Genomic DNA, 54184 nt, shown 5'->3' with positions numbered 1-54184 from the left:
CAACGGCTCGATCACCGCCCACGACTCATCAGTCAACTCATGACGACGCACCACGAACAGACCAACGCACCAACCACTTTACGGACACGACCTAGTCCGCCGCGGCCACCCGCAGCCGTGCGAACTCCTCCGCCATGGTCGCAGCCGTCCAGTGCGCGTTCAGCCCCGAGGGGTTGGGCAGCACCCACACGCGGGTGTCCCCGATCGTCCGCTCCTGCGGCCCGACCCGCGCCTTGCGGTCGTCGAAGGCCGCGCGGTACGCGGTGACCCCGACGACCGCCAGCCAGCGCGGCCGCAGCCGCGCCACCTTCAGCGACAGCAGCCGCCCGCCCTCGCGGTACTCCTCGGCGCTCAACTCGTCGGCCCGGGCCGTCGCCCGTGCCACCACGTTCGTGATGCCGAGCCCGTACGACGGCAACTCGCCCTGCTCGGACGGCTTCAGCAGCCGGGGCGTGAAGCCCGACAGATGGAGGACCGGCCAGAAGCGGTTGCCGGGGCGGGCGAAGTGATGTCCCGTGGCGGCGGTCATCAGACCGGGGTTGATGCCGCAGAACAGCACTCGCAGGCCGTCCGCGACCACGTCCGGGACGAGACGGTCGCGGGCGGCCTGAAGCTGCTCGGGAGTGAAGCGTGTCAGAGGATCGCTCCCGGCGTGTAGCCCGCGGCCTCCGGACGCTGCTTCACGATCTCCTCGATCCGGCCGACGACGGCCGCGACCTGGTCGGCGGCGGCACCGGTGAAGGACAGCTTGTCGGCCATCAGACCGTCGAGCGCGGCGCGGTCCAGCGGGATGCGCTCGTCGGCGGCCAGCCGGTCGAGCAGTTCGTTGCGCTCGGCGCCCTGCTCCCGCATCGCGAGGGCGCACGCCACGGCGTTCTCCTTGATCGCCTCGTGCGCCACCTCACGGCCGACACCCGCCCGCACCGAGGCCATGAGCACCTTGGTCGTCGCCAGGAACGGCAGATAGCGGTCCAGCTCGCGTGCCACCACCGCCGGGAACGCGCCGAACTCGTCCAGCACCGTCAGGAACGTCTCCAGCAGGCCGTCCAGCGCGAAGAACGCGTCGGGCAGCGCGACGCGCCGCACCACCGAGCAGGAGACGTCACCCTCGTTCCACTGGTCGCCCGCCAGCTCCCCGGTCATCGAGGCGTAGCCGCGCAGGATCACCATCAGACCGTTGACGCGCTCGCAGGAGCGGGTGTTCATCTTGTGCGGCATCGCGGAGGAGCCGACCTGACCCGGCTTGAAGCCCTCGGTCACCAGCTCGTGCCCGGCCATCAGCCGGATCGTCCTGGCCAGCGACGAGGGGCCGGCGGCCAGCTGTACGAGCGTGGTCACGACCTCGTAGTCCAGCGAGCGCGGGTACACCTGGCCCACCGAGGTGAAGGCCTGCGAGAAGCCCAGGTGCCCGGCGATCCGCTCCTCCAGCTCGGCGAGCTTGCCGGCGTCCCCGCCGAGCAGGTCCAGCATGTCCTGGGCGGTGCCGACGGGGCCCTTGATGCCACGCAGCGGGTAGCGGCCGAGCAGCTCCTCGATCCGGCCGTACGCGACCAGCAGCTCGTCGGCGGCGGTCGCGAACCGCTTGCCGAGCGTGGTGGCCTGCGCGGCGACGTTGTGCGACCGGCCGGCCATCACCAGCTCGGCGTACTCCCCGGCGAGCTTGCCGAGGCGCGCCAGGACGGCCACCGTGCGGTCGCGCATCAGCTCCAGCGAGAGCCGGATCTGCAGCTGCTCGACGTTCTCGGTGAGGTCGCGGGACGTCATGCCCTTGTGCACGTGCTCGTGCCCGGCGAGGTCGTTGAACTCCTCGATCCGCGCCTTCACGTCGTGCCGCGTGACCTTCTCGCGCTCCGCGACGGAGGCCAGGTCGACCTGGTCGAGCACGCGTTCGTAGTCGGCGATCGCCGCGTCGGGCACCTCGATCCCGAGGTCCTTCTGGGCCCGCAGCACGGCGAGCCAGAGCCGGCGCTCCAGCTTCACCTTCTGCTCGGGCGACCAGAGCGTGGCGAGCTCGGCGGAGGCGTAGCGTCCGGCGAGGACGTTGGGGATGCGGGGCTTGGCGGGAGCGGAAGTCACGTAACCGGATTCTACTGGCGGTTCGTGCAGGTCGGCGCCATGGGGCGGTTCGTCGGAACCTACGAGGCGATCGCCGCCCGGTGGACCCGGGCAGATCGACCCGCTCGCCGGCCCGCGCGCCCGGACGCCGGCCTGCCGGCCGATCGCCCGCGAGGCCGCGGCCGGCTTATGCCAGGTCCTCGTACGGCAGCAGGTCGGGCCGCTTCGGCGGGCGGCCGTCCCCCGAGGAGCGGCCGGTGAGCCTGCGCCCTATCCACGGGAGCAGATGCTGCCGGGCGAAGCGCACGTCCGCGACCCGCCGTGAGGCCCACCCGAGCGGCAGTGTGGTGGCCATCGGCACGTGCCAGTCCGGGTCCTCGGCCTCGTAGCCGAGCCGCTGCCAGACCGCCTCCGCGACCCGGCGGTGCCCCTCGGCCGTCAGGTGCAGCCGGTCGACGTCCCACAGCCGGGGGTCGCTGAGCGAGCCGGCCCCGTACAGGTCGACGACCACCGCGCCGTGCCGCGCGGCCAGCTCGTCGACGCAGACGAAGAGCTCCTCCATGCGCGGCCGGAACCGCTCCAGCACGGGGCCCTGCCGTCCCGGGCTGCGCATCAGCACCAGCTGTTTGCAGGCCGGGGCCAGCCGCTCCACGGCCTCCTCCAGGAGCCCGCGCACCCGCCCCATGTCGCACTTGGGCCGCAGGGTGTCGTTGAGCCCGCCGACCAGCGTGATCACATCGGCGCCCATGGCGGCGGCCACGGGCACCTGCTCGTCGACGATCTGGCCGATGAGCTTGCCGCGCACGGCCAGGTTGGCGTAGCGGAAGCCGGGCGCGCGGGCGGCCATCCGGGCGGCGAGCAGGTCGGCCCAGCCCCGGTAGGTGCCGTCGGGGAGCAGGTCCGACATGCCCTCGGTGAAGGAGTCGCCGACCGCGACCAGGCTGCTGTACAGGGGTGAGGGGTTCGTCTCCATGGCGACGGAGATGGTATCCCGAGGCGCATACCCGCGGGTCGGTCACCCTCCCCGACGCGTTCGGTGCGGGGCCACGCCGGGCTCAGACCCACTGCCCGAACAGCTCCCGCAGCACGTCCTCCATGGTCACCAGCCCCGCCAGCCGCCCGTCGGAGCCCAGCACGGCCGCCACGTGCGTACGGCTGCCCCGCATCGCGGTGAGGACGTCGTCCAGCGGCGTGGCCTCCCGCACGCGCGCGATGGGCCGCATGTCCCGCAGCCGGAACGGCACGTCCCGCGGGGAGGCGTCCAGCGCGTCCTTGACGTGCAGATAGCCGACGATGCGCCGGCCCTCGTCCACCACGGGGAAGCGGGAGAACCCCGACCGGGCCGACAGCCCCTCCAGCTCCTCCGGAGTCACCCCGACGCTCGCGTACACGACGCGCTCCAGCGGGAGCACGACGTCACGCACGGGCCGACGGCCCAGTTCGAGGGCGTCGTGCAGGCGTTCCTGCGCCCGGTCGTCGATCAGGCCCGCCGCGCCGGAGTCCTTGACGATCCGGGCCAGCTCGGCGTCCGAGAAGGTCGCCGTGACCTCGTCCTTGGTCTCGATCCGCAGCAGCTTCAGCAGCCCGTTCGCGAACGCGTTGATGGTGAAGATCACCGGTCGCAGCGCCCGGGACAGGGTCACCAGCGGCGGCCCGAGCAGCAGCGCGCTGCGCGCCGGCTCGGCGAGCGCGATGTTCTTCGGCACCATCTCGCCCAGCAGCATGTGCAGGTACGTCGCGAGCGCCAGCGCGATCACGAACGACACCGCGTGGCCCGCCCCGCTCGGCACCCCCATGGCGTGGAACACCGGCTCCAGCAGGTGCGCGATCGCCGGTTCCGCGACCACGCCGAGCACCAGGGTGCACAGCGTGATGCCCAGCTGCGCCGCCGCCATCAGCGCGGACACGTGCTCCAGACCCCACAGCACGCTCCTGGCCCGCCGGTCGCCCTGCTCGGCGTACGGCTCGATCTGGGAGCGGCGCACCGAGATCAGCGCGAACTCGGCGCCCACGAAGAAGGCGTTCACGACGAGCGTCGCCAGACCGATCAACAGCTGTACGACGGTCATGCCCGCGCCTCCTTCTCGTCGGTCCCCTCGTCCTCGGGCGGCGCGTGCAGCAGCACGCGCGCGGCCCTGCGGCCACCGGCGTCCAGCACGTCCAGCCGCCAGCCGGCGACCTCGACGCTGTCGCCGACCTCCGGGATGCGGCCCAGTTCGTTCGCGACGAGGCCGGCCAGCGTCTCGTACGGTCCCTCGGGCGGCCGCAGGCCGACGCGCGCGAGCTGGTCCATGCGGGCGGCGCCGTCCGCGGAGTACAGGGCGTGGCCGTCTTCGTCGGCGCCGACCGGGGCGAGGTCGGGGGTCTCGTGCGGGTCGTGCTCGTCGCGGACCTCGCCGACGACCTCCTCGACGATGTCCTCCAGGGTCGCGACGCCCGCCGTGCCGCCGTACTCGTCGATGACCACCGCCATGGTCCGCTTGCCGGACAGCCGGTCGAGGAGCCGGTCGACGGTCAGCGACTCGGGGACGAGCAGCGGCTCACGCATCATGTCGGCGACCCGCACCCGGGGTCGGCGTTCCGCGGGCACGGTCAGGATGTCCTTGATGTGGGCGGTGCCCACGACCGAGTCGAGGCTGCCGCGGTAGACCGGGAAGCGGGACAGGCCCGTCGCGCGGGTCGCGTTCGCCACGTCCTCGCAGGTCGCCTGCGCGTCCAGGGCGACGACCTGCACGCGCGGGGTCATCACGTTCTCGGCGGTCAGGTCGGCGAGGTTCAGGGTCCGCACGAAGAGTTCGGCGGTGTCCGGCTCCAGGGCGCCCTCCCGGGCGGAATGCCGGGCCAGCGCGGCCAGCTCCTGCGGCCCGCGCGCCGAGGCCAGCTCCTCGGCGGGCTCGATGCCGAAGCGGCGTACCAGGCGGTTGGCCGTGTTGTTGAGATGCGTGATGAACGGCCGGAAGAGCGCGCTGAACCAGCGCTGGGCGTTGCCCACCCGCCGGGCCACGGCCAGCGGCGAGGAGATCGCCCAGTTCTTGGGCACCAGCTCGCCCACCACCATCAGGAACACCGTCGACAACGCCGTGCCCAGCACCAGCGCGATCGACGACGCCATCGAGAGCGAGGCGCCCAGGGCGCGCAGCGGGCCCGCGATCAGCCGCGCGATCGACGGCTCGGCGAGCATGCCGACCACCAGGTTGGTGACGGTGATGCCGAGCTGGGCGCCGGAGAGCTGGAAGGTGAGGTTGCGTACGGCCTTGAGGGCACCGGCGGCGCCGCGCTCGCCGCGTTCCACCGCCCGCTCCAGGTCACCTCGCTCGACCGTGGTCAGGGAGAACTCGGCGGCGACGAAGGCGCCGCAGAGGAGCGAGAGCAGGATCGCCACCAGCAGGAGGAGCACTTCGGTCATCGGGTCACCTCCGTCCCATGATCCGGCAGGGCGGGGAGGATCGCGCGATGTCTGGCACGGGAAGGCACGCCCATGGACGGACGCTCACACCTTTCGGGTAGGGGCCGGTCCGGGGGCGGACGGCACGGTTCGGGACGACGTCAGGACACTGTCAGCGGCTTCACCCAGCGGCGCCACTGCTCCTGCGGCGAGTACCCCGCCGCACGCCAGGCGTGCTGCCCGGTCTCGTTCCGGGTCAGCACCATGGCGTCGCCCCGGCGCCCGCCGAGCTCCACGAAACGTTCCTCCGCGGCGGCCAGCAGCGCGCCACCGATCCCCTGGCGCCGGTGGCCGGGGTGCACGGCGAGCCGGTAGAGGTGGCAGCGCCAGCCGTCGAATCCCGCGATCACCGTGCCGACCAGTTCGCCCTCCCGCTCCGCCAGGATCAGCGCCGAGGGGTCGCGGTCGACAAGTCGTTCCACGCCGTCGCGGTCGTCGCTGATGCTGGTGCCCTCGGCGGAGGTCCTCCAGAAGGCCAGCACGGTGTCCAGGTCGTCGGGTGTCGCGGCCCGTGTCCGCACGTCGCTCATGACGTGATCCCATCACCGGCCGGGTCCGCCGCGCGCCTGTTTTCCAGCATCCGGACCAACGGGGGGCGGCCCGCCGGGCGCAGGGGCACCGGTCGGCCGCCCGCCCTCACTCGTGCGCGATCGCCGCCAGGACGTTCATCCGGGAGGCCCGCAACGCCGGCAGCAGTGCCGCGACGACCCCCACCACCGCCGAGCCGATCACGACGGCGACGATCGTGCCCCACGGGATCGCCAGCGCGGTCATGCCCTCCAGCGCCAGCACCTGCTGCGTGCACAGACCCCACACCAGCCCCAGCGCCAGCCCGAGCAGCGCGCCGAACACCGCGATCACCACCGACTCCAGCCGGATCATCCGGCGCAGCTGCCGCCGGGCGAGCCCGATGGCCCGCAGCAGCCCGATCTCCCGGGTGCGCTCGACCACGGACAGGGCGAGGGTGTTGACCACGCCCAGCACGGCGATCACGATCGCCAGCCCGAGCAGCGCGTACACCAGGTAGAGCAGTACGGCGATCTGGTCGTCGACGAGCTGCTTGTAATCGGCCAGGTCCCGCACCTGCACCTGCGGATAGGCCTCCAGCGTCGCCTCCAGGGCGTCGCGCAGGTCGTCGTCGGCGGTGCCCGGCCCGCCGTTGACGTACAGCGCGGAGTCCTGTGCGCTCGGCGCGTACCGCTCCAGCGTCGCGAGCCCGAAGTAGATCCCGCCCTGCATGCCGAAGCCGCCGGACGACTCCTGGTCGGTGAGCGCGCCCACGGTCAGTTCGGCCCGACGTCCGCCCTGGAACTCGACGGGTACCGTGCTGCCGACCCGCAGACCCCGGTCCCGCGCGAAGTCACGGTCCATCGCCATCCGCCCGGGGGCCAGCGCGGCGGCGCTGTCGCCCCGCGCGTAGGGCACGTTGGCGACCTCGTCGAGCCGCGGGTCGTAGCCGGCCGCCGTCGTCTCGATCCGGTCGCCGTCCGGAAGGGTCACCGCGATCGGCGCGAACCGCGAGCGCACCACCAGGCCGACGCCCTCGGTCTCGCGCACCCGCTCGGTGACCTCCCGGGGGAACGGCACGAAGTTGGCGTTCTGGAGCACGAAGTCCGCGCCCAGCGTCCGGTCGATCTGCTCGTCGAACGACTTCGTCATGGAGGCGCTGGCCACCGACATCCCGCCGACCAGGGCGAGCCCGACCATCAGGGCGGCCGCGGTGGCGCCGGTGCGGCGGGGATTGCGCAGGGCGTTGCGCTGGCTCATCCGCCCGATCGAACCGAACAGCGCCGGGAACCAGCCACCCAGCACCCGGATCACCGGCCGTACCAGCAGCGGCCCCGCGATCACGGTCGCGACCAGCGTCAGCACGACCCCGAGGCCGAGCAGGGAGGCGGCCGATCCGGTGTCGGAGGCCATCACGCAGCCCACCAGCGCGGCCACGCCGGCCGCCCCCACGACCGTGCCCAAGATCGCGCGCGTCCTGAGCGGCCGGCCCACCCCCGCGACCTCCGCGTCCGCGAGCGCCGCCATCGGCGACACGGAGGCGGCGCGGCGGGCGGGGAGGTACGCGGCGACGAAGGTGACGCCGACGCCGACGACGTACGCCGTCACGGGGGTCGCCCAGCCGACGACCATCTCGGTGGACCTGATGTTCATGCCGAGCACGCCCATCAGCCCGATCAGCCCGGCCGCGAGCCCGATGCCGGCGGCCAGTCCGAGCGTGGAGCCCACCAGACCCAGCAGCAGCGCCTCGGTGAGCACCGAGCGGCGGACCTGGCGGCGGTCGGCGCCCAGCGCGCGCATCAGACCCAGTTCGCGGGTGCGCTGCGCGATCAGCATGGAGAAGGTGTTGACGATCAGGAACACGCCCACCAGCACCGCGATCCCGGCGAAGCCGAGCATCACCCACTTGATGACGTCGAGGAAGCCGCCGAGCTGTTCGACGTCGGACCGGGCCTTCTCGTCCGCGGTGCGCAGGTCGTAGCGGCCGGTGCCGAGCGTGTCCGCCACCCGCTCCTTGAGCGTCTCGTCGCTGACGCCGGGTGCCGCGTCCACCGTGATGCCGGTGGCACCCTTCGGGTCGCCGAGGAACTTCGTCTGCGCGGTCGGTGTGTCCACGAACAGCAGCGCGGCACCGGGGTTGGTCGTGGTGAAGGTGACGATGCCGACCACCTCGACCCGGAACGAGCCGGGCGCGGCGATCACCGTCAGGGTGTCTCCCCGCTCCACGTCGCTGCGCTCGGCGGTCTGGGAGTCGATCAGCGCCTCGCCGGGCCCGCGCGGGACATGCCCCGAGGTCAGCTCCACGGGGCTGCGCTCGGTGGGGTTCCAGTTGTTGCCGAGCGTGGGGGCACCACTGGTCGGGCTGACCGACTCGTTGCGGTCGTCGACGACGGTGATGTTCTGGACCTCGACCTCGGCGCGGGCGGCGGCCACCCCGTCGATCCGGGCGACCCGCTCGGCGAGCGCGGCCGGCAGGGTGGCCGTGGCGCCGGACGGCACCGCCTCGGCGAGGGTCTCGCGGGGACTGACCGTGACGTCGGCCGCGGTCGAGGCGAAGAGCCGGTCGAAGGTGCGGCTGACGGTGTCCGAGAAGATCAGGCTGCCCGCGACGAACGCCACGGACAGCAGCACCGCCAGCGCCGAGAGGAGCAGCCGCCCCTTGTGGGCGAGGAAGCTTCTGAGGGTCGCCTTCAACACGGCGTCATTCTCCCTGGGCGCGTGCGCCGTCGTCGTACTGACGGCGGATCACGTCGAACCGCTTCATGCGTTCCAGCACCGCCTCCGCCGTCGGCCGCTCCATCTCGTCGACCATCCGCCCGTCGCCCAGGAAGAGCACCAGATCGGAGTGGGCGGCGGCGCCCGGGTCGTGGGTCACCATGACGACGGTCTGTCCGAGCGCGTCGACGGCCTCCCGCAGGAAGCCGAGGACCTCCAGGCCCGCGCGGGAGTCGAGGTTGCCGGTCGGCTCGTCCGCGAAGATCAGCTCCGGCCGGGAGGCGAGGGCGCGTGCGCAGGCGACGCGCTGCTGCTGGCCGCCGGAGAGCTGGGACGGACGGTGCCCCAGCCGGTCCCGCAGCCCGAGGGTGTCGATGACCTGGTCGAGCCATTTCTGGTCGGGCCTGCGGCCCGCGATGTCCATGGGCAGGGTGATGTTCTCCAGCGCGTTCAGCGTCGGGATCAGGTTGAACGACTGGAACATGAAGCCGATCCGGTCCCGGCGCAGCCGCGTCAGCTCGCGCTCCTTCAGCCCGGTGATCTCGGTGTCGCCGAGCCACACCTGGCCCGCCGAGACGTTGTCGAGTCCGGCCAGGCAGTGCATGAGGGTGGACTTGCCGGACCCCGAGGGGCCCATCACGGCGGTGAAGCGCCCGCGCGCGATGTCGACGTCCACCGAGTCCAGGGCGAGCACGGTCGTCTCGCCCGAGCCGTAGGCCTTGGTCAGCCCCCGGGTGCGGGCGGCGAACCCGTCGGCCGGGGCCTGTCCCGGGGCGTGCTCCGCAGCAGGTGTGGACAAGGGTGCCTCCTTGGTCGCTCCTCGCTCGTGTGCGGCCGGGTACCGCGCGGACGACGCCCCAGCTCGGGCCGACACTAGTGTGACGCGCGGCACACGCGGTATCCCCCGGAGGTCCCGGGTGTCCTCCTGCCCAGGTCGTGCGCCCCGGACAGCTGTAGGGGGCAGGCACCGGGCCGTGCGGAAGGCCTTGCCGCGCTAGCGTCCGAGCGCTAGCTTCGAAGTATGGCCAAGACCCAGCTGAACGTTCGCGTCGACGAGGACACCGCCCGCGCGGCGCGCGAACGTGCCGTCGCGCGCGGGATGAGCGTCAACCGTTACATCGAGGAACTCGTCAAGCACGACACCGGCGAGGTCGGCCACACCTTCGTGGAGGCCGCCGCCGACTTCATGAAGCAGTACGAGTCGGTCTTCGCCGAGGAGTTCGGCCCCGAACGTGAGGGCCGCGTCGGCGCCGGCAAGGTGAAGGAAGGCCGAACGGGCCGCACGAGCGAAGGTCGCCGCTGATCCCTTGAACGACCTCACCGTCGACCTCGCCTGGCTCCTGATGCTCGCCGAACAGAAAACGCCGGGGGATCCCCAGGTCACCGACTGGGGAGCCCTCGTCGCCGCCGTCGCCCGCCACCAGGCCGAGATCTTCGACGTCCCCGTCTACGACACCCCGCACGCCCGCGCCGCGGCCCTGCTCCAGCTGCTGATCCACGTCCCGGCGCTGGAGCGGTCCAACGCGCTGTTCGCCTGCGCCGTCGCGTACGCCTACCTCGTCGCGAGCGGTGCCAAGCTCGTGACCTCGCCCGAGCAGGTGCGCGATCTGGCCCGGCTCGTCAAGAGCGGTGAGGCGTCGGTGCACGACATCGCGCGCGAGCTGCGCCAGTGGAGCCTGTGAGGCGGACGCCCGCTACTGCTGCGGCCGCCACGCGGTGCCCAGCACACAGAACGACGTGGGCAGCGCGGGTCCCTTCTCCGGCAGCAGCATCCGCCGGTGGGGGCCGAGTTCGAAGCCGGCGGCGCGGACCGCGCCCAGCGGGTCCCGGGACAGGTGGCAGCCGCCGGTCAGCGCCGGCCACAGCGTGCGGTCCAGGGCGCACTGCGTGAGGCCCATGACGCGGCCGCCGCCCCGCCCGTGCTCGAAGAACCGCAGCTGGCCGCCCGGCCGCAGCACCCGCCGCGCCTCCCCGAGGGCTCGCGGCACGTCCCGCACGCTGCACAGCACCAGCGACAGCACCACCGCGTCGAAGCCCTCGCTCTTGACCGGCAGCGCCTCCGCCACACCCGGCACCACGTCGACCGGCACGTCCGCACGCAGGGCGTTCTCCACCGCCAGCCTCCGCAGGCCGCGCTCCGGTTCGATCGCGACGACCTCGGCGACCGTGCCCGGGTAGTGCGCGAAGTTCAGCCCGTTGCCCGCGCCGATCTCGATCACCCGGCCGGACAGCCCGGCAAGCAGCCGCTCGCGTACGCCGCCCATACCCATCCGCGTCTCGGCGGCCACGCTGACACGGGCGTAGTAGCGGGCGAACAGCGGGTGGTGCACGGGATCCCGTGCCACCTTGCCGGTACCGGTGGACCGAAGCGGCATGGAGACCTCCCGGGCAGGACGGGCACTACCGGAATTGTCCCCCGGATACACCCGGCACACCCCCCTCCGCCACCCACCCGAGAAACCCGCCCGGCCGCACGCAGGGTGGCCGCCCACCGGAGAGCCCGCAGACGCGCCGACCGCTCAACTGCCGGACGGCGCTTACCGGCTGTCTCGGCCGGCCTGCCCGCAGGGCTGCGCGGGTGGGCAGGGCGAGGGCGAGGCGCTCGGCGGCGGTTCACTGCTTCTCGTCGGTCGGCGGGTCGGAGGACCGAGGGGGCCCGGTGCCGCGACCCGCCGAGCGGCGGTCCTGTCGGGGATCAGGCGAACGGACGCGGGCCCTCACGGACGCGGAACGCCTCCGCGTCCCACGAGCCGTCCAGTCGCGGGGCCAGCCATGCCGGTGCCGCCGCCCGGAAGGCCTCCGGCGCCAGCGCCGCCGCGTCGGCGGGCAGGGCCCCCTGGAGGGGCGCGTCCGCGACCTCCGGAAGATCGGCGAGGTTGCAGCGCGAGGCGAGGTCCGGTTCCGCGGGCCAGCTGCCGATCACGACGCCCGCCAGGTCGAGCCCCCGGGCGCGCACCTCACGCGCCGTCAGCTCGGTGGTGTTGAGCGTGCCCAGCCCCGCCGTCGCCACCACGAGCACCGGCGCCGCCAGCAGCCCGGCCGCGTCCGCCAGGGTCCCGCCCGCCGGGTCGAACCGCACCAGCAGCCCGCCGGCGCCCTCCAGCAGCACCAGATCGTGCTCGGTGGCCAGCTTGGCGGCGGCCTCGGCGATCTCGTGCGGGTGCACCGGCGCCAGCCCGGCGCGCCGTGCCGCGGTCCCCGGTGCCAACGGCTCCGGATAGCGGGCCAGTTCGGCCGTCGTGACCGGGCCCGCGAGCCGCGTCACCTCCTCGACGTCCCCGGGCTCCTCGGGCCGTACGCCCGTCTGCGCGGCCTTCAGCACCGCGACCGAACGACCCGCCGCCCGCGCCGACGCGGCGATCGCGGCCGTCGTGACCGTCTTGCCGACCTCCGTGCCCGTCCCCGTGATCACCAGGATCGGCATGTCATCCCTCCCGCGCGGCCGCGCACACCGCGCGCCCGATCCGTGCCAGGTCCGTGTCGTCCGTGACGTACGGCGGCATCGTGTAGACGAGGTCGCGGAACGGCCGCAGCCACACGCCCTCGCGCACGGCGGCGCGCGTCGCCGCCGTCATGTCCACCTCGTGGTCGAGCTGGACGACGCCTATGGCACCGAGGACCCGCACCTCACGCACCCCGGGAAGGTCCGCGGCCGGTGCCAGGCCCTCCCGCAGCCCCGCCTCGATCCGCTTGACCTCACCGCGCCAGTCCTGACCGCGCAGCAGTTCGATCGAGGCGCAGGCCACGGCGGCCGCCAGCGGATTGCCCATGAACGTCGGCCCGTGTGCCAGCACCGGCACCTCGCCCCGCGAGATGCCGTCGGCCACCCGCGCCGTGCACAGCGTCGCCGCCATGGTCAGGTAACCGCCGGTCAGCGCCTTGCCCACGCACATCACGTCCGGCGTCCCGCCCGCGTGCTCCGCCGCGAACAGCGCGCCCGTCCGGCCGAAGCCGGTCGCGATCTCGTCGAAGACCAGGAGCACGTCGTGCGCGTCGCACGCCTCGCGCAGCACGCGCAGGTACGCGGGGGAGTGGAACCGCATCCCGCCCGCGCCCTGCACCACCGGTTCGACGACGACGGCGGCGAGTTCACCCGCGTGCCGCTCGATCGCCGCGCGCAGCCGCTCCGCGTACGACTCCTCGTACTCGGCCGGAGGCGGGTCGGCGAAGACCTGGCGCGGCAGCACGCCGGTCCACAGCTCGTGCATCCCCCCGTCGGGGTCGCAGACCGACATCGGCTGCCAGGTGTCGCCGTGGTAGCCGCCCCGCCAGGTGAACAGGCGGTGCTTCTCCGGCCGGCCGAGCGAACGCCAGTACTGCAGGCACATCTTGACCGCGACCTCGACCGACACCGACCCGGAGTCGGCGAGGAACACATGCTCCAGACCGTCAGGAGACATGTCGACAAGGAGCTTCGCCAGCCGTACGGCGGGCTCGTGCGTGAGCCCGCCGAACATCACGTGACTCATCCGCGACAACTGTTCGCGGGCGGCCTCGTTCAGCACCGGGTGGTTGTAGCCGTGGATCGCCGACCACCAGGACGACATCCCGTCGATCAGCTCGCCCGAGCCGTCCGCGAGCCGCAGCCGGACCCCGCTCGCCGACTCCACGACGAGCGGTTCCTGCCGGCCGGGCATGGGGCCGTACGGATGCCAGACGTGCCGCCGGTCGAGGTCCAGCAGCTCCGGCACGGACAGGTCAGGCATTGGGCGCGAGGTCCGTTCCGGCACCCCGGCGGCGTACCGCGACCAGGTCCGTACGCGGCTCGGCCGCCTGCGCGGCAGGTGCCGACCCGCAGACCCCGGCGCCCTCGTGGGACCCGCAGCCGCCGCCCTCGTGGGACCCGCACCCGGCGTCCCCGTGGGACCCGCGGCCCTCGACCTGCCCGCTCTCCCGCGACCCGCAGCCACCGCCCACCCGGTGCTCCGGCAGCGTCACCTGATCGGCGCCCTCCACCTCGAACCCGGCGTCGGCGATCATCTCCAGGTCGGCCTTGCCCGCCTGGCCCTCGCTGGTGAGGTAGTCGCCCAGGAAGACCGAGTTGGCCAGGTGCAGGGCGAGGGGCTGCATGGTGCGCAGATGGACCTCGCGGCCGCCCGCGATGCGCACCTCGGCGTCCGGGCACACGAAGCGCACCATCGCGAGGATCCGCAGACAGCGCTGCGGGGTGAGGTTCCACTCCTTGGCGAGCGGGGTGCCCTCGAACGGGATCAGGAAGTTGACGGGCACCGAGTCGGGGTCCAGCTCGCGCAGCGAGAAGACGACGTCGACCAGGTCCTCGTCCGACTCACCCATCCCCGCGATCAGACCGGAGCAGGCCGACAGGCCCGCCGCGTGCGCCTTCTGCACGGTGTCGACACGGTCGGCGTAGGTGTGGGTGGTCGTGATGTCCGCGTACGTTCCCTCGGACGTGTTCAGGTTGTGGTTGTAGGCGTCGGCACCCGCCTCGCGCAGCCGCTCCGCCTGCCCGTCGGAGAGCAGACCGAGGCAGGCGCACACCTCGACGCCCTCGTTCTGCTCCTTGATCGTCCTGATCGTCTCGGAGACCCGGTCGACGTCCCGGTCGGTCGGCCCGCGCCCGCTGGCCACCAGGCAGACCCGTTTGGCCCCGCCCGCGAGCCCCGCGGCGGCGGCCTCGGACGCCTCACCGGGCTTCAGCCAGGTGTACTTGAGGATCCCGGCCTTGGAGCCGAGCCGTTGGGAGCAGTACGAGCAGTCCTCCGGGCACAGGCCCGACTTGAGGTTGACCAGGTAGTTGAGTTTCACCCTTCGGCCGAACCAGTGGCGGCGCACCTTGCCGGCCGCGGCCACCACATCGAGCAGGTCGTCGTCGGAAGTGGCGAGGACGGCCAGCGCTTCCTCGCGTGTCGGCGTCTCGCGCCGAAGCCCCTTGTCCACCAGCGTGTTCAGCAGGTCCATGAAGGTGATCCTGTCCTAACGCACCGCTTCCGGCCAAGAGGAGACTTCGCACAACCCCGCGTGTTCGACGTGTGGGTATTGCCACACCCTGCGCCCCGATGGGTACCGCTAGTGTCTGTTCACTGCCTACAAAAACACCGGAGGACGGACCCCATGGCGTTCGGCTGGATCGACGAGCAGGCACAGCTGCGCCGGGGCGCCGGACTCGTACGGACCCTGCGGCCGCGCCCGGCGGACTCGCCGCTGCTGGACCTGGCGAGCAACGACTACCTGGGTCTGGCCCGGCACCCCGAGGTCGTCGAGGGCGCCGCGCGGGCGGCGCGGACGTGGGGCGGCGGGGCGACCGGCTCGCGCCTGGTCACGGGCACCACCGCGCTGCACACGGAACTGGAGGGGGAGCTGGCCGCGTTCTGCGGCTTCGAGGCGGCGCTCGTCTTCTCCTCCGGCTATGCCGCCAACCTCGCCGCGGTCACCGCGCTGGCGCCGCACGGCTCACTGATCGTCTCCGACGCGGGCAACCACGCCTCGCTCATCGACGGCTGCCGGTTGGCCCGGGGCACCACACAGGTGGTGGCGCACGCCGACCCGCAGGCGGTGCGCAAGGCGCTGCGCACCCACGACGGACCGGCGGTCGCCGTGTCCGACACGGTCTTCTCGGTGGACGGGGACGAGGCTCCCCTGGCCGACCTGGCGCAGGCGTGCCGGGAGAGCGGCGCGGGGCTGGTCGTGGACGACGCGCACGGCCTCGGGGTGCTCGGCGACGGCGGCCGCGGCGCGCCCCACGCGGCGGGGCTCGCGGGCGCGGACGACGTGGTCGTCACGGTCACGCTGTCGAAGTCGCTGGGCAGTCAGGGCGGCGCGGTGCTCGGCCCGGCACGGGTGATCGACCATCTGGTCAACGCGGCCCGGACGTTCATCTTCGACACGGGACTGGCTCCCGCCGCCGCGGGCGCGGCGCTCGCGGCACTGCGGCTGCTGCGCGGCGAGCCGGAGCGCGCGGCGCGGGCGCGTGCGGTGGCCGGCGAACTGCACGCCCGGCTGACGGCGCTGGGCCTGGAGGCGGTACGGCCGGACGCGGCGGTCGTCTCGGTGCGCGCGCCGTCCCCGGAGAGTGCCGTGCGCTGGGCGGCCGACTGCCGTGCCGAGGGGCTCGCCGTGGGCTGCTTCCGACCTCCCTCCGTGCCCGACGGCATCTCCCGGCTGCGGCTGACGGCCCGCGCGGACCTCTCCGGGGACCAGATCGAACGCGCTGTACGAGTCATCGGCGACACGCGACCATGAGTCGGCGAACCACGGCCGTGCGTCACGCTGTTCGGAATCGATCAGGGATGATCCGACCTGATCAGAGGTGAGCCGTGAATCCCGCCCAGCTCTCGGGGGAGAAGAGCAGCGCGGGTCCGGCAGGGTCCTTCGAGTCACGTACGGCGAGCAGGCCGGCCCATGGGCCCAGGTCCGGCCGGGCTGTCTCGACGCAGTTGTTGGCGCCGGTGCTGTAGCTGCTGCGCAGCCAGTGCACACCGAGCAGTCGCGTGCTGGAGGGTACGTTCCGAGGCAGTGCGGTCATGGTGCCTCCTTACGCGCCGTCACCTATCCCGGCGATGTAGTCCAACGATTCCTCGGGTGAAAGGGCGTGGAACTGAAGGGCGTTGAAGGCCTCCGTGTAGGCCTCTACGTCTTCTTTCCTTTCGAGGTAGAGGCTACTCGTCAAGTGGTCGAGAACCACAACATCCAGATCAGAAGTGCTCGAAAATGAGAAGATAACGAAAGGCCCGGTGATGCCGATGTGCGCCCCAGCGGCGAAGGGCAGCACCTGGAGCCGCACCTGGGGCAGGCGGGCGGCCTCCACCAGCCGCTCCAGCTGGCGCGCCATCACCTCCGGGCCGCCGACCTCCCGGCGCAGCACGGCCTCGTCGAGCACCGCGTTCAGCGCCAGCGGGGGCTGCGAACGCAGCACGTCCTGCCTGGCCAGGCGTACCTCCACCAGGGCGTCCAAGCGGTCCTCGGCCAGGCCCTCCACCGCGGCGCGGGTCACGGCGCGGGCGTACTCGGGGGTCTGGAGCAGTCCCGGGACGACGGAGGTCTCCAGGGTGCGCATGGCGCCGGCCTGCGACTCCAGGCTGATGAAGTCGCGGTACGTGGGCGGCAGCACCCCCTTGTAGGCGTGCCACCAGTGGTCGCGGCCCTGGCCGCCGCCGGAGCCCGCCAACGCCAGAAGGAGATCCCTGAGTTGGGCGTCGTCCACCCCGTAGGCATCCAGGAGTAACCGCACATCGGCCGGTTTCACGCCGCTCGCGCCGGTCTCGATCCGGCTCACTTTCGACTGATGCCATCCCACCAACCGCGCCGCCTCACCGCTCGTGAGGCCCGCGCGGCCTCGCAGTGTGCGCAATTCGGCGCCCAGTTTCCGGCGGCGCACCGCGGGACCGTGCTGCATGGGCTACTCCTTACTCCTTCCGAGCCGCCCAAATACGCTCTGCCGTCGCAGAGTTCACCGCTTCGAGCGACAGATATATGCATATCTTGGTGGATCGCCACCGCTACCGGTCTTTGAGTGGCAGTCTGGCGAAGAAGCACCAGTCCGGGACCGTACTCGAACCATCCGCTCCGTGTCGGGCCGCGGTCCCGTGGGAAAGGGACGACGTCGCCATGGCAGACCATCTGGAAGCATCCGTCACTCTGCCGAGCGATCCCGCCTCGGTCTCCACCGCCCGCACCTACGTCGTCAGCACCCTGGCGGAATGGGGTCTGCGACCGGAGACCGAGGAGGCCGACACGATCAGGCTCATCATCTCCGAACTCGCCACCAACGCCGTCCAGCACACCCTCGGTCAGTCGCCCACCTTCACGGTCGCGATGCGGCTCGACCGCGACGAGCAGCTCCGCATCGGAGTGACCGACAGTCACCCGCGCTTCCCCAAGAGACTTCCGGCCGCCGTCCAGCAGGACAACGGCCGCGGCATGGTCATCATCCGCTGGCTCGCCGCGGAATGCGGCGGCCGCCTCAGAGTCCGTCCGACCCGTGAGGGCGGCAAGACGGTGTCGATCGAACTCCCCTGGACGGTCCCGGCCCGCCTGGGGGGCGGGCAGGAGCCGTAGCCCGTCCGGGGCAGGGGCGCGGGGATCCGGCGAGGAGCGGCGCCGGGTGCTCCTGGGGGTCGCTTCTGGGTACCCGCGCCGCGCGCCGGGCACGGACCCGGCGGCGCGGAGGGGCAGGTTCTCAGAGTCCGTCCGACCCGTGAGGGCGGCAAGACGGTGTCGATCGAACTCCCCTGGACGGTCCCGGCCCGCCTGGGTGGCGGGCAGGAGCCGTAGCCCGTCCGGGGGCAGAGGCGCGGGGATCCGGCGAGGAGCGGCGCCGGGTGCTCCTGGGGGTCGCTTCTGGGTACCCGCGCCGGGCGCCGGACCCGGCGGCACGGAGGGGCACGTTGTGGCGTCACGGCGGTCTCGGGGGGCCGGAGCCGGGCGTGACTGCCGGGGTCGGGCGGGGCAGTCCGACCGGCCGGGGCGTCCGGGCGCGGACCCTCGTCGTCAGGGCGGCCCCTCGGCGCCCCCCGGTGCGAGCCCGCGCCGTCCTGGGCCCCTGCGCCCGTCCGACGGCACCCACGGGCCCAGCCGGGGCTCCGAGGGGCCTCACGGGGCCCCTGTGCCGAAGAGCCGCCGGCGGGCCGCCCGTGCCCCGGAGGGCGTCACGGGCGGCCCGCGGGTCGTTCTCGGCGCGACCCCGCCGACGAGTCGCGTCGAGCCCGTGTCACGGGCGGGGCGGCGGCGTCCCCTCCGGGCGCCGCCACCGCCACCCGGGGGTCACTTGACCCGGCCGTACCAGACGCTCTTGGTCCAGATCTTCTGGAGCCGCACCACGTCCCCGGTCTTCGGGGCGTGCCAGATCTTCCCCTTCCCGGCGTAGATCCCCACGTGGTAGACGTTCGACCCGGAGTGGAAGAACACGAGGTCGCCGGCCTTGCGGCTCTTGGCCCCGATGTGGCGGGTCTTGTTGTACTGCTGGGCTGCCGTGCGGGGCAGCTTCTTGCCCGCCTTCTTGAACGAGTACAGGGTCAGCCCGGAGCAGTCGAACCTGCGCGGCCCGGTGGCGCCCCACCTGTAGGGGGAGCCCTTCTTCGAGGCGGCGATCTGGAGTGCCTTCGTCGCCGTCGTGGCGGCCGCGGCCTCGGAGGCGAAGCCCGGAGCCACTACGGAGCCGCCCACCGCGGCAAGGGTGAGGGCCGAGGCCGTACCGGCACGGGCCATCAGCGACGGGACACGATTGAGCGCGGTCATGCGCAACCCTTCGTCAGCCGCCTGTGAAGGATGACCTGTCGGATTCGGGCTGGCGAAGTAGCCCGGCCGCGTTGCCACGGCTTCACCCCAAGGGACGCTCGGAGATTGCGCTCCGGCGACCCGTCGTGCTTGGGTCCTCCACTCCTGCCGATCCACTCCTGTCGACCGGTCATCCGGGCGGCGGCAGGACTCGGCGTCCGCCCGGACCGCCCCGCCGCGGCGGCGGGGGCTTGTCGTCAGTCAGGGATCTTGACTCACGGAAGTCCGAAAATCCCAACGCAATCAGGGATTTGTGGCGTTACTCACCACTCACCCGTTCGGGTGGACATCCCCCTGTTCGACCCGGTGTCAAGGGCGCCACGCCACCCCGGACCAGCGGCGGAAGGCCTCATCACGCCCCGAGGCAGGTCGCGTTGCGCAACCGCAAGGGCACCGAAAAAGGAGGGGAAGGTCATCCGGACGGCGGTAGCCCTTTTGGTCCGTTTCAACTCCCGCCCGCACGAACCGTCATGACACCCGGTGACCCGGGACGGCGGCGGGCGGATCAGTCCTGCCCGCAGCTGTCGGAGCGCGGTGCGACGGCGTCGGCGCGCACCGGTGGCGCTCCACGACGATCTCCGCGCACCGGCGTCCGGGCGGGCGCGCGGTCCACGACTCGGGTCGCCGTCCCGCGCCGGGCCGATTCACGCGGTCCGGCTGACCGGCCGTCACCCGATCGGCCGGGACGCGAAGAGGCCGTGCGCCCCGTCCGCTACAGCGGGGCGCACGGCCGGTCCGTGGTCAGAGCGCCGGCGCGGGCTCCCGCTCGGCCACGACCTCGCGCGCCGCCCCGGTACGGGACTTCAGCGCGCTGCCCAGCAGCACCGCGCCGAGCCCGATCGCGGCCCACCAGGTGAGGGTGAGCGCCGGGCCGAGGGCGGCCGCGCCGTCGAAGTACGACACCGAGCGCAGCAGCGTCGTCCCCGCGCCCGGCGGCAGCCACTGGCCGATCGTCCCGGCCGGCTCGGGCAGCATCTGCGGCGCCGACGCCGCCCCCGAGAGCGGGTTGCCGAACAGCATCAGCGTGCCGCCGGCGACGGCGATCCCGGCGCGGCCCACCAGAGCGGCGAGCCCCGCGACGGCGCCGCTCACCGCCAGCGTGGACAGCCCGAGGACGGCGGCCTCGGCCCACCAGTTCCCGGTGAGGACCCCCAGCCAGCTGTGCGCGATCGCGGCAGCGCCGACGCCGACCAGCGCGGACGCGCCCACCAGCGCGGTCACCGCCCGGATCCCGCGCAGCCCCCGCACGGAGACGGCCGCGCCCGCCGCGATCCCGCCCAGCGCCAGCGGCAGCACGCTCGCGGCCAGTGCGGCGCCCCGCGGGTCGGTCTCGGGGGCGGCCACCACGTCCACCGTCCGCGGCGGGGTGCCGTCGGCGGACATCGCCTGCTGGAGCAGTTGCGCGACCACCGGGCCGGCGGCCGAAGCGGTCAGCAGCTCGGGGCCCTGGGCGGTGACGACGACGGCGCCGTACACCGTCCGGTCCCCGACGGCCTCGCGGGCGGCGGCCTCGTCGGCGTACCGGTGGACCTCGAAGGCGCCCGGATGCCGTGCCAGCTGCCGCTCGACCTGCGCGGTGGCGGTGGCCGGACCCGCGACACCGAGCGGCAGGTCGTGCGGCGCGGTCCGGGCGGCCGGCCAGGCGAAGGCCCACAGCGCGAGCGCCGCCACGAGCGGGACGAGGACGACGACCGCGACGACGTGCCGGGCGCCGGGACGGGTGGGCTGCGTGCCGGTTGGCGTGGACATGGAGTTCCCCCTCGGGTGGACGCCTCAAAAAGAAGGATCGTTCGTTTTTGGTGGCACCACCGTGTGCCGCGGTGCGTGCTCTTGTCAAGAAAGAATGTTCGTTCTACATTCGGGGCATGGCCCGTGTATCCCAGGAACACCTCGACGCCCGCCGCCGGCAGATCCTCGACGGCGCCGCCGTCTGCTTCGCCCGCAACGGCTTCCACGCCACGTCGATGCAGGACGTGCTCAAAGAGGTGAACCTCTCCGCGGGCGCCGTCTACCGCTACTTCAGCGGCAAGGAGGAGCTGATCGCGGCGATCGTCGCCGAGGTGCTCGGCTCGGTCCACGCGGCCTTCGAGGAGGCGGCGCGCCAGAGCCCGCCCCCACCGCCGGACGAACTCGTCGCGGCGGTCCTGGGCCGGACGCTCGCCGCCCGGGAGAACCTCACCGTGGACGGCCTGCCCGCCTTTCCACGGCTGGTCATCCAGGTGTGGGCGGAGACCCTGCGCAACGAGGACCTGAGGGCCGTCCTGGGCGAGGGGTACGCCTCGGTGCGCGCGGCCTGGGCGCGGATCGTCGAGAGCTACCAGAGCGCCGGCATGATGTCGCGGGACGCCGAACCGGACCGCGTGGCCCGCACGATGATCGCCGCCGTGATCGGCTTCCTCGCGCAGCAGTCCCTCTTCGGGCCCGCCCCGGTCGAGGTCCTCCGCGACGGACTGCGCGCGCTGATGGGCATGCGGGACCAGCCAGCCGCGTCCCAGGGGTCACAGTTCGGTTAACGCGCCCGAAACGCACGCCAACTAGCGTGCCCCTCCACGCCGTCGGGGAGTTCGGCCGGTGGCGGCGGGCAACCGGGCCCCGCACGGCCCGGAGCGAGGATGTGAGGTGGCACGTGCAACTGACCCCGCACGAGAAGGAGAGGCTGCTGATCCACGTCGCGGCGGACGTGGCCGAGAAGCGTCGGGCCCGCGGGCTGAGACTGAACCACCCCGAGGCCGTCGCCCTCATCACCTCGCACATCCTCGAAGGCGCACGCGACGGCCGCACGGTCGCCGAACTCATGGCCTCCGGACGGGAACTGCTCACGCGGGACGACGTCATGGACGGCATCCCCGAGATGATCCACGACGTGCAGGTCGAGGCGACCTTCCCGGACGGCACCAAACTCGTCACCGTCCACGCCCCGATCGTGTGAGGCGGCCGCGATGATCCCCGGAGAGATCCTCTTCGCCGACGGCCCGATCGCCTACAACCAGGGCCGCGAGGTCACCCGCCTCACCGTGCTCAACGCGGCCGACCGGCCCGTCCAGGTCGGCTCCCACTACCACTTCGCCGAGGCCAACCCCGGCCTGGAGTTCGACCGCGCCGCGGCGCGCGGCAAGCGGCTCAACGTCGCCGCGGGCACCGCCGTGCGCTTCGAGCCGGGCATCCCCGTCGACGTCGAACTCGTCCCGCTCGCCGGTGCCCGCGTGGTGCCCGGCCTGCGCGGGGAGACCGGAGGTGCCCTCGATGCCTGAGATCTCGCGCGCCGCCTACGCCGACCTGTTCGGCCCGACGACCGGTGACCGCATCCGGCTCGCCGACACGGATCTGCTGATCGAGATCGAGGAGGACCGCAGCGGCGGGCCCGGACGCGCCGGTGACGAGGCGGTGTTCGGCGGCGGCAAGGTCATCCGCGAGTCCATGGGGCAGTCGCGTGCCACGCGCGCGGACGGCACGCCCGACACCGTCGTCACGGGCGCCGTGATCGTCGACCACTGGGGGATCGTCAAGGCCGACGTCGGCATCCGCGACGGCCGGATCACCGGGATCGGCAAGGCCGGCAACCCCGACACCATGGACGGGGTGCATCCGGCGCTGGTCGTCGGACCGGAGACCGAGATCGTCGCGGGCAACGGGCGGATCCTCACCGCCGGGGCCATCGACGCCCATGTGCACTTCATCTGCCCGCAGATCGCCGACGAGGCGCTGGCCTCGGGCGTCACGACCCTCGTCGGCGGCGGCACCGGACCCGCCGAGGGCTCCAAGGCGACCACCGTCACGCCCGGCCCCTGGCACCTGGCCCGGATGCTGGAGGCGATGGAGCAGTACCCGCTCAACATCGGCTTCCTCGGCAAGGGCAACACCGTCTCGCACGAGGCGATGCTCTCCCAGATCCGTGGCGGCGCCCTCGGGCTGAAGCTGCACGAGGACTGGGGCTCCACCCCGGCCGTCATCGACGCCTCGCTGACCGTCGCCGCACGCACCGGCATCCAGGTCGCCATCCACACCGACACCCTGAACGAGGCAGGCTTCGTCGGCGACACCCTGGCCGCGATCGCCGGGCGCGGCATCCACGCCTACCACACGGAGGGTGCGGGGGGCGGGCACGCGCCGGACATCATGAGCGTGGTCTCCGAGCCGTACGTGCTGCCGAGTTCGACGAACCCGACGCGGCCGTTCACCGTCAACACCGCCGAGGAGCACCTCGACATGCTGATGGTGTGCCACCACCTCAACCCGGCGGTGCCCGAGGACCTGGCCTTCGCCGAGTCCCGGATCCGGCCGTCCACCATCGGGGCGGAGGACATACTGCACGACCTGGGCGCGATCTCGATCATCTCCTCGGACGCGCAGGCCATGGGCCGGGTCGGCGAGGTCGTCCTGCGGACCTGGCAGACCGCGCACGTGATGAAACGACGGCGCGGCGCGCTGCCCGGCGACGGACGGGCGGACAACCGCCGGGTACGTCGCTATGTCGCCAAATACACGATCAACCCGGCGTTGGCGCAGGGCCTCGCGCGCGAAGTCGGCTCCGTGGAGACCGGGAAGCTCGCCGATCTCGTGCTCTGGGAACCGGCTTTCTTCGGCGTCAAGCCGCTCCTCGTCCTCAAGGGCGGGCAGATCGCGTACGCGCAGATGGGCGACGCCAACGCGTCGATCCCGACACCGCAGCCCGTCCTGCCCCGGCCGATGTACGGGGCGATCGGTCGGGCGCCGGCCGCCAACTCCCTGAACTTCGTGGCGCCGCTCGCCGTCGAGGACGGGCTGCCTGAGCGGCTCGGGCTCGGCAAGCGGTTCGCCGCCATCGACTCGACGCGCGGGGTGACCAAGGCCGACATGCGGGAGAACGACGCCCGGCCGGAGGTGCGCATCGACCCCGACAGCTTCGCCGTGCGCATCGACGGGGAGCTGGTCGAGGCGGAACCGGCCGCCGAACTGCCCATGGCCCAGCGGTACTTCCTCTTCTGAGACGAGGCGCGCAGATGTCACGTGCGGCACTTCTGATGCTGGCCGACGGCCGCTTCCCCGCCGGGGGACACGCGCACTCCGGCGGGGCCGAGGCCGCGGTGCGGGCGGGGCGCGTCACGGGCGCCGCCGGCCTGGAGGACTTCTGCCGGGGCCGGCTGCACACGACGGGACTGGTGTCCGCCGCCCTCGCCGCGTCGGCGGCGCTCGGCGTCGACCCGGTCGAGCTGGACGCGGCGGCGGACGCGCGGACGCCGTCCCCCGCGCTGCGGCGCGCGGCGCGCAGGCTGGGGCGGCAGCTGCTGCGGGCCGCGCGGGCGACCTGGCCGTCCGGGGAGCTGGACGCCCTGGCGCGGGCGTTCCCCAAGGGGGCGCATCAGCCGGTGGTGCTGGGACTCGTGGCGCGGGCGGCCGGGCTCGGGGCGGCCGACGCGGCCTACTGCGCGGCGTACGACTGCGTGAGCGGGCCGGCCGGTGCGACGGTGCGGCTGCTGAGCCTGGACCCGTTCGAGGCGACCGGGGTGCTGGCCCGGCTGGCACCCGAGGTGGACCGGGTCGCCGTCCGGGCGGCCGAGGTGGCGCGGGAGGTCGCCGAGGAGGGGGCCGACGTACTGCCCGCGGCGTCGGCACCGCTGCTGGAGATCGGGGCGGAGGCACATGCGGCGTGGAGCGCCCGACTGTTCGCCTCATGAGCCCCCACCCCCCGCCTCCGGCCCCCCGCCCGAGGCTTCGTCCCCTGCCCCAGCCCGCCCCGTGCCGGGAGCGTTCGGCCGAGGGGCTTGGCCTGGTGTCCCGGCCTGCCCCTGCCGGGGGTTCGCGTCCGGTCCAGGGGCTCGCCCCTGCCCACGGGCCATCCTCCGGCCTCAAGGGCTACGCCTGTGCCCCCAGGCTTCGCCGCCCGCCCTACGCTTCGCTGTCCCCGGCCCAGACTTCGCCCCGGCCCCAGCGGCTTCGTCTCCGCCCCACCTCGCCTCCGTGCCCAGGGGCTTCGCCCCGGCCCCCTGGGCCTTTTGCCGCCCATGGGGCTTCGCCCCCGTCCGTCGTTCCGCCTCCGGGGCTTTCGCCCCGATAGGAGCCGTTGCCATGCATCATGACCACGTCCCTCACGGCCCCGCCGCCCTCAGCGCCGACGCTCGTCGGCCCGACGGGCGGCGGCGGGCCTTGCGGATCGGGCTCGGTGGGCCCGTCGGGTCCGGGAAGACCGCGACCGTCGCCGCGCTGTGCCGGGCGCTGCGGGACGAACTCTCCCTCGCGGTCGTCACGAACGACATCTACACCCGCGAGGACGCCGAGTTCCTGCTCCGGGAGGCCGTACTGCCGCCGGAACGGATCACCGCCGTGGAGACGGGAGCCTGCCCGCACACCGCGATCCGGGACGACATCTCCGCCAACCTAGAGGCGGTCGAGGACCTGGAGGACGAGGTCGGGCCGCTGGACCTGATCCTGGTCGAGTCCGGCGGGGACAACCTCACCGCCACCTTTTCCAAGGGTCTCGTCGACGCACAGGTCTTCGTCATCGACGTGGCCGGCGGCGACGACGTCCCGCGCAAGGGCGGCCCGGGCGTCACCACCGCCGACCTGCTCGTCGTCAACAAGACCGACCTCGCCCCGTACGTCGGCTCCGACCTGGCCCGGATGGCCGCCGACGCCAAGGCCCAGCGCGCCGAACTGCCCGTCGTGTTCCAGTCGCTGCGCGACGACCGTGGGGTGCGGGACGTGGCCGCGTGGGTGCGCGGGCGGCTCGCCGCGTGGACGGTGTGAGCGCGACGGCCACCGGCGTACGCGCCACCGCCCGGATCGTCGCCCGCGCCGACGGACGCGGCGGTACGGCGCTGCCGGTACTGGCGGGCGAGGGCCCACTGGCACTGCGCCGGACGCGGGGGAGTGCGGACGAGGCCCGGGTGATGCTGGTCGGCGCGATGAGCGGCCCCCTCGGTGGCGACCACTTCACGGTCGAGGCCGGCGTGGAGGAGGGGGCCCGGCTGTACGTCGGGTCCGCCGCCGCCACCTGCGCGCTGCCGGGGCAGGCCAAGGGCGAGGCCCGCTACGACGTCCGCCTGACCGTGGCGGACGGCGGAGAACTGCGCTGGCTGCCGGAGCAGTTGATCTCCGCGCGCGAGAGCGACCTGCACGTGCGCACCCGGGCCGATCTGGGCCCGGCGGCCCGTCTCGTCCTGCGTGAGGAGCAGGTGCTCGGCCGGGCGGGTGAGGAACCGGGCCGGCTCGTCAGCCGTCTGTCGGTGCGGATCGCCGGGCGGACCGTCCTCGACCAGGAGCTGTCCTGCGGTCCGGGCGCGCCGGGCGGCTGGGACGGCCCGGCCGGACTCGGCGGGGCCCGTGCCGTCGGGCAACTGGTCGTTGTGCGACCGGAGTTCGCGGAGCGACCGGTGCAGGCCCGGGTCGTGGGCGAGGGCACCGCCGTGCTGCCGCTCGCCGGACCGGCCGCCCTGGTGACCGCGGTCGCGCCGGACGCGCTGCGCCTGCGACGTACGCTGGACGGGATGCTGGCCACGTTCGGATAACGATCCGGCCAGCGAACTTGCCTCTCCGGTTATCGGATTGGCAAAGAAGGGCGACGGCCCCTTTCTCGGCGACCTCACAGCGGACAGGATCACCCGTACTCATCGAAACGGTGTACGGGAGGCCCCACTTGAGGGACATCAGACCGAAGAGGCGGACAGCGGCCGTGGGTTCGGCCGGACTGCTCGTCGCAGCGACGCTCATAGCCGGCGCGGTGGCCGCGCCCACCGCCACCGCGAGCGCCGGCGACGGCGCCGAACGCGCCCGCCACGGTCAGGGCCAGGAGTCCTGGGGGGTCGCGGTCGCCGCCGCCCGCGCCGCCCGGGCCGGCGTCGACTGGAAGGACTGCCCCGCCGACTGGGGCCTGGAGAAGCCGATCCAGTGCGGCTGGGTCACCGTGCCGCTCGACTACGCCAAGCCCTACGGCAAGCAGATCAAGCTCGCCGTGGACCGCATCGGCAACACCGGCGGCGAGCAGGAGCGCCTCGGCGCCCTCGTCTACAACCCGGGCGGCCCCGGCGGCTCCGGACTGCGGTTCCCGCGCCGGGTCACCACGAACAACGCCGTCTGGGCCAAGGTGGCCAAGGCCTACGACTTCGTGGGCTTCGACCCGCGCGGAGTCGGCAAGTCGGCGCCGATCTCCTGCGTCGACCCCCAGGAGTTCGTCAAGGCGCCGAAGCTCGACCCGGTGCCCGGCTCCGAGGCCGACAAGCGCGCCCAGCGCAAGCTGGCCCGCGAGTACGCCGAGGGCTGCCAGGAGCGCAGTGGCGCCATGCTGCCGCACATGACGACGCCGAACACCGCACGCGACCTGGACGTCGTCCGCGCCGCGCTCGGCGAGAAGCGGCTCAACTTCCTCGGCGTCTCGTACGGCACCTACCTCGGCGCGGTCTACGGCACGCTCTTCCCGCGCCACGTCGGCCGCATGGTCGTGGACAGCGTGGTCAACCCGTCGCGGGAGAAGATCTGGTACCAGGCCAACCTGGACCAGGACGTGGCCTTCGAGACGCGCTGGAAGGACTGGCAGGACTGGGTCGCGAAGAACGACGCCGCCTTCCACCTGGGCGACACCCGCGCCGAGGTGCAGGACAAGTGGCTCCAGCTGCGTGCCACCGCGAAGAAGAACCCCCTCGGCGGCGTGGTCGGCCCGGCCGAGCTGATCTCCTTCTTCCAGAGCGCCCCGTACTACGACTCCTCGTGGGTGCCGGTCGCCACCGTCTTCAGCCAGTATGTCGCCGGTGACACCCAGGCCCTCGTCGACGCCGCGGCCCCGGACCTGTCCGACACCGTGGGCAACGCCGACGCGGAGAACGGCAACGCCGTCTACACCGCCGTCGAGTGCGCGGACGCCAAGTGGCCCACCAGCTGGCAGCGGTGGGACCGCGACAACACCCGGCTGCACCGTGACCACCCGTTCATGACCTGGGCCAACGCCTGGATGAACCTGCCGTGCGCCACCTGGCCCGCCCAGCAGAACACCCCGCTGGACGTGCGGACGGGCAAGGGTCTGCCCCCGGTCCTGATCGTGCAGTCGGAGCGCGACGCGGCCACGCCGTACGAAGGCGCCCTCGAACTGCACCAGCGGTTCAAGGGCTCCCGGCTGATCACCGAGAAGGGCGCGGGCTCGCACGGCGTCACCAGCCTGGTCAACTCCTGCGTCAACGACCGGGTCGACGCCTATCTGCTCACCGGCGAGCTGGACGCCAAGGACGTGACGTGCGCCCCGCACGCCACGCCCAAGCCGTAAGGTCCGCTCACACGCTGCCAGGGGCGGCCGGCGGACCTGCCGGCCGCCCCTCGCGGAACCAGGCGTCCTCGGCGGCGTAGTCGAAGAGATCGCCGTACGCCTGGAACATCTTCGGGTACGCCTTCTTCCAGTCCCGCCCGGACAGTCGGCGCTCGATCCACTCGACGGTCTCCGGCAGCGTCTCGGCGTAGCGCACCACCGGCCGGTACCCCAGCTCCCGTTCCGCCGCCGCCATGTCGCACACCACGGGCACCGGGACCGACCACGGACTGTCGCCGACCGAGGGGGCGGGCGGCGGGCCCTCGACCAGGACGGTCTCCGTCTCGACGCCCATCACCGCGTCGATCGCGGTGGCGATCTCCCGCACCGGCGGCGCCTGATCGTCGCAGGCGTTCAGGGCGCGCGAGCCGGGACGGGCGGCCGCGAGGCGGATCAGCTCGGCGAGCGTGTGGACACTCACCGGATGGAAGCGGCTCCGGCCGCCGTACGCGAGGACGCGGCGGGTGCGGCCGTCCAGGTTGCGCTTGACGAAGTAGAGCTCGCGGGGCGTGCGGCAGTGCGGGCCGTGCACCGCCCCGGCGCGCAGCAGCGTGGTGGGCAACCGGTCGCCGGCCGCCAGCAGTTCCTGTTCGAGGGCCACCTTGCGGGTGCTGTACGAGGAGTCGCCGGGCGCCACCGTGCCCAGGCTCTCGGGCAGGGGCACCGGGTACTCGGGGAAGCCGTCCGGTTCGGCCTGGGTGTCGAAGCCGCGGCCCTTGTCGTCCTGGTACACCGACACGCTGGAGATCACCACCGCCGAGCCGATCCGCCCGGCCAGGTCCGTGAGCTGCCGGGCGTGCTCGCGCCCGAAGGCGACGACGTCGACCACGAGGTCGCAGCCGTCGCCGATCAGCGCGGCCAGCGCCGCGTCGTCGCTCCGGTCCAGCCGTTCCGCGCGCACCTCCGCGGGCCAGGTCTCGTCCCGTCCGCCGCCCCGGGACGCGGCCGTCACCTCCCAGCCGTCCCGTGCGAGGGCACGCACCGCCGGGCGCCCGATCTGGCCTGTCGCTCCGATCACCACAGCACGTCTCATGGGGGCGACCGTAGGCCGCGCCGACCGGGCGGGCCAGGGATTTCGGCTCAGAGCAGAGGAGCCCGGCCGGCACGGCTCGGGTCAGCGCAGCGGCGTACGCCGGAACCTGCGCTCCCGCTGCTCCGGCTTCTGCGAGGCCTCCGCCTTGACGACGGCCGCGTACCGGTCGACGTACTCCTGCTCGGACAGCGTCAGGATGGCGTACATGATCTCGTCCGTGATGGCCCGCAGGACGGCCTTCTCGTTCTCCATGCCGGCGTAGCGGGAGAAGTCGAGGGGCTCGCCGAAGCGGATCACGACGGGGTGGAGGCGGGGGACGACCTTGCCCGGCGGCTGGGCCTCGAAGGTGCCGATCATCGCGCACGGGATCACCGGGACCCCGGCCTTGAGGGCCATCACCGCGACCCCGACCTTGCCCTTGTAGAGGCGGCCGTCGTGGGAGCGGGTGCCCTCCGGGTAGATGCCGAGCAGTTCGTCCTTGCTCAGCACCCCGAGGCCCTCGCGGATCGCCGCCTGGCCGGCGTCCTTACCGGAGCGGTCGACCGGGATCTGCCCGGCGCTGCGGAAGAACGCCGCCGTCAGCCGGCCCTTGATGCCGGGACCGGTGAAGTACTCCGCCTTCGCCAGGAAGGTGATGCGGCGCTTGAGGATCGCCGGCATCAGGAAGTGGTCCGAGAAGGAGAGATGGTTGCCCGCGACGATCGCCGCACCCGAGGCCGGCACATGCTCCAGCCCTTCGATCCGGGGCCGGAAGACCAGTCTGAGCAACGGCCCGAGAAGGACGTATTTGAGCAGGTAGTAGAACAACGGGTGGCTCCTCACTCCGTCGGTTCGGCGCCCCGCAGTGTTCTCGCAGGTCAACCAGCACGTCGTGAGGTGTCAGTGTAGGCGCGGGCGGGAGGGTGGGAAACCGGTACGGCGCCGGGGGAGTGCGCCGTACCGGTGGCTCTTCATTCGGTTGCGCCGAGCGACCAGCGCGGACTGCTGCCGGTGAGGCGGCAGGTGAGGAAGTACAGCGGTATCGGAGGCGTGTACGGCGAGCCGTCCGTGGGGGAGTGCAGCAGGCGCGGGTGGCTCGGGCCAGGCCTTGGACGGGTGGCCGTCCAGGACGGATCGCCCATCCGGGCGCCGATCGCGTACGTCGTGCTGGGCGGCCAGGTGATCCCGATGTGCGATCCGGACGGGACGATCCACCACCAGTGCCGGTCGTCGGCGAAGACGCAGCCGACGCGGGGGAGCGCGTCCAGGATCGTCTCGCCGTGTTCCGGCGAGGTGCCCACGGCGTCGTAGCCGAGGCTCGTGGGCAGCTGCGGCGGGATCGGCAGGCGGAGCCCGTCGCCCCGGGCGGGGGCGGGACGGAGCGTCGTGGCGGAGCGGCAGGGGTGGGGGTCACGGCTGTGCGGTCGGAACATGGGGGACTGATCCTTCGGCCGAGTGGGGGACGGGCCGGGCGGGGGGTGTCGCGGGGGTGGGCGGGACGGGCGGGGAGGGGGTCGTCGTCAGGTCGGCCCAGACGACGCGTCCCGTGCGGTTCGGGGCGGGTCCGACGCCCCAGTCGTCGCAGACCGCCTCGACCAGGACGAGCCCGCGGCCGTTCTGGTCGTCGGGGCAGGCTTGGCGGGACGCCGGGAGCGTGGAGCCGAGGTTCTGGTCCTCGACCTCGACGCGGAGTCGGCGTCCGACCAGGTGCAGTCGGCACACGATCCGCTCGCTGCCCGAGTGCGTCACCGCGTTGGTGACCAGCTCGGAGGTGACCAAGACAGCGTTGTCAACGTCGTCGGCGTGGATGTGCCACGACGTCAGCGTCCGGCGCACGGCGCGCCGGGCCGCACCGGCCGATTCCGGGGTCGCCGGCAGGACGAACGTGTGGGCCCGGTGCGCGGGCAGATCCCCGGAGGCGAGGCGGTCGGGGCCTTGCGGCCCGGGGAGTCGACCGGCGAACTCGCCTCCGGGTGACTGCGGGGCGCGCGTCGCCCTCGACGGCGCCCGGAGCGGGTGCTCCGGGCCGGGCAGTGCGTCGAGGGGATCGGCGCCGGCCAGGCGGAAGGCCTGTCGCGCGGTGGCGGCGCGGTCGGGGAGGTCATGCCCGGGCAGGTGGTCCACCGGGTGGGGGAGGGAGGGCGGAGCCATCGCCGTACGCCTTTCGTCTGCCATGTGCGTCATCGCCGTACAGCTGTCGGGTCGGCCGGATGCGCGTGGTGGAGACGGAGGTGCAATACGCGCCGCATGTCGGTGAGTTGTGGAACGGCCTCCCCCAACTGGGCCGTTACACCGCACCGTTCGGTGTGCCGTGGACAGTGGGTCCACTGTGGCACCCGCCGACAACTGCTCGCAAGCCACAAGTTGAAATTTGCAATTGGCCAGGTGCATGCTGCTCTCGCCAGGAAATGATCGAATGGCATTCCGTTACTGACCGCGTGAGACGGTGGCCCTGGAGCCGACGGCATGAGGGGGTAGGGCGTGACCGCGGAAACCGACTGGGGCGGCGCTCCCTCCGTGCTGCGCATGATCCTCGGCAGACAGCTGGAGGAGCTGCGGACCCGGGCCGGCCTCACGTTCGAGCAGGCGGGTGCCGCGATCGGCGTCAGCCACTCCACGATCCGCCGGATGGAGGCCGCCAAGGTGGCCCGGCTCCGGCTCCCGGACGCCGAGAAGCTGCTCCAGGTCTACGGAGTGACGGACCAGCAGGAGATCGACACCTTCCTGAAGTCGGTGCGCGAGGCCAACAAGCGCGGCTGGTGGCACACCTACCGGGACGTGCTGCCGGACTGGTTCGCCGCCTATCTGAGCCTGGAACAGGCGGCGTTGCAGATCCGTGCCTACGAGAACCAGTTCGTGCACGGTCTGCTGCAGACGGAGGGCTACGCCCGTGCCCTGCTCGGCGCCGGCAACCCGCACGCCCCGGCCGAGGCGACCGAACGCCGGGTCGCACTGCGGATGCGCCGCCAGGAGCTGCTGACCCGCCCGGCGCCGCCGCGGCTGTGGGTCGTGATGGACGAGACCGTGCTGCGCTGGCCGGTCGGCGGCGCGGACGTGATGCGCGCACAGGTCGACCATCTGATCGAGGTGAACCGGCTGCCGCACGTGACCCTGCAGATCATGCGGTTCGCGAACGGCCCGCACCCCGCGATGCGGGCCGGTGCCTTCCACCTCTTCCGGTTCCGGGCGCGCGAGCTGCCCGACATCGTCTATCTCAACGGCCTGGTGGGCGCCGTCTACCTGGACAAGAGCGACGACGTCGTGGTGTACCGCGAGGCCCTGGACCGGCTGGGCGCCCAGGCGGCGCCCGCCGGCAAGACCGAGGCCCAACTCGGCGCTATTCGCAAGGAGCTCTGACGTGCACCACCCCACACGCCCCGTACACAACGGCATGCCCGCCCCCGCACTGGGCGCCCAGGGCTGGTCCAAGCCGTGGAGCGACGACGCCGGAGGCGCCTGCGTGGAGGTGCTGAAGCTCGACGACGGGCGGGTCGCCGTCCGCCAGTCCACCGACCCGGAAGGGCCCGCGCTGGTCTTCACACCCCTGGAGGTCACGACCTTCCTGACGGGTGTGAAGTCGGGTGAGGCCGACTTCCTGCTCTGATCGTCCTCCTGTTCGACCACGCTCTCCTAACCTGTTCTCCGGGCTCCTCGCCCCCGTCGGTAGCTGAGCGAGCGTTCCCCTCACCCCCCCCCGAACCCGAATGGGAGACACGGCGTTGCCTGACAACGGATGGCCGGCCGACCGCATCGACACCGAGAACGCGCACTCCGCGCGGATCTACGACTACATCCTGGGCGGCAAGGACTACTACCCCGCGGACAAGGAGGCGGGCGACGCCATGTCCCGGGAGTGGCCCGCCCTGCCCATCCACATGCGGGCCAACCGCGACTGGATGAACCGCGCCGTGCGCTGGCTCGCCGAGGAGGCGGGCGTACGCCAGTTCCTCGACGTCGGCACCGGCATACCGACCTCGCCGAACCTGCACGAGATCGCCCAGGCGGTGGCGCCCGAGTCACGGGTCGTCTACGTCGACAACGACCCCATCGTCCTCACCCTCTCCCAGGGGCTGCTGGCCAGCTCCCCCGAGGGGCGGACCGCGTACATCGAGGCCGACTTCCGCGAGCCGGGCAGCATCGTCGACGCCGCCGAACTGCGCGAGACCCTCGACCTCACGCGGCCGGTGGCGCTCACTGTGATCGCGATCGTCCACTTCATCCTGGACGAGGACGACGCGGTCGGCATCGTGCGCCGCCTGCTGGAGCCGCTGCCCTCGGGCAGCTACCTCGCGATGTCCATCGGCACGGCCGAGTTCGCGCCCGAGGAGGTGGGCCGCGTCGCCCGCGAGTACGCCGCCCGCAACATGCCGATGCGGCTGCGCACCATCGACGAGGCCCACGAGTTCTTCGACGGCCTGGAACTCGTCGAGCCCGGCATCGTCCAGGTCCACAAGTGGCGCCCGGACGGCATGGGCGAGGAGGGCATCCGCGACGAGGACATCGCCATGTACGGGGCGGTGGCGCGCAAGCCGTAGGACGAACGCCCTGCGGGGGCCGGGACGCACCGCGTGCCGGCCCCCGCACCGCGTCCCGGCTCCCGGCGGTCAGAGCCTGACGACGATCAGCACGGTGTCGTCGCCGGCGCCCTCTGGAGGCAGCAACTCGTGCAGCACGGCGTCCGCGAGGACCTCGGGCTCGGCCTCCCGGTGCCGCACGAGCGACTCGGCGAGGCGGGCCACCCCCTTGTCGATGTCCTCTCGGCGCCGCTCCACCAGCCCGTCGGTGTACAGGGCGAGCGTGGCGCCGGGCGTGAACCCGGTGCCGGCCTGCGGGCGCGGCCGCGGGTCGGGATGGGCGTCCAGCGGAGGATCGGTGGCCCGGTCCAGGAACTCGACGCGACCGTCGGGCTGGACCAGCACCGGCGGCAGGTGACCGGCGCTGCTGTAGGTGATGGTCCGCAGGTCGCAGTCGATGAACGTCGTCACCGCCGTGGCCGACTCGGCCCCGTCCACGACGTGCGCGAACCGCCCCAGCACGTCGAGCGCCTGGGCCGGGCCCGCCGCCACCCGGGAGGCCGCGGTCAGCGCGCTGCGCAGCTGGCCCATGACGCAGGCGGCCCCGAGGCCGTGACCCACCACGTCGCCGACCGAGACCGCGATGCGGCTGCCGCCGACCAGGTCGACCAGGTCGTACCAGTCCCCGCACACGTGCAGCGCGCCGACCGCCGGCCGGTAGCGTACGGCCGTCTGGTGCAGCCCCACCTCACGGCGGGCGGGCAGCATGGCCTTCTGGAGCGCCAGCGCCACCTCACGTTCGCGCTCGTGCGCGTCACGCAGCCGGTCGTTGAGCTCCTGGAGCTCACGGGCCCGGGTGTACAGCTCCGCCTCCAGCACCCGCGCCCTGCTCCCGCCGGGACCCCCGCGGGCCGCGATCAGCTCGGTGACCTCCTCGACCCGGTGCACCAGCAGCTCGACCGCCCCGTCCGGGCCGACGACCGGCTCGTTGACGGGGCTCCAGTACCGCACCTCCCACTGCCCCGGCCGACCCTCCACGTCGTACCGCTGCAGCGCCATGGTGTCCCGCTCGCCGGTGGCCAGCACCCGGCGCAGCGAGGCCTCCAGATTGCGCATGCCGGTCGCCTCGGGGTCGCCGGGGTTGTCGGGGAAGACGTGGAAGAGATAGCGGCCCACGACGTCCTCGCGGCGGCGCCCCGACAACCGCAGGAACTCCTCGTTGGCGTCGGCGAACACCAGATCGGGCGTCAGCAGGGCGACCATGCCGGGCAGTGCCCGGAAGACCGCCCCGTAGTCGATCGCCCCGTCGTTCATGGCTCCCGCCTCACCACGGTGTTCCCCTCATTTTGCCCGCGGAGGCGGCGAAGGGCCTGCCGCGTCAGTCCGGGAGGCCGGACAGCGGCTGCTCCGCCCAGATGACCTTGCCGTCGGGGACGAACCGGGTGCCCCACCGCTGGGTGAGCTGTGAGACCAGCAGCAGCCCCCGTCCGCCCTCGTCCGTGGTGCGCGGATGGCGCAGATGCGGTGCGGTGGCGCCGCTGTCGAACACCTCGCAGACCAGCGTGGCCGCCCGGATCAGCCGTAGCCGGATGGGGCCGACGGCGTGCCGGATGACGTTGGTGACAAGCTCGCTCACCACCAATTCGGTGGTGAAGGCCAGCTCGTCCAGACCCCACGCCGACAGCTGCCGGCAGGCCGCCTTGCGGGCGTCGGAGACGACGGCCGGGTCGACGGGCAGCTCCCAGGTCGCCACCTGCTCCGAACTGAGCAGCCGGGTGCGTGCCAGCAGCAGGGCCACGTCGTCGTGCGGGCGCGCGGGCACCAGCGCGTCCACCACGGCACGGCAGCGTCCCTCCAGGGACGGCGCGGTCCGCTCCAGCGCGCCGCGCAGCCGGTCCCGGCCCACGTCGATCGCCCACGCCTCGTCGTCGCCGGCCAGCAGCCCGTCCGTGTGGAGCACCAGCGTGCTGCCCCCGGCCAGCGTCACCTCCACCGACTCGAACGGCGGTCCGCCCACGCCGAGGGCGGGACCCTGCGGCAGCTCCAGGAAGACCACCTTGCCGTCGGCCCCGATGACCGCCGGTGCCGGGTGCCCGGCGGCGGCCATGGTGCACCGGCCGTCGACCGGGTCGTAGACGACGTACAGGCAGCCGGATCCGACGGACTCGGGGCCCCCGGGCGCGTCGTCCTGCGTCCCGCCCTGACGGTTGTCGATCCCGCCCGCGTCGGGCACGACTCCCTCCTCGGGCGTGCCCATCGCCACCAGGTCGTCGAGGTGTCCGAGCACCTCCTCCGGGGACAGGTCCAGCGCCGCGAGGGTGCGCACGGCGGTCCGCAGGCGTCCCATCGCGGCGGCGGCGTTGATGCCGTGCCCGGAGACCTCGCCGACCACGAGGGCGACCCGCGCCCCCGACAGCGGGATCACGTCGTACCAGTCGCCGCCGACGCCGGCCAACTCGTCGGCGGGCCGGTAGCAGGCCGTCACCTCCACGGCCTCCTGCTCGGGCAGCCGGTGCGGCAGCAGGCTGCGCTGCAGCACCAGGGCCGCGTCCCGCTCCCGGGTGTAGCGGCGGGCGTTGTCGACGCAGACGGCCGCCCGGGAGACGAGGTCCTCGGCCAGGCTCAGATCGCCCTCGTCGAAGGGCTCGTGCCGGCGGCGCCGGAAGAAGGTGGTGACCCCGAGAGTGACGCCCCGTGCGCGGATGGGCACGGTCATCGCGCTGTGCAGGCCCAGCTCCAGGAAGATCGACCGCCGGGTGCCGGGCGCGTCCGTGGCCCACTCCTCGGCGAGCGGGTCGAGCCGCGCCCCGAGCCAGGGCATGCCCGTCGTCAGCGAGCGGACCGGCGGTGACCCCGCCAGGTACGCCGCGACCTCGCCGATGCCGACGAGGGCCTCGGTGACGCGCCGGTCCAGCGAGCGCTGGCCCGCCCGGCGCAGCTGCGCCTGCTCGGTGTCGCGCGGGTGGCCGGGTTCCGGTTCCCCGCCGCGCAGCACCGACTCCAGCAGGTCCACGGTCACGAAGTCGGCGAGGTCGGGCACCGCCACGTCGGCCAGCTCCTGCGCGGTCAGCGTGATGTCCAGCGTGCGGCCGATGCGCTCACCGGCCCGGTCCAGCAGGGCGAGACGCTGACGGTCGCGGTGCCGGTCGGAGATGTCGAGGACCGTGTAGTAGACGCCCATCGGATGGCCCTGGCCGTCGTCGAGCCGGGTGAACGACATCATGTGCGCGGTCTCACGGAACGGGGCGGACCGTACGTGGCCGACGAGCTCGTAGCCGGAGACCGACTCGCCGGTCGTCAGCACGTGCCGCATCTGCGCCTCGATCGCCTCGGTGTCCAGGCCCGGCTGGATGTCCGCCAGCCGCAGACCCAGCCGCCGGCTCGGCGGACCGCCGCCGAACTGGGAGAGGGCGATGTTCGACCAGACGTAGCGCAGGTCGGTGTCGACGATCGCTATGCCGACGGGGGAGCGGGACACCATCTGTTCCAGCATGTTGCGGCTCATGTCCCAGCCCGGGGCCTCGGCCAACTCCGACATCAGCACCAGCCAGCGGGAGGGGCCCTGGGTCTCCAGGGCCGGGGTGACCCGGACCATGACGCGGACGGACGAGCCGTCCTCGCGCCGGGCGGTCAGCAGGCCCGTCCAGCCGCCGTCCCTGCGGCACCGCTCGACCAGGCCCGGCACGCGCGACGCGTCCTGGGCGGCGAGCAGCTCGGCGACGCCGCGGCCGACGGCCTCGCCGGGCGTGTACCCGAGCAGGCGCTGGGCGTCCCTGGTCCAGCTCGTCACGACGCCGTGGGCGTCGAGCAGCACGGGAGCGGCGTCCGCCACGTCGAACGGCCGACGCTCGACGTCGCGCTCCTCGAATGTGCCCACCGGTTGACCTCTCTGTCGCTGAGAGTGGTCTACCACCTCTTGCCCCCATCTTCACCCCTGTGAGGGCGGGGCTGCCGCGTGGGGCGGCCGCCCGTCCAGTGAGCGGACGGGCGGCGGGTGCGCGGGCGGCCGGGTGGCAGCGGTCCGGGCGGCCCGGGAGGAGCTCGACGGGCCGCGCGGCCGGAAGTACGAGGGCGCCCTCCCCGCCGCGGCACCCCACCCCTCCAGCCTGCCCCGCCCCGGCTCCGACCGCGCGCCACCCAGTCCCGTCCGTTACGCGTCTCGGACCGGTCCTGGTGCTGCCGGGGGCGGGTGCCGACCGTGTTCCCAGGCGGTTCCCCGGGCCTGCGCCGGAGGCCTTCCGGGCGTGCCGTTTCCGGTTCCGGCCGTCGGCACCCTCCGGGGCGCGTGCGGTCCGCTCAGGTGCCCGGTCCGTTCCTGGTGCTCGGTCGGGCCGTGCCGGGGCGGCGCGTACCCCTTGCTCAGGCCTGTCCCAGCACCGTGCCCAGGGTGGCCAGCGCGGAGCGCAGCTCCTCCTCGGTGATGGTCAGCGGCGGGGCGAGGCGGATCGTCGAGCCGTGCGTGTCCTTCACCAGGACACCCTCGCGCATCAGCCGTTCGCTGATCTCGCGTCCGCTGCCGATCGCCGGGTCGATGTCGACGCCCGCCCACAGCCCGCGCGCGCGGAAGCCGACGACGCCCTTGCCGACCAGCTCGTCGAGGCCGTCCCGCAGCACCACGCCCAGCTCGGTGGCCCGCCGCTGGAACTCACCCGTCTCCAGCAGCTCGACGACCGCCGTGCCGACCGCCGCGGCCAGCGGGTTGCCGCCGAACGTCGAACCGTGCTCGCCCGGCCGCAGTACGCCGAGCACGTCACGGCGCGCGACCACCGCAGACACCGGCACGATGCCCCCGCCCAGCGCCTTGCCCAGCAGCAGCACGTCGGGAACGACGCCCTCGTGCTCGACGGCGAGCGTGCGGCCCGTGCGGCCGAGGCCCGACTGGATCTCGTCCGCGATGAACAGGCATCCCTTGCGACGCGTCAGTTCCCGTACGCCCGCCAGATAGCCGTCGTCCGGGACGACGACGCCGGCCTCGCCCTGGATGGGCTCGATCAGCACCGCGGCCGTCGTCTCGTCGACCGCCTCCTCCAGCGCGGCCAGGTCGTTGTACGGCACGATCCGGAAGCCCGGCGTGAACGGACCGAAACCGGCCCGTGCCGTCTCGTCCGTCGAGAAGCTCACGATCGTCGTCGTACGGCCGTGGAAGTTCTCCGCGGCGACCACGATCGTCGCCCGGTCGGCGGGGACGCCCTTCACCTCGTACGCCCACTTGCGCGCCACCTTGATGCCGCTCTCGACGGCCTCGGCGCCCGTGTTCATGGGCAGCACCATGTCCAGGCCCGTCAGCGCGGCCAGCCGCTCGGCGAACTGAGCGAGCCGGTCGTTGTGGAAGGCCCGGGAGGTCAGCGTGAGGCGGTCGAGCTGGCGATGGGCCGCCTCGACGAGCGCGGGGTGACGGTGGCCGAAGTTGAGCGCCGAGTAGCCGGCCAGCATGTCGAGGTAGCGGCGGCCCTCGACGTCCTCCACCCAGGTGCCCTCGGCCGCGGCCACGACCACGGGCAGCGGGTGGTAGTTGTGCGCGAGCACCGGCTCCTCGGCGCGGATCAGCTCGGCGGAGTCGCGGGTACGGACGGGTGCGGTCATGAACGGGTCTCCCGGATTTCCTGGGTGCAGCACTTGATGCCCCCGCCGGCCTTGTGGAACTCCGACAGGTCCACCGGCACGGGCACATAGCCGCGTTCGGCGAGCTGCGCGGCGAGGCCCTCGGCGCGGGGTGAGATGAAGACGTGACGTCCGTCGGAGACGGAGTTCAGCCCGAACGTCATCGCGTCCTCGCGGGTGCCGAGCACCGCGTCCGGGTACAGCCGCGCGAGCACCTCACGGCTGCCGGGCGAGAAGGCCTCCGGGTAGTACGCGATGTTCTCGTCGTCGAGCACGAACAGCGCCGTGTCGAGGTGGTAGAGGTAGGGATCCACCAGGGTCAGCGAGATCACCGGCACCCCGAGGAACTCCTGCACCTCACGGTGGGCCTCGCGGGTGGTACGGAAGCCGGTGCCGGCCAGCACAAACCGGCCCGTCGGGACGAGGTCGCCCTCGCCCTCGCACACGTTCTCCGGCCGGTAGACGTCGAAGCCCGCGCCCTTGAACCAGGTGTCGTAGTACGTGGACTCGGGGCGCCGCTCGGGCGCGTGGAAGAGGGAGCCGAAGACGCGGCCGTCGACCACGACCGCCGAGTTGGCGGCGAAGACCATGTCCGGCAGGCCGGGCACCGGCGCCACGGTGTCGACCGTGTGGCCGTGGTCCTCGTAGACGCGGATCAGCGTCCGCCACTGCTCCTGGGCGAGACCGACGTCGACCTGCACGTCGGGATGCATCCAGGGATTGATCGCGTACTGCACGGCGAAGTGTCTGGGTTCGCAGACGAGGAAGCGCCGCCGTCGCGGCACACGGGTTTCGGACACAGAGGGGTCCCTCCGCTTCCTGCGGTGTCGACTGGGGTGGTTTCACGGTAGAAGCCGGTACTGACGCCCGACAAGCGACAAGAGCTGCGTGTTCACGCAGGATCGCTGCGTTGTCACCGCCGTCAGCGCACGTCTGGTGCGCGCTCTGGCGCGGGCTGGCTGGCACCTGCCTCGGGACTCTCCGGCAGGAGGTGGGACAGCACCATCACGCTGATCGTCTTGCGGATGAACGGCTCCGCACGGATCCGCTCCAGCACCTCCTCGAAATGCTCCACGTCCCGTGCCCGCACGTGCAGCAGCGCGTCCGCGCCCCCGGTCACCGTCATCGCCGCCGCGATCTCGGGATAGCCGCGCACCACCTCCGCGAGGCGCCGGGGCGGCGCCGCGCCCTCGCAGTACACCTCGACGTAGGCCTCGGTGCGCCAGCCCAGCGCCGACGGCTCCACCGTCGCCGTGAAACCGGTGATCACACCGGTCTCCCGCAACCGGTCCACCCGGCGTTTCACGGCGGTCGAGGACAGACCGATCGCCGCGCCGATCTCGGCGAAGCTCGTCCGGGAGTTCGCCATCAGCGCGGTGATGATCTTCCGGTCCAGTTCGTCGAACGGTGTCGGCCTGCTGTTCATGCGGGCACTGTATCCAGCGGGAACGTCCGCGCCCGGCACGTGTGCAGGCGTACGAATTGCTCCTAGACTCCACGTTCATGCTGCGCGCCCTCGCTGTCGACGACGAACGCCCCTCCCTCGAGGAACTCGTGTACCTGCTGAACGCGGACCCGCGCATCGGCAGCGCCGAGGGCGCCGGCGACGCGACCGAGGCGCTGCGCCGGATCACCCGTGCCCTGGAGTCCGGTCCCGCCGGACCCGAGGCGATCGACGTCGTCTTCCTGGACATCAACATGCCGGGTCTCGACGGCCTCGACCTGGCCCGGCTGCTCACCGGGTTCGCCCAGCCACCACTGGTCGTCTTCGTCACCGCGCACGAGGACTTCGCCGTCCAGGCCTTCGACCTCAAGGCGGTCGACTACGTCCTCAAGCCGGTCCGCAAGGAGCGGCTGGCCGAGGCCGTGCGCCGGGCCGCCGAGCAGCGCGGCACCGCCCCGCGCATCCCCGTGCACGAACCCGACCCCGACCAGATACCCGTGGAGCTCGGCGGCGTCACCCGCTTCGTCGCCGTCGAGGACATCACCCACGTCGAGGCCCAGGGCGACTACGCCCGGCTGCACACCGGCAAGGGCAGCCACCTCGTCCGCATCCCGCTGTCCACCCTGGAGGACCGCTGGCGCTCCCGCGGCTTCGTGCGCATCCACCGCCGCCATCTGGTCGCCCTGCGCCACATCGGCGAACTCCGCCTGGACGCGGGCACGGTGAGCGTCGTGATCGGATCCGAGGAACTGCAGGTCAGTCGGCGCCACGCGCGGGAGCTGCGGGACCTGCTGATGAGGAGGGCGTGACGGTGCCCCAGGAGCCCACCGAGCGCCGCGTCGTCGTCACCGGCCCCCGCCGGGGCGCGCGCCGCGCCTCCGGCTACTACCGCCCGCAGACCGAGATCGACGAGCAGACCACCCTCGGACACACCTACGTCCGCTCCCTGATGCGCACCCAACTGCGCGCCGCCCTCACGGTGTTCGCCGTGCTCGTCCTGCTCGTCGGCCCCCTGCCGCTGGTGTTCGCGACCGCCCCCGACGCCCGGCGCCTGGAGTGGCTGGTCCTCGGCTTCTGCCTGTACGCGCCGCTGGTCCTGCTGGCCCGCTGGTACGTCAGCCGCGCCGAACGCAACGAACGCGACTTCGTCCGCCTGGTCGAGGACCGCTGACACCGACAGGACCGCACAGAGGACTTGGGTACATGTACTCCGGATACGCCGTCCCCGCCGTCGCCCTGGTCGTCGTGACGACCGTCCTGGTCGGCGCCTTCGGCCTGCGCATATCCCGGACCACCTCCGACTTCTACGTGGCCTCCCGCACCGTCGGCCCCCGGCTGAACGCCGCCGCGATCAGCGGCGAGTACCTTTCCGCCGCGTCCTTCCTCGGCATCGCGGGGCTGGTCCTCGTGCAGGGCCCGGACATGCTCTGGTACCCCGTCGGCTACACCGCCGGCTACCTGGTGCTCCTCGTCTTCGTCGCCGCCCCCCTGCGCCGCTCCGGCGCCTACACCCTGCCCGACTTCGCCGAGGCCCGCCTCGCCTCCCCGGCCGTGCGACGGCTCGCGGGCGCCTTCGTCGTCGGCGTCGGCTGGCTGTACCTGCTGCCCCAACTTCAGGGCGCCGGACTGACGTTGACCGTCCTGACCGGAGCCCCCGACTGGCTCGGCGGCATCATCGTCGCCGTCGTCGTCACGGCCATCGTCGCCGCGGGCGGCATGCGCAGCATCACGTTCGTGCAGGCCTTCCAGTACTGGCTCAAACTCACCGCCCTCCTGGTCCCCGCCCTCTTCCTCGTCCTCGCCTGGCAGGGCGACGGCGCCCCCCGAGACGCCTTCGACGAACCGGCCGCCCTGCGCGAACAGCGCGTCGTCCGCGTCGACGACACCCTCGACCTGAAGCTGGACAGCCCGCTGACGGTGACGGTCAGCGGCAGGGTCGACGGGCACACCTACGAGGAGCGGCGCCTGGACCTCCCGGCCGGCACCCACCGCATCGCCCAGGGCACCCGCCTCACCTTCGACAAGGGCACCCCCGTCCCCACCGCCGACTCCGCGAGCGGCGGCGGCATGGCACCGTCACGGGCCGAGAGCCACGAGGACCGCCCGCTGTACGCCACGTACGGACTGATCCTCGCCACCTTCCTCGGCACCATGGGCCTGCCGCACGTCGTCGTCCGCTTCTACACGAGCCCGCACGGTGTCGCCGCCCGCCGGACCACGGTCGCCGTGCTCGCCCTGATCGGCGGCTTCTACCTGCTGCCCCCGGTCTACGGGGCCCTCGGCCGCATCTACGCCCCCGAACTCACCCTCACCGGCGACGCGGACGCGGCGGTCCTGCTGCTGCCGGAGCGCATGATCGGAGGCGTCGGCGGTGATCTGCTCGGCGCGCTGGTGGCGGGCGGTGCCTTCGCGGCGTTCCTGTCCACGGCGTCGGGACTGACCATGGCGGTGGCCGGCGTGCTGACCCAGGACGTCCTGCCCGCCCGGGGCGTGCGGCACTTCCGGCTCGGCACGGTCCTCGCGATGGCCGCGCCGCTCGTCGGGAGCGTGCTGGTCGGCGGGCTGCCGGTGGCGGACGCGGTGGGGCTGGCGTTCGCCGTGTCGGCGTCGTCCTTCTGCCCGCTGCTGGTGCTCGGCATCTGGTGGCGGCGCCTGACCCCGCCGGGCGCGGCGGCCGGAATGCTCGTCGGCGGCGGTTCGGCCTTCCTCGCGGTGGCCGCGACCATGGCGGGCTTCCCCGGCCCCGGCCCGTTGCACGCGCTGCTCGCCTGGCCCGCGCTCTGGTCGGTGCCGCTGGGCTTCCTCACGATGGTGCTGGTGTCGCTCGCGACCGCGAGCCGGGTACCGCCGGGCACGGCGGCGATCCTCGCACGGTTCCATCTCCCGGAGGAGGTCCGGGCGGAGGTGAAGGCATGAGCGGATTCATCGCCGGTCTCTGTGTCGCCGTGCTCCCGCTGCTCGCCGCGGGCTTCTGGCTGGGCCGGCGCACGGCCCGACCCGAGAGCCTCGGCGGCCTCGGCACCCCCGTCGAGCACGCCACCTTCGAGACCCTGCACGCCGCCTCCCTCGCCGCGCCCCCGCTGCGGGCCGGCCTCACCGGGGAGACCGCGCGCAAGTCGGCCCGTCGGCTGCGCTCCCTGCTCGGCACGGACGCCCTGTGCCTCACCGACGACAGACGGGTGCTCGCCTGGGACGGCGTGGGCGCGCACCACCGCGCCGAGATCATGGAGCGGCTGACCGGCCCGCTGGAGACCGGCCGCGGCGAGGCCTTCCCGCTGACCTGCGACGCCCCGGACTGCCCCCTGCGCTGGGCGGTGGTCGCCCCGCTCACCGTCGACGACCGGGTGCACGGCGCCCTGGTGGCCTGCGCGCCCCGCGAGTCCGCCGTGCTGGTCCGGGCGGCCGGCGAGGTGGCCCGCTGGGTCTCCGTGCAGCTCGAACTCGCCGACCTGGACCAGTCCCGCACCCGGCTCATCGAGGCCGAGATCAAGGCCCTGCGTGCCCAGATCTCCCCGCACTTCATCTTCAACTCGCTGGCGGTGATCGCCTCGTTCGTGCGCACCGACCCCGAGCGCGCCCGTGAACTGCTGCTGGAGTTCGCCGACTTCACCCGCTACTCGTTCCGCCGGCACGGCGACTTCACCACCCTCGCCGACGAGCTCCACGCCATCGACCACTATCTGGCGCTCGTGCGGGCACGCTTCGGCGACCGCCTCTCCGTCACGCTCCAGATCGCCCCCGAGGTGCTGCCGGTGGCGCTGCCCTTCCTCTGCCTCCAGCCGCTGGTCGAGAACGCCGTCAAGCACGGCCTCGAAGGCAAGGCCGACAAGTGCCACATCAGCATCACCGCCCAGGACACCGGCGCCGAGGCCCTCGTGGTGATCGAGGACGACGGCGCCGGCATGGACCCCGACCTGCTGCGCCGGATCCTCGCCGGGGAGGTCAGCCCGTCGGGCGGGATCGGGCTGTCCAACGTCGACGACCGGCTGCGCCAGGTCTACGGCGACGACTACGGCCTCGTCATCGAGACCGCCGTCGGCGCGGGGATGAAGGTCACCGCCCGGCTACCGAAGTACCAGCCGGGGGTGCACTCGGCGGGCAGGCTCACCCGCGAGTGAACCACCTCAGGTGCTGCGGGTGGCCACCATCCCCAGGGTGATCAGGCCCAGCACGACCCAGCCGAACCACAGCCAGCCGTTGCTGCCGAGCGCCACTGTGTAGGCGGTCACCACGACGAGTCCGCCGACGGTGAGCACCCCCATCGCCTTCGTAGAGCCGTCCGTAGAACCGGGCATCGCAACACCCTCCTCATGGTTCGTCCCCTCCCATGGTGCCCCGGTTCCGCGCCGGTGCGGTGGTCAAGGCGAAATGAGGGCGGGGATTCCGGGCGCCCGGACGAGGGGCGGACGACGGTGCCGTAATCGAGCACGCGTTCGTCGTACGCGTCTTCGCAGGTGGCGGGGTGGGTCAGCGGCTGCGCGCGTCCAACGACGCCAGATAGGCGTTGTACGCCTCCAGCTCCTTGTCGCCGTCGCGATCGGCGGCCCGGTCCGTGCGCCGGGCCTGGCGCTGCTCCGAGGCGTACCACTGGAACAGCAGGGCGATCAGCACCAGCACGGACGGGATCTCGCTGAACGCCCAGGCGATACCGCCGGCCGCGTTCTGGTCGGCGAGTGGGTCGATGCCCAGCGAGGCGGGCGGATCGGCGTAGGTGCCGATCATCGGCGTCGAGCCCATCATCAGCGCGATGCCGAAGAACGCGTGGAACGGCATGCCCGCGAAGAGCTCCAGCATCCGCATCAGGTGGCCCGGCCGGTGCGGCCCCGGGTCCACGCCGATGATCGGCCAGAAGAAGACCAGGCCGACGGCGAGGAAGTGCACCATCATCCCGATGTGCCCCGGCTTGGAGCCCATCAGGGTGTCGAAGATCGGGCTGAAGTACAGGGCGTAGAGGCTGGCGATGAACAGCGGGATCGTGAACGCCGGGTGCGTGATGATCCGCATGTACCGGCTGTGCAGCAGTGCCAGCAGGAGTTCGCGCGGCCCCTTGTGCCCCCGGGCGGCGGGCGGCAGCGCGCGCAGCGCGAGGGTGATCGGACCGCCCAGCAGGATCAGGATCGGCGAGAGCATGCTGATCACCATGTGCTGCACCATGTGCACGCTGAACATGACCATGCCGTAGTCGTTCAGTTTGGTGCACATCATCAGCCCGATGGTCAGCACCCCGACGACGAAGGACACGGTCCGCCCGAGGGGCCACCGGTCCCCGCGCCGCCGCAGCCGCAGGACGCCCCACCCGTACAGCGCGAGCCCCAGCAGGCAGGCCACGAGGAAGAACGGCTCGGGCGACCACTGCAGCCCCCGCCCCAGCGTGAACGGCGGCAGGTCCGTGGTCATGCCGTGCCCGCTGTGATCCATCCAACGGCTCCTGTTTCGTACGGGTTGTGCTGTCTGTCCGGCCCAAGACTAGAACTGCCCCCGGTCGCTCCTGCGACCGGGGGCAGTGCCACGCACCGGAGCGGCTACAGCACGCACTCCGCCTCGGCGTACCGGTCCTCCGGCACCGTCTTCAGCGTCTCCACCGCTTCCGCCAGCGGCACCATCACGATGTCGGTCCCGTTCAGCGCGGTCATCTTCCCGAACTCGCCCCGGTGCGCGGCCTCCACCGCGTGCCACCCGAACCGTGTGGCCAGCACCCGGTCGTACGCGGTCGGCGTACCACCGCGCTGCACATGTCCGAGGATGACGGGCCGCGCCTCCTTGCCGAGCCGGTTCTCCAGCTCCACGGAGAGCTGCCGGGCGACCCCCGCGAACCTCTCGTGCCCGTAGACGTCCTTGCCGCCCTCGTCGAACGCCATGGAGCCGGGCCGCGGCTTCGCGCCCTCCGCCACCACGACGATCGCGAACCGCTTTCCCGCCTCGAACCGCTCGCCGACCTTCGCGGTCAGCTCGTCGATGTCGAAGGGCCGCTCCGGTACGACGATGGCGTGGGCGCCCGCTGCCATGCCGGAGTGCAGGGCGATCCACCCGGTGTGCCGGCCCATGACCTCCACGATCAGAACCCGCTGATGGGACTCGGCGGTGGTCTTGAGCCGGTCCAGCGCCTCGGTCGCGACGGTCACGGCGGTGTCGAAGCCGAAGGTCACGTCGGTCACGGCGATGTCGTTGTCGATCGTCTTCGGCACGCCCACGATGGGCAGCCCGTTGTCCGACAGCAGCCGGGCCGCCTTCAGGGTGCCCTCACCGCCGATCGGGATGATCGCGTCGAGGCCGAGCTCCTGGACATGGCCGCGGGCCCGCTCCACACCGTCGCGCAGATGCTCGGGACGGACCCGGGAGGAGCCGAGGATGGTGCCGCCGCGCGCGAGGATGCCGCCCACCGCGTCCAGGTCGAGCTTGAGGTAGTCGCACTCCAGCAGGCCCTTCCAGCCGTCCCGGAACCCGATGACCTCGTCGCCGTGGTCGACGACGGCACGGTGCACGACGGACCGGATGACGGCGTTCAGACCGGGGCAGTCGCCGCCGGAGGTGAGGACACCAATGCGCATAGCCCGAAATACCTTCTCGACGTGGGCCGGGTCCGGACCACGCTGTCCGGCTCGATCCCCGCCACCCTAGCGGCACAGGGGGGCGGGACCGAACCGTGCGTCCGACTGCTGGACGACCGCGCTCACCTGTGCGGACGGTCCGTCAGACGGGCTTCCCGGGCGGTGCGGGACCGCGCCGGAAACGTCGCCTCAGGTGGGCTGCTGCTGCGCCGCCGCGATGCGCTCGTCGCGCAGCGCCTCGTACCAGTGGTCGTCGGTCGGCGGCAGCGCGTTGACGTCCAGCGCCAGCTTCAGCAGCAGGTCCGCGATCTGCGGATTGCGGGCCAGCACCGGTCCGTGCATGTAGGTGCCGAAGACCGTGTCGTTGTACGCGCCCTCCGTGCCGTCGCCCGTGCCGTTGCCGTTGCCGAACCGCACCCGGGCGAGCGGGCGGGCCGTCGGCCCGAGACGGGTGATGCCCTGGTGGTTCTCGAAGCCGGTCAGCGGGGGCAGACCCAGCCGCTCGTCGACGTCGCCGAGCACGTCACCGACGCACCGCTCGCCCTCGCCGCGCACCGAGACGACGTCGAGCAGACCGAGGCCGGGCTCGCGCTGGCCGAGGTCGTTGATGAACTCGTGCCCGAGGATCTGGTAGCCGGCGCAGACCGAGAACACGATCGCGCCGTTGCCGACGGCCCGGTGCAGCCCGCCGTCACGCCGCAGCCGCTCGGCCGCGAGCCGCTGCGGCCGGTCCTCGCCGCCGCCGATCAGGTAGATGTCGCCGGAGGTCGGGATGGGCTGGTCGCTGCGCACGTCGATCCGTGCCACGTCCAGGCCCCGCTGCCGCGCCCGGCGCTCCACGACCAGGACGTTGCCCTGGTCGCCGTACGTGCTGAGCAGGTCCGGGTAGATCCAGACGACCCGCAGTTGGTTGTCGCTCACGAAAGTCCCCTGAAGTCTTGTCAGTTGCCGACGCGGCGGCGCAGGTCCTGGAACGCGGTGTAGTTGGCGATGACCTCGATCCGGCCCGGCGGGGCCTTCTGCACCGCCTCGTCGAGGTTCTCGCAGACCTGGAAGTGCTGGTTCGCCACCTCCAGCCGCACCGCGAGGTCGAGCTTGCGGTCGCCGATGACGAAGATCGGGTGCCCGGTCAGCCGCGTGTAGTCGACGTCCCAGAGCCACGAGGTGTCCGTGCCGTCGGCGCCGCGCGCGTTCACGGAGAGGATCACCGGGGTCGGCGGCGGGTCGATGAGGGAGAACGTCTCCAGCCACCCGGCCGGGTTCTTGGCGAGCAGCAGCCGCAGATCGCGCTGCAGGAACTGCACCACGTCGTAGCGCCCGGCCACCGCCTGCACCTGGTACATCCGCTCCAGGGCGACCTGCGGCGGCACCCCGAACACGGCGGCGACGGCCGCCGAGGAGGTGGCGTTGGCCTTGTTGGCGCGGCCCGGCAGCTGAAGGTGGATCGGCCAGGCGGAGCCGTGCGGGTCGAGCACGTGGTCGCCGGAGAGCGCCCAGCTCGGCGTGGGGCGGCGGAAGCCGCACTCGCCGCAGAACCAGTCGTCGCCGGGGCGCCGCATCACGCCGCCGCAGGACGGGCAGGACCAGGCGTCGTCCTTCCACATCTGCCCGGCCGCGACCCAGATCACATTCGGCGAGGACGAGGCCGCCCACACCACGAGCGGGTCGTCCGCGTTGGCGACGACCACGGCCTTGGTGCCGGCGAGACCCTCACGCCAGTTCTCGGCGAGCATCCGGGTCTCGGCGGCACGGTCGAGCTGGTCACGGGAGAGGTTCAGCAGCGCGATGCACTTCGGGTCGGTGTCCCGTGCCACACCGGCCAGGTACTTCTCGTCGACCTCGATGACGCCGAACTTGGCGTCCGAGCCGCCCGCCAGCGCCGAGGTGATGCCGGCGGGCATGTTGGCGCCGAGCGCGTTGGACACCACGGGTCCGGCGGCGCGCAGCGCCTCGGCGATGAGCCGCGTGGTCGTGGTCTTGCCGTTGGTCGCCGACACCAGGGTGACGTCCAGGTTCTGGGCGAGCCGGGCCAGAAGGTCGGGGTCGAGCTTGAGGGCCACCCGGCCACCGATCACCGAACCGCTGCCGCGTCCCGCTGCGCGTGATGCCGCAGCGACCGCCTTGCCCGCGGTCACGGCCAGCTTGGCCCGCGGCGAGAGCGGGTCCGAGTTGCCTGCCATCAGTTCTCGATCCTCCTTGCGTACGCGCCGCGCCGTAGCATCCGGCAACGTGGTGACGTCCCAGCCTATCCAGACACACTCACCTGCCCGAATCGCGGCACCGTCACGATCCCCGCGCGCGGGGAGCGCGCCCGCGAGGACCGTACCCTTGCCGGCATGCGACAAGGCTCCATCCCGGGCGCTCACGGGCGTGTCCGGCCCCTCACCCTGCTCGGCGACCCGATCCTGCACACACCCTGCACGGAAGTCACCACGTTCGGCCCCGAACTCTCCCGGCTCGTGGAGGACTTGTTCGCGACCATGTACGCCGCCCAGGGCGTCGGCCTGGCCGCGAACCAGGTCGGCGAGGCGCTCCGGGTCTTCGTCTTCGACTGTCCGGACGACGAGGACGTACGGCACCTGGGGCATGTGGTGAACCCGCGTCTGGTCGAGGCGGACGGCGTGGTGATCCGCGGCCCGGAGGGCTGTCTGTCGCTGCCGGGCCTGGAGGCGGGCACGGAGCGCTACGACCACGCGGTGGTCGAGGGTGTCACGACGACGGGTGAGCCGGTCACGATCCACGGCACCGGCTTCTTCGCCCGCTGCCTCCAGCACGAGTGCGACCACCTGGACGGAACGGTCTACGCCGACCGTGTCACGGGCCGGCGCCACCGACGCCTGCTGCGCCAGGTGTCCAAGGCCCCCTGGCGCACGTGAGCGCACGTCCTGCGGGGGCGGAGGAGCGCGCGAGGGTCCCCGGCCCGCGGACGGTGCGGCCCTCAGAACCCGGGACCCCCCACCCGGTCGCCCGCGGCGGCGAGCCGGCCCCAGAGCAGGTCGGCGAGGCATCGCACCAACTCGGCGCGGGAACAGGGCCGTTCGCCCAGCCACCAGTCGCCGGCGGCATGCATCATCCCGACGATCCCGTGCCCCCAGACCCGCGCCAGCCGCTGACTCTCCGGCCCGAGGTCCAGCCGGTCCTCGATGACCTGGGCCAGCTCCTCACCCATGCGCCGCAGCAACGGGGCCGAGTGCTTGCCCACGTCGAAGCCCTGGTCTCCGGGCGAGCCCTCCGCCGGGTGCATCAGGAAGCGGTACACCTGGGGCCGGGCCTCGATCGCCGCGAGGTAGGTGTCGAGCGTGTTCTCCACCCGCTCGCGCCGCTCCGCCGGGGCGTCGAGGGCGGCCCGCAGCGAGTCGAGCAGGGCGTCGGTGTGCCGTTTGGCCAGGGCGGCGTAGAGGCCGCCCTTGTCGCCGAAGTGCCGGTAGAGGATCGGCTTGGTGATGCCCGCCTCCGCCGCGATGGCGTTCATCGAGGCCTGCGGACCGTCGCGCAGCACGACGCGGTCGGCGGCCTCCAGCAGCTCGCGCCGTCGGCGGTCGGCGGACCTCTGCTGCTCGGTCCGCTGCGTGGTGTCCATCTGATCTCCCCACCCGTGCTCGATCGGTGACGCAAGCGCAAACTAACACTCGGCGCGGCAGCCCTCGAACGGGCTGCCGAGCGGGGGCGGTGAGTTGACTTCTCCTACCCAGCGGTAACAGACTGCGGTTACCGCAAGTAACATGCTTTGTGCGCCGCTGGAGGGGACATGGCCGAGTTCACCATGGAGCTCAACGACGAACAGAAGGAGGTCCGGGACTGGCTGCACGGCTTCGCTGCCGACGTCATCCGCCCCGCGGCCGCCGAATGGGACGAGCGTGAGGAGACTCCCTGGCCGGTCATCCAGGAAGCCGCCAAGGTCGGCATCTACTCCCTCGACTTCTACGCACAGCAGTACTTCGACCCCACCGGCCTCGGCATCCCGATGGCCATGGAGGAACTGTTCTGGGGCGACGCGGGCATCGCCCTGTCGATCGTCGGCACCGGCCTCGCGGCGGTGGGCGTGTTCGCCAACGGCACCGAAGAGCAGATCGGCACCTGGATCCCGCAGATGTACGGCGACGCGAACGACGTGAAGGTCGCCGCCTTCTGCTCCTCCGAGCCCGACGCCGGCTCCGACGTGGCCTCCCTGCGCACCCGCGCGGTGTACGACGAGGCCAAGGACGAGTGGATCCTCACCGGCACCAAGACCTGGGCGACCAACGGCGGCATCGCGAACGTCCATGTGGTCGTGGCGGTGGTGGACCCGGAGCTGGGCTCGAAGGGCCACGCCTCCTTCATCGTCCCGCCGAACACCCCGGGGCTCTCCCAGGGGCAGAAGTTCAAGAAGCACGGCATCCGCGCCTCGCACACCGCCGAGGTCGTCCTCGACGGCGTCCGGGTGCCCGGTTCCTGCCTGCTCGGCGGCAAGGAGAAGCTGGACGAGCGGCTCGCGCGCGCCCGTGAGCGGGCGAGGACGGGTGGCGAGCGCCTGAAGAACGCGGCGATGGCCACGTTCGAGGCGTCCCGTCCGGCGGTCGGCGCGATGGCGGTGGGCACGGCCCGGGCCGCGTACGAGGTGGCGTTGGACTACGCGACCACCCGTGAGCAGTTCGGCCGGCCGATCATCGACAACCAGGGCGTGGCCTTCCAGCTCGCCGACATGCGCACGTCCATCGACGCGGCGCGGCTGCTGGTGTGGCGGGCGTCCTGGATGGCCGTCAACGGCAAGCCCTTCACGGCCGCCGAGGGGTCGATGTCCAAGCTGTTCGCCAGCGAGACCGCGAAGACGGTCACCGCCCAGGCGATCCAGATCCTGGGCGGCAACGGCTACACCCGCGAGTACCCGGTGGAGCGGATGCATCGGGACGCCGCGATCTACACCATCTTCGAAGGAACCAGCGAGATCCAGCGCCTGGTGATCGCCCGCACCCTGTCGGGCAAGCCCATCCGCTAGGAGCGGCGCTCAGCGGTGCTTGAGCGGGGTCAGCTGCTCGATGTCGTACCGGGCCCGGAGCGCCTCGATCGCCTCGCGGTCCGGCGGCCCTCCGTCCCGCAGGATCTCCAGCAGCTCCTCGAAGTACTGCTCGTGATCCGGGGGCGGGGACGCCTGGAAGAACATCTTTGCGGGGGTCTCCGTCGGATTGGCGAACGCGTGCGGGCAGCCCGGGGGTACGACGATGACCGTGCCCGGCGTCGCCCGCACCACCTGGTTGCCCGAACGCGACTCCCACTTCTGCCAGTTGTCGGGGGTCCGCACACGGGGCTCGAAGGCGAGCACGTCCAGCTCGCCCTCCAGGACGTAGAACAACTCCTCGCTGCGGGTGTGCACATGGGCGCCGACGTCGAATCCCGGGGGGACGAGAACCTCGAAGGTGGACGCCATCCGGGAGTGCGCACCGGTCACCTTGAACGTGACGTGCTGGGCCGGGGTCTGGACGACACGGCCATGGCCGGGCGGTACCAGCAGTCCTTCGGTCGCGGTCACCGTCTGCTCACCTCACCAGGTCACGGGCAGGGCCAGGGGCCCTCGGATCAAGGTGCCCTTCCTGAAGGGCACTTCCTCGGGCGGCACCGCGAGCCGCAGGCCGGGCACCCGGTCGAACAGGGCGTCGACCAGCAGCTCCGACTCCAGCTTCGCCAGCATCCCGCCCACGCAGTAGTGCGGCCCGAAGCCGAACGCCAGATGCGGGTTGGGCTCTCGGGTGAAGTCGATGGTCCCGGGGTCGGGGAAGACGTCGGGATCCCGGTTCGCCGCGAGATACGACACGTAGACCGCGTCGCCCGCGCGGATCAGCCGGCCGCCGATCTCCACGTCCTCCAGGGCGATCCGGGACAGGCCGACGGCGTTGCGGTGCGGGATCCAGCGCAGCAGCTCGTCGACGGCGCGGGCGCGGATACCCGGCTCGGCCCGCAGCCGCTCGGCGAGGTCCGGCCGGGTGAGCAGGACGTAGAACATCTGGCCGCTGTTGCCGGTGACCGCCTCGCCGCCGATCTGGATCAGCACGGCCAGGCCCACGGCCTCCTCCAGCGTGATCTCGCCCCGGCCGAGGGCGGCGCCGAGCAGCGAGGTGACGTCCTCGCCCGTGCTGTTCTCCCGGAGCCCGACGAGATCGGCGAAGTAGTCGCCCATCTCGTTCCTGGCCCGTTCGCTGACGTCCGCGCCGTGCGTGGCGGACAGGATCAGCCGCGTCCAGTCGCGCATTCTGTGCCGGTCGGCGGCCGGTACGCCCATCAGCTCGCAGATCACCGCGACCGGGAACGGGCTGAGCACCGCCGCGGTGAGGTCGGCGGGCGGGCCGCTTGCGAGCAGCCCGTCCACCAGGCCGTCGAGCATCCGCCGGGACCTCTCCCGCAGGCGCTCCACGCCGCGCGCCGTGAACGCGCAGGCCACGGAGCGGCGTAGCCGGGTGTGGTCCGGCGGGTCCAGGAGGCCGACCGCGTCACGCGTCGGCACGAAGTGCGGGGCCAGCCGCGTGACCTGCCGGTCCACGACCGCCGCCCGGCTGAACCGGGGGTCGTTGGTCACCGTGCGCACATCGTCGTGCCGGGTGACCAGCCAGGCCCAGTCCTCACCGTTCGGCAGCCGGACCCGGGTGACCGGCCCCTCGTCCATCAGCGCGCGCAGCACCGGATCGAACTCGACTCCGCCCGGATCCGTTGCGGGCCACTGCCGGACGGGGGGCGCGGTCCCCGTGATCGTCTCCTGGCTCATGTCACGCCGGCTCGTCGATCTGCCAGCGCCCCACGGACATCTCCGCGGTGATGCCGGGTCCGAACCCGGCGAGCAGTCCGCGTGCCCGGTGCTCCGCGCCGCCCTCGTC

55 protein-coding genes and 1 riboswitch (1 of these 56 only partly in view) are annotated in these 54184 nt (G+C 72.6%); of the genes, 21 read left to right on the top strand and 34 right to left on the bottom strand.

The window, feature by feature from the left end:
- Positions 1 to 91 precede the first annotated feature (91 nt).
- The 8 genes from mug to ACZ7LV_RS20180 all read right to left on the bottom strand — a co-directional run bounded on the left by mug (position 92) and on the right by ACZ7LV_RS20180 (position 9521).
- Positions 92 to 637 carry a G/U mismatch-specific DNA glycosylase gene (gene mug / locus ACZ7LV_RS20215; RefSeq protein ID WP_471940996.1) on the bottom strand — a complete coding sequence of 182 codons (546 nt, stop codon included), beginning with the start codon at positions 635 to 637 and terminating at the stop codon, positions 92 to 94.
- A complete protein-coding gene (gene purB / locus ACZ7LV_RS20210) occupies positions 634 to 2076 on the bottom strand; it encodes an adenylosuccinate lyase (protein ID WP_471940966.1) in 1443 nt (480 codons plus the stop codon). The genes mug and purB overlap by 4 nt, the downstream gene beginning before the upstream one ends.
- Before the next feature lie 166 nt (positions 2077 to 2242).
- Positions 2243 to 3028 carry an SGNH/GDSL hydrolase family protein gene (locus ACZ7LV_RS20205; protein ID WP_471940964.1) on the bottom strand — a complete coding sequence of 262 codons (786 nt, stop codon included), beginning with the start codon at positions 3026 to 3028 and terminating at the stop codon, positions 2243 to 2245.
- A gap of 82 nt (positions 3029 to 3110) precedes the next feature.
- Positions 3111 to 4124, bottom strand: coding sequence for a hemolysin family protein (locus ACZ7LV_RS20200; protein WP_471940963.1), 1014 nt, complete (start codon positions 4122 to 4124; stop codon positions 3111 to 3113).
- Complete coding sequence (locus ACZ7LV_RS20195) at positions 4121 to 5461, bottom strand: hemolysin family protein (RefSeq protein WP_471940961.1); 1341 nt, start codon at positions 5459 to 5461, stop codon at positions 4121 to 4123. Before ACZ7LV_RS20195 ends, ACZ7LV_RS20200 begins: the two co-directional genes overlap by 4 nt.
- 140 nt (positions 5462 to 5601) lie before the next feature.
- The gene (locus ACZ7LV_RS20190; protein ID WP_471940960.1) at positions 5602 to 6030 is read right to left on the bottom strand and encodes a GNAT family N-acetyltransferase; all 429 of its coding nucleotides are present in this window, start codon (positions 6028 to 6030) and stop codon (positions 5602 to 5604) included.
- A 106-nt stretch (positions 6031 to 6136) separates the two neighbouring features.
- On the bottom strand, positions 6137 to 8704 hold the full coding sequence (locus ACZ7LV_RS20185) for an ABC transporter permease (RefSeq protein WP_471940959.1): 2568 nt from the start codon (positions 8702 to 8704) through the stop codon (positions 6137 to 6139).
- A 4-nt stretch (positions 8705 to 8708) separates the two neighbouring features.
- A complete protein-coding gene (locus tag ACZ7LV_RS20180) occupies positions 8709 to 9521 on the bottom strand; it encodes an ABC transporter ATP-binding protein (protein WP_471940957.1) in 813 nt (270 codons plus the stop codon).
- 222 nt (positions 9522 to 9743) lie between these two features.
- On the opposite strand from ACZ7LV_RS20180, the gene ACZ7LV_RS20175 reads away from it, so the two are divergent.
- The gene (locus tag ACZ7LV_RS20175; RefSeq protein WP_471940955.1) at positions 9744 to 10025 is read left to right on the top strand and encodes an antitoxin; all 282 of its coding nucleotides are present in this window, start codon (positions 9744 to 9746) and stop codon (positions 10023 to 10025) included.
- Between the two features lie 4 nt (positions 10026 to 10029).
- A complete protein-coding gene (locus ACZ7LV_RS20170) occupies positions 10030 to 10404 on the top strand; it encodes a fic family toxin-antitoxin system, toxin component (RefSeq protein WP_471940953.1) in 375 nt (124 codons plus the stop codon).
- Between the two features lie 12 nt (positions 10405 to 10416).
- On the opposite strand, the gene ACZ7LV_RS20165 is transcribed toward ACZ7LV_RS20170, so the two are convergent.
- The 4 genes from ACZ7LV_RS20165 to bioB form a co-directional block, all read right to left on the bottom strand.
- Positions 10417 to 11097, bottom strand: coding sequence for a class I SAM-dependent methyltransferase (locus ACZ7LV_RS20165; RefSeq protein ID WP_471940952.1), 681 nt, complete (start codon positions 11095 to 11097; stop codon positions 10417 to 10419).
- Positions 11098 to 11417: 320 nt separating this feature from the next.
- Positions 11418 to 12146, bottom strand: coding sequence for a dethiobiotin synthase (gene bioD, locus ACZ7LV_RS20160; protein WP_471940951.1), 729 nt, complete (start codon positions 12144 to 12146; stop codon positions 11418 to 11420).
- A gap of 1 nt (position 12147) precedes the next feature.
- Positions 12148 to 13428 carry an adenosylmethionine--8-amino-7-oxononanoate transaminase gene (locus tag ACZ7LV_RS20155; RefSeq protein WP_471940949.1) on the bottom strand — a complete coding sequence of 427 codons (1281 nt, stop codon included), beginning with the start codon at positions 13426 to 13428 and terminating at the stop codon, positions 12148 to 12150.
- Positions 13421 to 14641 (bottom strand): biotin synthase BioB, encoded by a 1221-nt coding sequence (gene bioB / locus ACZ7LV_RS20150; RefSeq protein WP_471940947.1) that lies wholly within the window; start codon positions 14639 to 14641, stop codon positions 13421 to 13423. The genes ACZ7LV_RS20155 and bioB overlap by 8 nt, the downstream gene beginning before the upstream one ends.
- A 153-nt stretch (positions 14642 to 14794) precedes the next feature.
- Here bioB and ACZ7LV_RS20145 point away from each other — a divergent pair, with 153 nt between their 5' ends.
- Positions 14795 to 15922 carry an 8-amino-7-oxononanoate synthase gene (locus tag ACZ7LV_RS20145; RefSeq protein WP_471940945.1) on the top strand — a complete coding sequence of 376 codons (1128 nt, stop codon included), beginning with the start codon at positions 14795 to 14797 and terminating at the stop codon, positions 15920 to 15922.
- 61 nt (positions 15923 to 15983) lie between these two features.
- Here the strand turns inward: ACZ7LV_RS20145 and ACZ7LV_RS20140 are convergent, their stop codons facing one another.
- Entirely contained in the window at positions 15984 to 16205 is a 222-nt protein-coding gene (locus tag ACZ7LV_RS20140) for a DUF397 domain-containing protein (RefSeq protein WP_401671923.1), read from the bottom strand.
- Positions 16206 to 16214: 9 nt separating this feature from the next.
- Positions 16215 to 17075: a helix-turn-helix domain-containing protein gene (locus tag ACZ7LV_RS20135; RefSeq protein ID WP_471940943.1), complete on the bottom strand. Its 861-nt coding sequence runs from the start codon at positions 17073 to 17075 to the stop codon at positions 16215 to 16217.
- A 212-nt stretch (positions 17076 to 17287) separates the two neighbouring features.
- On the opposite strand from ACZ7LV_RS20135, the gene ACZ7LV_RS20130 reads away from it, so the two are divergent.
- Positions 17288 to 17737: an ATP-binding protein gene (locus ACZ7LV_RS20130; RefSeq protein ID WP_471940941.1), complete on the top strand. Its 450-nt coding sequence runs from the start codon at positions 17288 to 17290 to the stop codon at positions 17735 to 17737.
- Between the two features lie 705 nt (positions 17738 to 18442).
- Here the strand turns inward: ACZ7LV_RS20130 and ACZ7LV_RS20125 are convergent.
- Complete coding sequence (locus ACZ7LV_RS20125; RefSeq protein ID WP_471940940.1) at positions 18443 to 18916, bottom strand: C40 family peptidase; 474 nt, start codon at positions 18914 to 18916, stop codon at positions 18443 to 18445.
- Between the two features lie 3 nt (positions 18917 to 18919).
- Positions 18920 to 19109: riboswitch (cyclic di-AMP (ydaO/yuaA leader) on the bottom strand.
- Between the two features lie 587 nt (positions 19110 to 19696).
- Positions 19697 to 20704, bottom strand: a complete 1008-nt coding sequence (locus ACZ7LV_RS20120; protein ID WP_471940938.1) for an ABC transporter permease — start codon at positions 20702 to 20704, stop codon at positions 19697 to 19699.
- A gap of 116 nt (positions 20705 to 20820) precedes the next feature.
- Here ACZ7LV_RS20120 and ACZ7LV_RS20115 point away from each other — a divergent pair, with 116 nt between their 5' ends.
- From ACZ7LV_RS20115 to ACZ7LV_RS20080, 8 genes are all read left to right on the top strand, one after another.
- On the top strand, positions 20821 to 21468 hold the full coding sequence (locus ACZ7LV_RS20115; RefSeq protein WP_471940936.1) for a TetR/AcrR family transcriptional regulator: 648 nt from the start codon (positions 20821 to 20823) through the stop codon (positions 21466 to 21468).
- A gap of 113 nt (positions 21469 to 21581) precedes the next feature.
- Positions 21582 to 21884: an urease subunit gamma gene (locus ACZ7LV_RS20110; protein WP_471940935.1), complete on the top strand. Its 303-nt coding sequence runs from the start codon at positions 21582 to 21584 to the stop codon at positions 21882 to 21884.
- Positions 21885 to 21894: 10 nt separating this feature from the next.
- Positions 21895 to 22206 (top strand): urease subunit beta, encoded by a 312-nt coding sequence (locus tag ACZ7LV_RS20105; RefSeq protein WP_171108764.1) that lies wholly within the window; start codon positions 21895 to 21897, stop codon positions 22204 to 22206.
- Positions 22199 to 23920 (top strand): urease subunit alpha, encoded by a 1722-nt coding sequence (locus ACZ7LV_RS20100; protein WP_471940933.1) that lies wholly within the window; start codon positions 22199 to 22201, stop codon positions 23918 to 23920. Before ACZ7LV_RS20105 ends, ACZ7LV_RS20100 begins: the two co-directional genes overlap by 8 nt.
- A gap of 14 nt (positions 23921 to 23934) precedes the next feature.
- Positions 23935 to 24609: an urease accessory protein UreF gene (locus ACZ7LV_RS20095; RefSeq protein WP_471940932.1), complete on the top strand. Its 675-nt coding sequence runs from the start codon at positions 23935 to 23937 to the stop codon at positions 24607 to 24609.
- A 391-nt stretch (positions 24610 to 25000) separates the two neighbouring features.
- Entirely contained in the window at positions 25001 to 25678 is a 678-nt protein-coding gene (gene ureG / locus ACZ7LV_RS20090) for an urease accessory protein UreG (RefSeq protein WP_471940930.1), read from the top strand.
- Positions 25666 to 26439, top strand: coding sequence for an urease accessory protein UreD (locus ACZ7LV_RS20085; RefSeq protein WP_471940928.1), 774 nt, complete (start codon positions 25666 to 25668; stop codon positions 26437 to 26439). Before ureG ends, ACZ7LV_RS20085 begins: the two co-directional genes overlap by 13 nt.
- A gap of 128 nt (positions 26440 to 26567) precedes the next feature.
- Positions 26568 to 28184 (top strand): alpha/beta hydrolase, encoded by a 1617-nt coding sequence (locus ACZ7LV_RS20080; RefSeq protein WP_471940927.1) that lies wholly within the window; start codon positions 26568 to 26570, stop codon positions 28182 to 28184.
- A gap of 7 nt (positions 28185 to 28191) precedes the next feature.
- Here the strand turns inward: ACZ7LV_RS20080 and ACZ7LV_RS20075 are convergent, their stop codons facing one another.
- The 4 genes from ACZ7LV_RS20075 to ACZ7LV_RS20060 form a co-directional block, all read right to left on the bottom strand.
- Positions 28192 to 29256 (bottom strand): NAD-dependent epimerase/dehydratase family protein, encoded by a 1065-nt coding sequence (locus tag ACZ7LV_RS20075; protein ID WP_471940925.1) that lies wholly within the window; start codon positions 29254 to 29256, stop codon positions 28192 to 28194.
- 81 nt (positions 29257 to 29337) lie between these two features.
- Positions 29338 to 30063, bottom strand: coding sequence for a lysophospholipid acyltransferase family protein (locus ACZ7LV_RS20070; protein WP_471940923.1), 726 nt, complete (start codon positions 30061 to 30063; stop codon positions 29338 to 29340).
- Positions 30064 to 30206: 143 nt separating this feature from the next.
- Positions 30207 to 30668 carry a hypothetical protein gene (locus tag ACZ7LV_RS20065; protein ID WP_471940921.1) on the bottom strand — a complete coding sequence of 154 codons (462 nt, stop codon included), beginning with the start codon at positions 30666 to 30668 and terminating at the stop codon, positions 30207 to 30209.
- Positions 30646 to 31410 (bottom strand): ATP-binding protein, encoded by a 765-nt coding sequence (locus tag ACZ7LV_RS20060; RefSeq protein WP_471940919.1) that lies wholly within the window; start codon positions 31408 to 31410, stop codon positions 30646 to 30648. Before ACZ7LV_RS20060 ends, ACZ7LV_RS20065 begins: the two co-directional genes overlap by 23 nt.
- A gap of 306 nt (positions 31411 to 31716) precedes the next feature.
- Here ACZ7LV_RS20060 and ACZ7LV_RS20055 point away from each other — a divergent pair, with 306 nt between their 5' ends.
- The 3 genes from ACZ7LV_RS20055 (at position 31717) to ACZ7LV_RS20045 (ending at position 33770) form a co-directional block, all read left to right on the top strand.
- A complete protein-coding gene (locus tag ACZ7LV_RS20055; protein WP_471940917.1) occupies positions 31717 to 32592 on the top strand; it encodes a helix-turn-helix domain-containing protein in 876 nt (291 codons plus the stop codon).
- Between the two features lie 34 nt (positions 32593 to 32626).
- Positions 32627 to 32839 (top strand): DUF397 domain-containing protein, encoded by a 213-nt coding sequence (locus ACZ7LV_RS20050; RefSeq protein WP_471940994.1) that lies wholly within the window; start codon positions 32627 to 32629, stop codon positions 32837 to 32839.
- Between the two features lie 115 nt (positions 32840 to 32954).
- On the top strand, positions 32955 to 33770 hold the full coding sequence (locus tag ACZ7LV_RS20045; RefSeq protein WP_471940916.1) for an SAM-dependent methyltransferase: 816 nt from the start codon (positions 32955 to 32957) through the stop codon (positions 33768 to 33770).
- A gap of 69 nt (positions 33771 to 33839) precedes the next feature.
- Here ACZ7LV_RS20045 and ACZ7LV_RS20040 read toward each other — a convergent pair whose 3' ends face one another.
- The 5 genes from ACZ7LV_RS20040 to ACZ7LV_RS20020 all read right to left on the bottom strand — a co-directional run bounded on the left by ACZ7LV_RS20040 (position 33840) and on the right by ACZ7LV_RS20020 (position 40776).
- Positions 33840 to 35063, bottom strand: a complete 1224-nt coding sequence (locus ACZ7LV_RS20040) for a PP2C family protein-serine/threonine phosphatase (RefSeq protein WP_471940914.1) — start codon at positions 35061 to 35063, stop codon at positions 33840 to 33842.
- 64 nt (positions 35064 to 35127) lie between these two features.
- A complete protein-coding gene (locus ACZ7LV_RS20035; RefSeq protein WP_471940912.1) occupies positions 35128 to 37626 on the bottom strand; it encodes a SpoIIE family protein phosphatase in 2499 nt (832 codons plus the stop codon).
- A gap of 482 nt (positions 37627 to 38108) precedes the next feature.
- Complete coding sequence (rocD, locus tag ACZ7LV_RS20030; RefSeq protein ID WP_471940910.1) at positions 38109 to 39332, bottom strand: ornithine--oxo-acid transaminase; 1224 nt, start codon at positions 39330 to 39332, stop codon at positions 38109 to 38111.
- Positions 39329 to 40150 (bottom strand): dimethylargininase, encoded by an 822-nt coding sequence (gene ddaH / locus ACZ7LV_RS20025; RefSeq protein ID WP_471940908.1) that lies wholly within the window; start codon positions 40148 to 40150, stop codon positions 39329 to 39331. The genes rocD and ddaH overlap by 4 nt, the downstream gene beginning before the upstream one ends.
- Before the next feature lie 122 nt (positions 40151 to 40272).
- Complete coding sequence (locus ACZ7LV_RS20020) at positions 40273 to 40776, bottom strand: Lrp/AsnC family transcriptional regulator (protein ID WP_401671863.1); 504 nt, start codon at positions 40774 to 40776, stop codon at positions 40273 to 40275.
- A 77-nt stretch (positions 40777 to 40853) separates the two neighbouring features.
- Between ACZ7LV_RS20020 and ACZ7LV_RS20015 the strand changes: the two genes are divergently transcribed.
- The 4 genes from ACZ7LV_RS20015 to ACZ7LV_RS20000 are packed head-to-tail and all read left to right on the top strand — an operon-like array spanning position 40854 to position 44912.
- Positions 40854 to 41603, top strand: a complete 750-nt coding sequence (locus tag ACZ7LV_RS20015; RefSeq protein WP_401671861.1) for a LytR/AlgR family response regulator transcription factor — start codon at positions 40854 to 40856, stop codon at positions 41601 to 41603.
- 2 nt (positions 41604 to 41605) lie between these two features.
- Complete coding sequence (locus ACZ7LV_RS20010; RefSeq protein WP_401672365.1) at positions 41606 to 41965, top strand: hypothetical protein; 360 nt, start codon at positions 41606 to 41608, stop codon at positions 41963 to 41965.
- A gap of 32 nt (positions 41966 to 41997) precedes the next feature.
- Positions 41998 to 43710 carry a sodium/solute symporter gene (locus tag ACZ7LV_RS20005; RefSeq protein WP_471940906.1) on the top strand — a complete coding sequence of 571 codons (1713 nt, stop codon included), beginning with the start codon at positions 41998 to 42000 and terminating at the stop codon, positions 43708 to 43710.
- On the top strand, positions 43707 to 44912 hold the full coding sequence (locus tag ACZ7LV_RS20000) for a sensor histidine kinase (RefSeq protein ID WP_471940904.1): 1206 nt from the start codon (positions 43707 to 43709) through the stop codon (positions 44910 to 44912). The genes ACZ7LV_RS20005 and ACZ7LV_RS20000 overlap by 4 nt, the downstream gene beginning before the upstream one ends.
- A gap of 6 nt (positions 44913 to 44918) precedes the next feature.
- Here the strand turns inward: ACZ7LV_RS20000 and ACZ7LV_RS19995 are convergent, their stop codons facing one another.
- The 5 genes from ACZ7LV_RS19995 to ACZ7LV_RS19975 form a co-directional block, all read right to left on the bottom strand.
- Positions 44919 to 45089, bottom strand: a complete 171-nt coding sequence (locus tag ACZ7LV_RS19995; protein ID WP_141310231.1) for a hypothetical protein — start codon at positions 45087 to 45089, stop codon at positions 44919 to 44921.
- 172 nt (positions 45090 to 45261) lie between these two features.
- On the bottom strand, positions 45262 to 46212 hold the full coding sequence (locus ACZ7LV_RS19990; protein ID WP_471940902.1) for a cytochrome c oxidase assembly protein: 951 nt from the start codon (positions 46210 to 46212) through the stop codon (positions 45262 to 45264).
- Positions 46213 to 46316: 104 nt separating this feature from the next.
- Positions 46317 to 47342, bottom strand: a complete 1026-nt coding sequence (locus ACZ7LV_RS19985; protein WP_401671851.1) for a 6-phosphofructokinase — start codon at positions 47340 to 47342, stop codon at positions 46317 to 46319.
- 189 nt (positions 47343 to 47531) lie between these two features.
- Positions 47532 to 48263: a type 1 glutamine amidotransferase gene (locus ACZ7LV_RS19980; protein WP_471940900.1), complete on the bottom strand. Its 732-nt coding sequence runs from the start codon at positions 48261 to 48263 to the stop codon at positions 47532 to 47534.
- A 20-nt stretch (positions 48264 to 48283) separates the two neighbouring features.
- Positions 48284 to 49522, bottom strand: coding sequence for a MurT ligase domain-containing protein (locus tag ACZ7LV_RS19975; RefSeq protein ID WP_471940899.1), 1239 nt, complete (start codon positions 49520 to 49522; stop codon positions 48284 to 48286).
- Positions 49523 to 49678: 156 nt separating this feature from the next.
- Here ACZ7LV_RS19975 and def point away from each other — a divergent pair, with 156 nt between their 5' ends.
- The gene (gene def / locus ACZ7LV_RS19970; protein WP_471940897.1) at positions 49679 to 50218 is read left to right on the top strand and encodes a peptide deformylase; all 540 of its coding nucleotides are present in this window, start codon (positions 49679 to 49681) and stop codon (positions 50216 to 50218) included.
- Between the two features lie 62 nt (positions 50219 to 50280).
- On the opposite strand, the gene ACZ7LV_RS19965 is transcribed toward def, so the two are convergent.
- On the bottom strand, positions 50281 to 50922 hold the full coding sequence (locus tag ACZ7LV_RS19965; RefSeq protein WP_471940896.1) for a TetR/AcrR family transcriptional regulator: 642 nt from the start codon (positions 50920 to 50922) through the stop codon (positions 50281 to 50283).
- Positions 50923 to 51090: 168 nt separating this feature from the next.
- Between ACZ7LV_RS19965 and ACZ7LV_RS19960 the strand changes: the two genes are divergently transcribed.
- Positions 51091 to 52317, top strand: coding sequence for an acyl-CoA dehydrogenase family protein (locus ACZ7LV_RS19960; RefSeq protein WP_471940894.1), 1227 nt, complete (start codon positions 51091 to 51093; stop codon positions 52315 to 52317).
- A 9-nt stretch (positions 52318 to 52326) separates the two neighbouring features.
- Here the strand turns inward: ACZ7LV_RS19960 and ACZ7LV_RS19955 are convergent, their stop codons facing one another.
- The 3 genes in view from ACZ7LV_RS19955 to ACZ7LV_RS19945 are tightly spaced (at most 12 nt apart) and all read right to left on the bottom strand, a layout consistent with a single transcriptional unit that may run on beyond the window.
- Positions 52327 to 52848, bottom strand: a complete 522-nt coding sequence (locus ACZ7LV_RS19955) for a cupin domain-containing protein (protein ID WP_471940892.1) — start codon at positions 52846 to 52848, stop codon at positions 52327 to 52329.
- Positions 52849 to 52860: 12 nt separating this feature from the next.
- Positions 52861 to 54075, bottom strand: coding sequence for a cytochrome P450 (locus ACZ7LV_RS19950; RefSeq protein WP_471940891.1), 1215 nt, complete (start codon positions 54073 to 54075; stop codon positions 52861 to 52863).
- Between the two features lies 1 nt (position 54076).
- A protein-coding gene (locus tag ACZ7LV_RS19945; protein WP_471940889.1) for a type III polyketide synthase crosses the window boundary here: on the bottom strand, positions 54077 to 54184 show its end. Its footprint extends 951 nt past the window's final position; only the last 108 of its 1059 coding nucleotides appear in the window; its start codon lies beyond the right edge, outside the window — the gene reads right to left on this strand; its stop codon occupies positions 54077 to 54079.

Source organism: Streptomyces sp. NPDC107562, assembly GCF_055657325.1.
This window is presented reverse-complemented; position numbering and strand designations above follow the sequence as displayed.

What these genes read in the sequence shown, in the direction of transcription:
- ACZ7LV_RS20205 (WP_471940964.1), bottom strand. Translation starts at nt 3,028, where the DNA reads ATGGAGACGAACCCCTCACCCCTGTACAGCAGCCTGGTCGCGGTCGGC.
- ACZ7LV_RS20200 (WP_471940963.1), bottom strand. Translation starts at nt 4,124, where the DNA reads ATGACCGTCGTACAGCTGTTGATCGGTCTGGCGACGCTCGTCGTGAAC.
- ACZ7LV_RS20195 (WP_471940961.1), bottom strand. Translation starts at nt 5,461, where the DNA reads ATGACCGAAGTGCTCCTCCTGCTGGTGGCGATCCTGCTCTCGCTCCTC.
- ACZ7LV_RS20190 (WP_471940960.1), bottom strand. Translation starts at nt 6,030, where the DNA reads ATGAGCGACGTGCGGACACGGGCCGCGACACCCGACGACCTGGACACC.
- ACZ7LV_RS20175 (WP_471940955.1), top strand. Translation starts at nt 9,744, where the DNA reads ATGGCCAAGACCCAGCTGAACGTTCGCGTCGACGAGGACACCGCCCGC.
- ACZ7LV_RS20165 (WP_471940952.1), bottom strand. Translation starts at nt 11,097, where the DNA reads ATGCCGCTTCGGTCCACCGGTACCGGCAAGGTGGCACGGGATCCCGTG.
- bioD (WP_471940951.1), bottom strand. Translation starts at nt 12,146, where the DNA reads ATGCCGATCCTGGTGATCACGGGGACGGGCACGGAGGTCGGCAAGACG.
- ACZ7LV_RS20155 (WP_471940949.1), bottom strand. Translation starts at nt 13,428, where the DNA reads ATGCCTGACCTGTCCGTGCCGGAGCTGCTGGACCTCGACCGGCGGCAC.
- bioB (WP_471940947.1), bottom strand. Translation starts at nt 14,641, where the DNA reads ATGGACCTGCTGAACACGCTGGTGGACAAGGGGCTTCGGCGCGAGACG.
- ACZ7LV_RS20145 (WP_471940945.1), top strand. Translation starts at nt 14,795, where the DNA reads ATGGCGTTCGGCTGGATCGACGAGCAGGCACAGCTGCGCCGGGGCGCC.
- ACZ7LV_RS20140 (WP_401671923.1), bottom strand. Translation starts at nt 16,205, where the DNA reads ATGACCGCACTGCCTCGGAACGTACCCTCCAGCACGCGACTGCTCGGT.
- ACZ7LV_RS20135 (WP_471940943.1), bottom strand. Translation starts at nt 17,075, where the DNA reads ATGCAGCACGGTCCCGCGGTGCGCCGCCGGAAACTGGGCGCCGAATTG.
- ACZ7LV_RS20130 (WP_471940941.1), top strand. Translation starts at nt 17,288, where the DNA reads ATGGCAGACCATCTGGAAGCATCCGTCACTCTGCCGAGCGATCCCGCC.
- ACZ7LV_RS20125 (WP_471940940.1), bottom strand. Translation starts at nt 18,916, where the DNA reads ATGACCGCGCTCAATCGTGTCCCGTCGCTGATGGCCCGTGCCGGTACG.
- ACZ7LV_RS20120 (WP_471940938.1), bottom strand. Translation starts at nt 20,704, where the DNA reads ATGTCCACGCCAACCGGCACGCAGCCCACCCGTCCCGGCGCCCGGCAC.
- ACZ7LV_RS20115 (WP_471940936.1), top strand. Translation starts at nt 20,821, where the DNA reads ATGGCCCGTGTATCCCAGGAACACCTCGACGCCCGCCGCCGGCAGATC.
- ACZ7LV_RS20105 (WP_171108764.1), top strand. Translation starts at nt 21,895, where the DNA reads ATGATCCCCGGAGAGATCCTCTTCGCCGACGGCCCGATCGCCTACAAC.
- ACZ7LV_RS20100 (WP_471940933.1), top strand. Translation starts at nt 22,199, where the DNA reads ATGCCTGAGATCTCGCGCGCCGCCTACGCCGACCTGTTCGGCCCGACG.
- ACZ7LV_RS20095 (WP_471940932.1), top strand. Translation starts at nt 23,935, where the DNA reads ATGTCACGTGCGGCACTTCTGATGCTGGCCGACGGCCGCTTCCCCGCC.
- ureG (WP_471940930.1), top strand. Translation starts at nt 25,001, where the DNA reads ATGCATCATGACCACGTCCCTCACGGCCCCGCCGCCCTCAGCGCCGAC.
- ACZ7LV_RS20075 (WP_471940925.1), bottom strand. Translation starts at nt 29,256, where the DNA reads ATGAGACGTGCTGTGGTGATCGGAGCGACAGGCCAGATCGGGCGCCCG.
- ACZ7LV_RS20065 (WP_471940921.1), bottom strand. Translation starts at nt 30,668, where the DNA reads ATGTTCCGACCGCACAGCCGTGACCCCCACCCCTGCCGCTCCGCCACG.
- ACZ7LV_RS20060 (WP_471940919.1), bottom strand. Translation starts at nt 31,410, where the DNA reads ATGGCAGACGAAAGGCGTACGGCGATGGCTCCGCCCTCCCTCCCCCAC.
- ACZ7LV_RS20050 (WP_471940994.1), top strand. Translation starts at nt 32,627, where the DNA reads ATGCCCGCCCCCGCACTGGGCGCCCAGGGCTGGTCCAAGCCGTGGAGC.
- ACZ7LV_RS20040 (WP_471940914.1), bottom strand. Translation starts at nt 35,063, where the DNA reads ATGAACGACGGGGCGATCGACTACGGGGCGGTCTTCCGGGCACTGCCC.
- rocD (WP_471940910.1), bottom strand. Translation starts at nt 39,332, where the DNA reads ATGACCGCACCCGTCCGTACCCGCGACTCCGCCGAGCTGATCCGCGCC.
- ACZ7LV_RS20020 (WP_401671863.1), bottom strand. Translation starts at nt 40,776, where the DNA reads ATGAACAGCAGGCCGACACCGTTCGACGAACTGGACCGGAAGATCATC.
- ACZ7LV_RS20015 (WP_401671861.1), top strand. Translation starts at nt 40,854, where the DNA reads ATGCTGCGCGCCCTCGCTGTCGACGACGAACGCCCCTCCCTCGAGGAA.
- ACZ7LV_RS20005 (WP_471940906.1), top strand. Translation starts at nt 41,998, where the DNA reads ATGTACTCCGGATACGCCGTCCCCGCCGTCGCCCTGGTCGTCGTGACG.
- ACZ7LV_RS20000 (WP_471940904.1), top strand. Translation starts at nt 43,707, where the DNA reads ATGAGCGGATTCATCGCCGGTCTCTGTGTCGCCGTGCTCCCGCTGCTC.
- ACZ7LV_RS19995 (WP_141310231.1), bottom strand. Translation starts at nt 45,089, where the DNA reads ATGCCCGGTTCTACGGACGGCTCTACGAAGGCGATGGGGGTGCTCACC.
- ACZ7LV_RS19990 (WP_471940902.1), bottom strand. Translation starts at nt 46,212, where the DNA reads ATGGATCACAGCGGGCACGGCATGACCACGGACCTGCCGCCGTTCACG.
- ACZ7LV_RS19985 (WP_401671851.1), bottom strand. Translation starts at nt 47,342, where the DNA reads ATGCGCATTGGTGTCCTCACCTCCGGCGGCGACTGCCCCGGTCTGAAC.
- ACZ7LV_RS19975 (WP_471940899.1), bottom strand. Translation starts at nt 49,522, where the DNA reads ATGGCAGGCAACTCGGACCCGCTCTCGCCGCGGGCCAAGCTGGCCGTG.
- def (WP_471940897.1), top strand. Translation starts at nt 49,679, where the DNA reads ATGCGACAAGGCTCCATCCCGGGCGCTCACGGGCGTGTCCGGCCCCTC.
- ACZ7LV_RS19965 (WP_471940896.1), bottom strand. Translation starts at nt 50,922, where the DNA reads ATGGACACCACGCAGCGGACCGAGCAGCAGAGGTCCGCCGACCGCCGA.
- ACZ7LV_RS19960 (WP_471940894.1), top strand. Translation starts at nt 51,091, where the DNA reads ATGGCCGAGTTCACCATGGAGCTCAACGACGAACAGAAGGAGGTCCGG.
- ACZ7LV_RS19950 (WP_471940891.1), bottom strand. Translation starts at nt 54,075, where the DNA reads ATGAGCCAGGAGACGATCACGGGGACCGCGCCCCCCGTCCGGCAGTGG.